61 protein-coding genes and 1 riboswitch (2 of these 62 cut by a window edge) are annotated in these 55106 nt (G+C 60.2%); of the genes, 34 read left to right on the top strand and 27 right to left on the bottom strand.

Annotated elements, in window-relative coordinates; genetic code table 11:
• On the top strand, positions 1 to 1241 hold the end of the coding sequence (locus tag ASE04_RS15000) for a beta strand repeat-containing protein (RefSeq protein WP_056818548.1). 3487 nt of this gene lie to the left of the window's left edge; the window shows 1241 of its 4728 coding nt (coding positions 3488-4728); the start codon falls outside the window, past its left edge; it ends in the stop codon at positions 1239 to 1241.
• 75 nt (positions 1242 to 1316) lie between these two features.
• Here the strand turns inward: ASE04_RS15000 and ASE04_RS14995 are convergent, their stop codons facing one another.
• Both ASE04_RS14995 and ASE04_RS14985 read right to left on the bottom strand, forming a co-directional pair.
• A complete protein-coding gene (locus ASE04_RS14995; protein WP_056818546.1) occupies positions 1317 to 1931 on the bottom strand; it encodes a hypothetical protein in 615 nt (204 codons plus the stop codon).
• 524 nt (positions 1932 to 2455) lie between these two features.
• Positions 2456 to 2716, bottom strand: a complete 261-nt coding sequence (locus ASE04_RS14985) for a hypothetical protein (protein ID WP_056818542.1) — start codon at positions 2714 to 2716, stop codon at positions 2456 to 2458.
• Positions 2717 to 2900: 184 nt separating this feature from the next.
• On the opposite strand from ASE04_RS14985, the gene ASE04_RS14980 reads away from it, so the two are divergent.
• Complete coding sequence (locus ASE04_RS14980) at positions 2901 to 3626, top strand: response regulator (protein WP_056819105.1); 726 nt, start codon at positions 2901 to 2903, stop codon at positions 3624 to 3626.
• A 24-nt stretch (positions 3627 to 3650) separates the two neighbouring features.
• On the opposite strand, the gene ASE04_RS30730 is transcribed toward ASE04_RS14980, so the two are convergent.
• Positions 3651 to 3791 (bottom strand): hypothetical protein, encoded by a 141-nt coding sequence (locus tag ASE04_RS30730; protein WP_156408801.1) that lies wholly within the window; start codon positions 3789 to 3791, stop codon positions 3651 to 3653.
• A gap of 310 nt (positions 3792 to 4101) precedes the next feature.
• Here ASE04_RS30730 and ASE04_RS31605 point away from each other — a divergent pair, with 310 nt between their 5' ends.
• Complete coding sequence (locus ASE04_RS31605; RefSeq protein WP_056818538.1) at positions 4102 to 4653, top strand: hypothetical protein; 552 nt, start codon at positions 4102 to 4104, stop codon at positions 4651 to 4653.
• Positions 4654 to 4720: 67 nt separating this feature from the next.
• On the top strand, positions 4721 to 5620 hold the full coding sequence (locus ASE04_RS31600; protein ID WP_056818536.1) for a sensor histidine kinase: 900 nt from the start codon (positions 4721 to 4723) through the stop codon (positions 5618 to 5620).
• A gap of 375 nt (positions 5621 to 5995) precedes the next feature.
• Here ASE04_RS31600 and ASE04_RS14960 read toward each other — a convergent pair whose 3' ends face one another.
• Positions 5996 to 6991, bottom strand: a complete 996-nt coding sequence (locus ASE04_RS14960; protein ID WP_056818534.1) for a GlxA family transcriptional regulator — start codon at positions 6989 to 6991, stop codon at positions 5996 to 5998.
• Positions 6992 to 7095: 104 nt separating this feature from the next.
• Between ASE04_RS14960 and ASE04_RS14955 the strand changes: the two genes are divergently transcribed.
• A complete protein-coding gene (locus ASE04_RS14955) occupies positions 7096 to 7638 on the top strand; it encodes a cysteine hydrolase family protein (RefSeq protein WP_056818532.1) in 543 nt (180 codons plus the stop codon).
• 67 nt (positions 7639 to 7705) lie between these two features.
• Here ASE04_RS14955 and ASE04_RS31595 read toward each other — a convergent pair whose 3' ends face one another.
• Entirely contained in the window at positions 7706 to 7894 is a 189-nt protein-coding gene (locus ASE04_RS31595) for a hypothetical protein (protein ID WP_056818530.1), read from the bottom strand.
• A gap of 204 nt (positions 7895 to 8098) precedes the next feature.
• Between ASE04_RS31595 and ASE04_RS14945 the strand changes: the two genes are divergently transcribed.
• Together ASE04_RS14945 and ASE04_RS14940 are read left to right on the top strand one after the other, a co-directional pair.
• Positions 8099 to 8995: a LysR family transcriptional regulator gene (locus ASE04_RS14945; protein WP_056818528.1), complete on the top strand. Its 897-nt coding sequence runs from the start codon at positions 8099 to 8101 to the stop codon at positions 8993 to 8995.
• A gap of 32 nt (positions 8996 to 9027) precedes the next feature.
• A complete protein-coding gene (locus tag ASE04_RS14940) occupies positions 9028 to 10152 on the top strand; it encodes an HPP family protein (RefSeq protein WP_056818526.1) in 1125 nt (374 codons plus the stop codon).
• Positions 10153 to 10158: 6 nt separating this feature from the next.
• Here ASE04_RS14940 and ASE04_RS14935 read toward each other — a convergent pair whose 3' ends face one another.
• Positions 10159 to 10449, bottom strand: coding sequence for a hypothetical protein (locus ASE04_RS14935; protein ID WP_443216873.1), 291 nt, complete (start codon positions 10447 to 10449; stop codon positions 10159 to 10161).
• A gap of 367 nt (positions 10450 to 10816) precedes the next feature.
• On the opposite strand from ASE04_RS14935, the gene ASE04_RS14930 reads away from it, so the two are divergent.
• Positions 10817 to 11305, top strand: coding sequence for a hypothetical protein (locus tag ASE04_RS14930; protein WP_056818523.1), 489 nt, complete (start codon positions 10817 to 10819; stop codon positions 11303 to 11305).
• Here ASE04_RS14930 and ASE04_RS14925 read toward each other — a convergent pair.
• From ASE04_RS14925 to ASE04_RS14875, 11 genes are all read right to left on the bottom strand, one after another.
• Complete coding sequence (locus tag ASE04_RS14925) at positions 11302 to 11925, bottom strand: response regulator (RefSeq protein WP_056818521.1); 624 nt, start codon at positions 11923 to 11925, stop codon at positions 11302 to 11304. The genes ASE04_RS14930 and ASE04_RS14925 overlap by 4 nt on opposite strands.
• On the bottom strand, positions 11922 to 13316 hold the full coding sequence (locus ASE04_RS14920; RefSeq protein ID WP_056819103.1) for a sensor histidine kinase: 1395 nt from the start codon (positions 13314 to 13316) through the stop codon (positions 11922 to 11924). The genes ASE04_RS14925 and ASE04_RS14920 overlap by 4 nt, the downstream gene beginning before the upstream one ends.
• Before the next feature lie 162 nt (positions 13317 to 13478).
• Positions 13479 to 14099, bottom strand: coding sequence for a hypothetical protein (locus ASE04_RS14915; protein WP_056818519.1), 621 nt, complete (start codon positions 14097 to 14099; stop codon positions 13479 to 13481).
• A gap of 244 nt (positions 14100 to 14343) precedes the next feature.
• Entirely contained in the window at positions 14344 to 16005 is a 1662-nt protein-coding gene (locus ASE04_RS14910; protein ID WP_056818517.1) for an arylsulfatase, read from the bottom strand.
• A gap of 134 nt (positions 16006 to 16139) precedes the next feature.
• On the bottom strand, positions 16140 to 17417 hold the full coding sequence (locus ASE04_RS14905; RefSeq protein ID WP_082597355.1) for a BatD family protein: 1278 nt from the start codon (positions 17415 to 17417) through the stop codon (positions 16140 to 16142).
• The gene (locus ASE04_RS14900; RefSeq protein WP_056818515.1) at positions 17414 to 18967 is read right to left on the bottom strand and encodes a VWA domain-containing protein; all 1554 of its coding nucleotides are present in this window, start codon (positions 18965 to 18967) and stop codon (positions 17414 to 17416) included. The genes ASE04_RS14905 and ASE04_RS14900 overlap by 4 nt, the downstream gene beginning before the upstream one ends.
• A complete protein-coding gene (locus ASE04_RS14895) occupies positions 18964 to 19953 on the bottom strand; it encodes a vWA domain-containing protein (protein WP_056818513.1) in 990 nt (329 codons plus the stop codon). Before ASE04_RS14895 ends, ASE04_RS14900 begins: the two co-directional genes overlap by 4 nt.
• Positions 19940 to 20449, bottom strand: a complete 510-nt coding sequence (locus tag ASE04_RS14890; protein WP_056818511.1) for a DUF4381 domain-containing protein — start codon at positions 20447 to 20449, stop codon at positions 19940 to 19942. The genes ASE04_RS14895 and ASE04_RS14890 overlap by 14 nt, the downstream gene beginning before the upstream one ends.
• Entirely contained in the window at positions 20449 to 21402 is a 954-nt protein-coding gene (locus tag ASE04_RS14885) for a DUF58 domain-containing protein (RefSeq protein WP_056818510.1), read from the bottom strand. The genes ASE04_RS14890 and ASE04_RS14885 overlap by 1 nt, the downstream gene beginning before the upstream one ends.
• Positions 21399 to 22376 (bottom strand): AAA family ATPase, encoded by a 978-nt coding sequence (locus ASE04_RS14880; protein WP_056818508.1) that lies wholly within the window; start codon positions 22374 to 22376, stop codon positions 21399 to 21401. Before ASE04_RS14880 ends, ASE04_RS14885 begins: the two co-directional genes overlap by 4 nt.
• 313 nt (positions 22377 to 22689) lie before the next feature.
• On the bottom strand, positions 22690 to 23391 hold the full coding sequence (locus tag ASE04_RS14875) for a GntR family transcriptional regulator (RefSeq protein ID WP_056818506.1): 702 nt from the start codon (positions 23389 to 23391) through the stop codon (positions 22690 to 22692).
• A gap of 120 nt (positions 23392 to 23511) precedes the next feature.
• Between ASE04_RS14875 and ASE04_RS14870 the strand changes: the two genes are divergently transcribed.
• The 7 genes from ASE04_RS14870 to ASE04_RS14840 all read left to right on the top strand — a co-directional run bounded on the left by ASE04_RS14870 (position 23512) and on the right by ASE04_RS14840 (position 29920).
• Entirely contained in the window at positions 23512 to 25026 is a 1515-nt protein-coding gene (locus ASE04_RS14870; protein WP_056819099.1) for an aldehyde dehydrogenase family protein, read from the top strand.
• A gap of 152 nt (positions 25027 to 25178) precedes the next feature.
• The gene (locus tag ASE04_RS14865) at positions 25179 to 26129 is read left to right on the top strand and encodes a sugar ABC transporter substrate-binding protein (RefSeq protein WP_056818504.1); all 951 of its coding nucleotides are present in this window, start codon (positions 25179 to 25181) and stop codon (positions 26127 to 26129) included.
• A gap of 69 nt (positions 26130 to 26198) precedes the next feature.
• Positions 26199 to 27218: an ABC transporter permease gene (locus ASE04_RS14860; RefSeq protein ID WP_200960729.1), complete on the top strand. Its 1020-nt coding sequence runs from the start codon at positions 26199 to 26201 to the stop codon at positions 27216 to 27218.
• On the top strand, positions 27218 to 27955 hold the full coding sequence (locus ASE04_RS14855; protein WP_056818499.1) for an ATP-binding cassette domain-containing protein: 738 nt from the start codon (positions 27218 to 27220) through the stop codon (positions 27953 to 27955). Before ASE04_RS14860 ends, ASE04_RS14855 begins: the two co-directional genes overlap by 1 nt.
• A 31-nt stretch (positions 27956 to 27986) precedes the next feature.
• Positions 27987 to 28829, top strand: a complete 843-nt coding sequence (gene kduI / locus ASE04_RS14850; RefSeq protein WP_056818496.1) for a 5-dehydro-4-deoxy-D-glucuronate isomerase — start codon at positions 27987 to 27989, stop codon at positions 28827 to 28829.
• Complete coding sequence (gene kduD, locus ASE04_RS14845) at positions 28826 to 29581, top strand: 2-dehydro-3-deoxy-D-gluconate 5-dehydrogenase KduD (RefSeq protein ID WP_056818495.1); 756 nt, start codon at positions 28826 to 28828, stop codon at positions 29579 to 29581. Before kduI ends, kduD begins: the two co-directional genes overlap by 4 nt.
• A gap of 6 nt (positions 29582 to 29587) precedes the next feature.
• The gene (locus ASE04_RS14840; RefSeq protein ID WP_056818493.1) at positions 29588 to 29920 is read left to right on the top strand and encodes a cupin domain-containing protein; all 333 of its coding nucleotides are present in this window, start codon (positions 29588 to 29590) and stop codon (positions 29918 to 29920) included.
• A 399-nt stretch (positions 29921 to 30319) separates the two neighbouring features.
• Here ASE04_RS14840 and ASE04_RS31215 read toward each other — a convergent pair whose 3' ends face one another.
• Complete coding sequence (locus ASE04_RS31215; protein WP_200960728.1) at positions 30320 to 30496, bottom strand: hypothetical protein; 177 nt, start codon at positions 30494 to 30496, stop codon at positions 30320 to 30322.
• 179 nt (positions 30497 to 30675) lie between these two features.
• On the opposite strand from ASE04_RS31215, the gene ASE04_RS14835 reads away from it, so the two are divergent.
• From ASE04_RS14835 to ASE04_RS32225, 4 genes are all read left to right on the top strand, one after another.
• Complete coding sequence (locus tag ASE04_RS14835) at positions 30676 to 31074, top strand: DUF1236 domain-containing protein (RefSeq protein ID WP_056818491.1); 399 nt, start codon at positions 30676 to 30678, stop codon at positions 31072 to 31074.
• 70 nt (positions 31075 to 31144) lie between these two features.
• Positions 31145 to 31309 (top strand): hypothetical protein, encoded by a 165-nt coding sequence (locus ASE04_RS30725; RefSeq protein WP_156408799.1) that lies wholly within the window; start codon positions 31145 to 31147, stop codon positions 31307 to 31309.
• Positions 31306 to 31647: a hypothetical protein gene (locus tag ASE04_RS32055; RefSeq protein ID WP_338012493.1), complete on the top strand. Its 342-nt coding sequence runs from the start codon at positions 31306 to 31308 to the stop codon at positions 31645 to 31647. The genes ASE04_RS30725 and ASE04_RS32055 overlap by 4 nt, the downstream gene beginning before the upstream one ends.
• Before the next feature lie 41 nt (positions 31648 to 31688).
• Positions 31689 to 31868: a BA14K family protein gene (locus tag ASE04_RS32225; RefSeq protein ID WP_443216869.1), complete on the top strand. Its 180-nt coding sequence runs from the start codon at positions 31689 to 31691 to the stop codon at positions 31866 to 31868.
• Between the two features lie 56 nt (positions 31869 to 31924).
• Here the strand turns inward: ASE04_RS32225 and ASE04_RS14825 are convergent, their stop codons facing one another.
• Positions 31925 to 32353, bottom strand: coding sequence for an HD domain-containing protein (locus ASE04_RS14825; RefSeq protein ID WP_056818489.1), 429 nt, complete (start codon positions 32351 to 32353; stop codon positions 31925 to 31927).
• Positions 32354 to 32730: 377 nt separating this feature from the next.
• Positions 32731 to 33456, bottom strand: a complete 726-nt coding sequence (locus ASE04_RS14820) for an MgtC/SapB family protein (protein ID WP_244490412.1) — start codon at positions 33454 to 33456, stop codon at positions 32731 to 32733.
• A gap of 143 nt (positions 33457 to 33599) precedes the next feature.
• On the opposite strand from ASE04_RS14820, the gene ASE04_RS30095 reads away from it, so the two are divergent.
• From ASE04_RS30095 to ASE04_RS14810, 3 genes are all read left to right on the top strand, one after another.
• On the top strand, positions 33600 to 33761 hold the full coding sequence (locus ASE04_RS30095; protein ID WP_082597354.1) for a DUF1328 domain-containing protein: 162 nt from the start codon (positions 33600 to 33602) through the stop codon (positions 33759 to 33761).
• A gap of 54 nt (positions 33762 to 33815) precedes the next feature.
• A complete protein-coding gene (locus ASE04_RS14815; RefSeq protein ID WP_056819095.1) occupies positions 33816 to 34232 on the top strand; it encodes a hypothetical protein in 417 nt (138 codons plus the stop codon).
• Positions 34233 to 34452: 220 nt separating this feature from the next.
• The gene (locus ASE04_RS14810; RefSeq protein ID WP_082597353.1) at positions 34453 to 35094 is read left to right on the top strand and encodes a serine O-acetyltransferase; all 642 of its coding nucleotides are present in this window, start codon (positions 34453 to 34455) and stop codon (positions 35092 to 35094) included.
• Between the two features lie 117 nt (positions 35095 to 35211).
• Here the strand turns inward: ASE04_RS14810 and ASE04_RS14805 are convergent, their stop codons facing one another.
• Entirely contained in the window at positions 35212 to 35979 is a 768-nt protein-coding gene (locus ASE04_RS14805; protein WP_056818487.1) for a FadR/GntR family transcriptional regulator, read from the bottom strand.
• A 272-nt stretch (positions 35980 to 36251) separates the two neighbouring features.
• Here ASE04_RS14805 and ASE04_RS14800 point away from each other — a divergent pair, with 272 nt between their 5' ends.
• The 7 genes from ASE04_RS14800 to ASE04_RS14770 all read left to right on the top strand — a co-directional run bounded on the left by ASE04_RS14800 (position 36252) and on the right by ASE04_RS14770 (position 44359).
• On the top strand, positions 36252 to 37232 hold the full coding sequence (locus tag ASE04_RS14800) for a substrate-binding domain-containing protein (protein WP_056818485.1): 981 nt from the start codon (positions 36252 to 36254) through the stop codon (positions 37230 to 37232).
• 73 nt (positions 37233 to 37305) lie between these two features.
• Positions 37306 to 38832 (top strand): sugar ABC transporter ATP-binding protein, encoded by a 1527-nt coding sequence (locus tag ASE04_RS14795; RefSeq protein WP_056819094.1) that lies wholly within the window; start codon positions 37306 to 37308, stop codon positions 38830 to 38832.
• A 12-nt stretch (positions 38833 to 38844) separates the two neighbouring features.
• Complete coding sequence (locus ASE04_RS14790; protein WP_056818483.1) at positions 38845 to 39855, top strand: ABC transporter permease; 1011 nt, start codon at positions 38845 to 38847, stop codon at positions 39853 to 39855.
• Between the two features lie 4 nt (positions 39856 to 39859).
• Entirely contained in the window at positions 39860 to 40774 is a 915-nt protein-coding gene (locus tag ASE04_RS14785) for an aldose 1-epimerase (RefSeq protein ID WP_056818482.1), read from the top strand.
• Entirely contained in the window at positions 40775 to 42403 is a 1629-nt protein-coding gene (locus ASE04_RS14780; protein ID WP_056818480.1) for a GMC family oxidoreductase, read from the top strand.
• Positions 42404 to 42416: 13 nt separating this feature from the next.
• Entirely contained in the window at positions 42417 to 43565 is a 1149-nt protein-coding gene (gene dgoD / locus ASE04_RS14775) for a galactonate dehydratase (RefSeq protein WP_056819092.1), read from the top strand.
• Between the two features lie 14 nt (positions 43566 to 43579).
• Positions 43580 to 44359: an SDR family oxidoreductase gene (locus ASE04_RS14770; protein ID WP_056819090.1), complete on the top strand. Its 780-nt coding sequence runs from the start codon at positions 43580 to 43582 to the stop codon at positions 44357 to 44359.
• Positions 44360 to 44971: 612 nt separating this feature from the next.
• Here the strand turns inward: ASE04_RS14770 and ASE04_RS14765 are convergent.
• The 4 genes from ASE04_RS14765 to ASE04_RS14750 all read right to left on the bottom strand — a co-directional run bounded on the left by ASE04_RS14765 (position 44972) and on the right by ASE04_RS14750 (position 49131).
• On the bottom strand, positions 44972 to 45736 hold the full coding sequence (locus tag ASE04_RS14765) for an ABC transporter ATP-binding protein (RefSeq protein WP_056818478.1): 765 nt from the start codon (positions 45734 to 45736) through the stop codon (positions 44972 to 44974).
• Complete coding sequence (locus tag ASE04_RS14760; protein ID WP_056818476.1) at positions 45733 to 46773, bottom strand: FecCD family ABC transporter permease; 1041 nt, start codon at positions 46771 to 46773, stop codon at positions 45733 to 45735. Before ASE04_RS14760 ends, ASE04_RS14765 begins: the two co-directional genes overlap by 4 nt.
• Positions 46770 to 47786, bottom strand: coding sequence for an ABC transporter substrate-binding protein (locus ASE04_RS14755; RefSeq protein WP_056818474.1), 1017 nt, complete (start codon positions 47784 to 47786; stop codon positions 46770 to 46772). Before ASE04_RS14755 ends, ASE04_RS14760 begins: the two co-directional genes overlap by 4 nt.
• A gap of 174 nt (positions 47787 to 47960) precedes the next feature.
• Positions 47961 to 48186, bottom strand: a riboswitch (cobalamin riboswitch).
• Positions 48187 to 48255: 69 nt separating this feature from the next.
• The gene (locus tag ASE04_RS14750) at positions 48256 to 49131 is read right to left on the bottom strand and encodes a LysR family transcriptional regulator (RefSeq protein ID WP_056818472.1); all 876 of its coding nucleotides are present in this window, start codon (positions 49129 to 49131) and stop codon (positions 48256 to 48258) included.
• 167 nt (positions 49132 to 49298) lie between these two features.
• Between ASE04_RS14750 and ASE04_RS14745 the strand changes: the two genes are divergently transcribed.
• The 3 genes from ASE04_RS14745 (at position 49299) to ASE04_RS30720 (ending at position 51524) form a co-directional block, all read left to right on the top strand.
• The gene (locus ASE04_RS14745) at positions 49299 to 50075 is read left to right on the top strand and encodes a class I SAM-dependent methyltransferase (RefSeq protein WP_056818471.1); all 777 of its coding nucleotides are present in this window, start codon (positions 49299 to 49301) and stop codon (positions 50073 to 50075) included.
• Between the two features lie 11 nt (positions 50076 to 50086).
• Positions 50087 to 50731: a pyridoxine/pyridoxamine 5'-phosphate oxidase gene (locus tag ASE04_RS30090; RefSeq protein WP_082597352.1), complete on the top strand. Its 645-nt coding sequence runs from the start codon at positions 50087 to 50089 to the stop codon at positions 50729 to 50731.
• A gap of 409 nt (positions 50732 to 51140) precedes the next feature.
• On the top strand, positions 51141 to 51524 hold the full coding sequence (locus ASE04_RS30720) for a hypothetical protein (RefSeq protein WP_156408798.1): 384 nt from the start codon (positions 51141 to 51143) through the stop codon (positions 51522 to 51524).
• Positions 51525 to 51771: 247 nt separating this feature from the next.
• On the opposite strand, the gene ASE04_RS14735 is transcribed toward ASE04_RS30720, so the two are convergent.
• The gene (locus ASE04_RS14735) at positions 51772 to 52902 is read right to left on the bottom strand and encodes an FAD-dependent oxidoreductase (protein WP_338012492.1); all 1131 of its coding nucleotides are present in this window, start codon (positions 52900 to 52902) and stop codon (positions 51772 to 51774) included.
• Between the two features lie 84 nt (positions 52903 to 52986).
• Here ASE04_RS14735 and ASE04_RS14730 point away from each other — a divergent pair, with 84 nt between their 5' ends.
• Together ASE04_RS14730 and ASE04_RS14725 are read left to right on the top strand one after the other, a co-directional pair.
• Positions 52987 to 53658: a TetR/AcrR family transcriptional regulator gene (locus ASE04_RS14730; protein WP_200960727.1), complete on the top strand. Its 672-nt coding sequence runs from the start codon at positions 52987 to 52989 to the stop codon at positions 53656 to 53658.
• A 291-nt stretch (positions 53659 to 53949) separates the two neighbouring features.
• Positions 53950 to 54546: a helix-turn-helix domain-containing protein gene (locus tag ASE04_RS14725; RefSeq protein ID WP_156408797.1), complete on the top strand. Its 597-nt coding sequence runs from the start codon at positions 53950 to 53952 to the stop codon at positions 54544 to 54546.
• A 44-nt stretch (positions 54547 to 54590) separates the two neighbouring features.
• Here the strand turns inward: ASE04_RS14725 and ASE04_RS14720 are convergent, their stop codons facing one another.
• Positions 54591 to 55106, bottom strand: partial view of a LysR family transcriptional regulator gene (locus tag ASE04_RS14720; RefSeq protein WP_056818463.1) — the 3' portion only. The gene runs 387 nt beyond the window's last position; only the last 516 of its 903 coding nucleotides appear in the window; its start codon lies off the right edge, out of view; it ends in the stop codon at positions 54591 to 54593.

Below are 55106 nucleotides of genomic sequence, written 5' to 3'. Positions count from 1 at the left end.
GCGATCTCGCGGTTTTGAGCGAGGCACAGGTCGCGGCGATGAACTCGAAGGCGATCGCGGCGCTCACGGCCAATCAGGTCTCTTCACTGTCGGTTTCGCAAGTCGACGCGCTTACCGCCGCGCAGATCGGTGCCTTGAGCGCTGCGCAAATTGCGGCCCTCTCTCCGGCAAGCATCGACAGCCTTCCTGTCGAAGAGATCAGCGCAATCAGCCCTTCGGCGATTGCCGGGATCAGTTCCAGCGCCTTGGCGGGGCTGACCGTTGAACGCCTGAATGCGCTGACCACCGCTCAGATCGCCGGCCTGACATCAAGCCAGGCAGCGGCGCTAACCAGCAGTCAGGTGGCAGCGTTGACCACGGCGCAGGTTGCAGCTCTGACGTCATCGACCGTCTCTGGTCTCTCTGCTGGAAGTATCGCGGCGCTAACCACGGATCAGGTTGCGTCGCTGAGCGCGAACGCCATCGCCGGTCTTACGACTTCGCAGCTTGCCGCGATGTCCACGTCACAGGTCGAGGCGCTCGGCAAGTCGCAGATCGCCAACCTCAGTTCGTCGCAGATTGGAGCGCTTAACGCCGCCGATCTCGCGACATTTACCACCGATGAGATTGCGGCAATCAGCACGGCAGGCATCGCCGGTCTTTCGACGGGCAATGTCGCTGGCTTGAGCACGAGCCAGATCGCGGCCCTTGGCGCGAGCCAGGTCGGGGCCTTGAGCTACCTGCAAGTTCGGGCGCTGACGAGCGATCAGCTTTCGGCAATGACGACGACGCAATTGAGCGTCCTGACCGCCCTGCAGATCGCGGCGCTCAGAACGAGCGACATTGCGAACCTGTCCACCAGCCAGATCGCGGCGTTGAAGAGCAAGGCGATCGAGGGGCTGTCGACCGCGCAGATCGGCGCGCTGCAGACCAGCCAGGTTGCCGCGTTGAGCACGTCTCAGGTGACCGCCTTGACGACGTCTCAATTGGCCTCGATGTCGGCCGCGCAGGTCGAAGCGCTGACCTCAGCCCAGATCGCCGCAATGAGTTCGGCTCAGATCGCGGCCCTGAGTGCTGAAGGTGTTGCCAAGTTCTCGCTTGAAGACATTGCGTCGATCAACACGTCCGCCATCACCGGCCTTTCGACAAAGGACATTTCGCTGCTGTCGACGGCGCAGCTCTCGGTCATCTCCGGGGCACAGGTCGATGCCATGCAGGCCGATCAAGTTGCGGCCATCGTGCACGCCTACCAGGCGTTCTGAATGGTTTGATCAACTCGAGAACGGGCGATCATCGTGGTCGCCCGTTTTGCTTTGGACTGCACTATAAGCGGCGGGTCAATTTTCGGGAGCCGGGCCGGTGACCGTTTCCAGGCTTTGAAGGCAATCGTCGTTGCCGGCAAAGCGCACCACCTCATATATGGCCAGCCCCAGTTCTTCGTCGCCCGAAATCACCAGGGTTGCGGACTGCATGTTTGCGAAGCGTGCCCCAAGGTCGTTCCACTGGGAGAAGACCTGGCGGTCCTGCGCGATTACGGACGAGCGAAAGTCTCCGTCCTTGGCCGCAGCAGGGGTGTGGGAATGATCGACTTCCTCATCCGGCGGCCCGAATTTCTCGGTCATCTCGGCCTTGGCGCGCGCAAACAGGCTCCTTGCGCTGCTGCCGCGGGCATCGTCCTTGCCGTACGGCGAGACCCCGACCACATTGCAGATGCCTGCTTGTTGCACATAGGCGACGATATACTCATCGAACAGGCTGCTACCGGATGGCAGGGATGTGCAGACATACTGTCCCGTCGTGTCCATCACGGATCCGCCTACCGCACGACAGCCGAGACTGGACGGGCGCTCCTGCTGCATCACCCCGAAAGGAAGATAATCAGGCAGGCTGCGAACAGCCGGGGTCGGCGAAAACGCTAGCGAAAGCGAAACGATTGCTTCCAGTGCTGGCATGTTGTCGTCCTATTTTCCTACAAGAGCGATTCCGGGCCGCGATGCAGCCCGGGTTCAGTAAGCGCGCCTTCGACTATCCTCAAGGGCGTCAGCGAGCCTGGGATGTGCATAACTACGCATTCTTCGAGAGGGCGCGTCCGTCGCGCAACAGAGCCCCATTCGGCCACAAGAATGGCCCGCCCCGTTGCCGCCGGCTGGGTCGGCGTAGCTTGTCGTTCCGCTCCGGTAATTAGCTAACTGCACGTCAGGTTTCCTCCTCGTTCGGCGGACTTGCGTCCGGCTTTACCGCGTCCGCTATCTCGAAAAACGCGCAGCCAAGCAGAAAGATCACGAGACACGGCATCCAATCGGTCGCACCCGTAAGAGCCAGAGCTGCCGTCATTGCTGCGGAAAGGCAGAAGAGGCAGACGGCGAGGAGTGCAAAGGCGGTCGAGGGTAGTCCCCGTCGGCGAACGTTGTGAACGAGGGGCCGGATTGCGCCGGGCCACCTGCTCCGACCTCCGCGTTTCGGCACGGGCCTCACGTTATTCTTCCAGAATTTCGACAGCGCTGGCGAAGGCCCTTATGCCCTGCGCCTGCTTGCCCTTCGAGCAAAGATCGATGCCCAGTAACCGCAGTTTCTCGATCTCCTGGCCGCCGCGTTCCGGGTTTTGGCGTTCGGCACGTTCAAACCGCAACCGCATGTCCAGGCAGCGCTTGTCGCGCGCCGACAGTTCCTCCTCGGCCCACGCCGCACTGGGCGCCAGCGCAAAGCTTAGAAAAAGAAGGGATGGCCTCAAGAACATTGCGTAACCCTGGTCCGGACAGACGTCCGCTACTCAGGTTGTTCTCTCACAATTCGCCGCCCGCCGCTTTTCAGGGACGTGATGAAAAGGTTTCCCTCGTGTAACATCGTCTTGTCGTGTGGGCTGCCAGGTGGCAAGGACAGGCCAACTCGCCTATTTTGCTGAGGCCGTTGGGAAGCTTATCTTGAACTCCACCTTGCACATCCTCATCGTCGATGACGACACACAGATCCGATCCCTGCTCAAGGATTTCTTTCAACGCCGCGGTTTCAGGGTGTCGCTTGCGAACGACGGGCAGGACATGGAGACGGTCCTATCAGAGGGAAAGACTGATCTCGTCGTTCTCGACATCATGCTGCCGGGCAAGAGCGGGCTCGAACTCTGCCAGGAGCTGAGGCAGCGGTCGAAGATTCCGATCATCATGCTGACCGCGGTCAGCGACACCGGCGATCGGATCGTCGGGCTCGAAATGGGCGCCGACGACTATGTGTCGAAACCGTTCGATCCGCGCGAACTGTTGGCTAGGGTGCGTGCCGTCCTACGCCGGCACAATGACCGGGATGCACCCGCTTCAAGCGAGACAATATCCGTCTACAGGTTTGGTGGCTGGACGCTTGACGTGGACAGGCGCAGGCTTCTCGACAGTGACGGTGTTCGCGTCGAACTGACGAGGTCGGAATTCAACCTGCTGGCTGCCTTGGTGGAGGCCTCGGGGCGTGTGCTCAGCCGCGAGCAGTTGATCGAGCGTTGCGGAGGCGACACCAGCCAGAGCTTCGACCGCAGCATCGATATTCTGATCAGCCGACTGAGACGCAAGCTGGACGATGACCCGAAGTCACCGTCGATGATCGAGACCGTGCGTGGCGGTGGCTACCAGTTCGTTGCCGAGACGATGCAAGGCGCCGGCTGACGGGGGGGTCCTAGCCGCAGATCACTAGATGTAAAGGAACGCGAGCCACGCCAGAGTGCCGGCCACCGCCAGGATCGCGACGCCAACGCGCCAGTCCACCAGGTCTTCGCGATATGCGTGCCGGTCTGCATCCGCACGATCGGAAAGCTCTGTGATCAATGCCATGACTTCTTCCTCGTCGTTTGGAGAGAGGATGAATTCTCGAACTCTTCCATCCGCATCGATCCGAAGTTGCTTCAAAGCATCGCCATCTGCCGGCAAATTGTCGTTCTCGCCGTGCCTGGACGCGGACGCATTTTCAGCGGGCTGCTTCCTGAGATTGTTGTCCACCACGGACCCTTTTCCTTGCTATGACGGTGTTTGGCGCCTTATTGCACGGCAGAAGGGGATTTGTTTGTCGGGCGGATGAAAATGATGTTTCTGGATTGTAAAGAATGTGAACTGGAGCGCCCGGGCCACGAGATCGGAGGCTCCCGTGGGTGAGCGAACCGCCGGGCGTGCGCGGTTCGACCCCTCGCGCTTTTACGGCGTATCTTGTCGCCGGCTGCTCCCACGCACCCTGCCGGGCTGGGTGCTGATCGTGCTTATCCTGGCGCTACTCGCCAGCCAGACCAGCCTCTTCCTGATCGTGTCGAAGGATCGATCGGCTTCGAACGAGATCGTCGATCTCTACAGACTCAACGAACGGGCCTTCTGGCTTGCCAAGCTTATGGCGCCGCTTTCGGCGCCTGAGCGGGCACGGATCGGCACGGAGCTCGCGGACTCGACGATCGTCGTCAATCTCTCGTCGCTTCCGGCCGTCGGTGCTCCCATCGCGTCGAACGACACCCTTGCCGAGCTGGAAGACATCATTTTCGCGCGACTATCGAAGCTGGGCGTTGAAGACGTCCGGGTCCGCCTGGAGGACCCCGGCAAGCAGGACGGACAAGGGCAGACGGCGGCCGAGCCGACGGCCGATAGCGGCGAAGTCGAGGAAGACCTCTCGGAAATCGCTAGCGATTTCCGAGAGGTCTTCGGAAATCGCTAGCGATTTTCTGAAGAGCCAGCGCTATACCGTTTCCCTGCAGCTCAAGGATGGCCAATGGCTGAACTTCGTGACACCGGTCACCCCGATCGCGCCGCTGCTGGCGCCCGACAGCCTGCCTAAATACCTGCTGGTCAGCGCACTTGTGCTGATGCTCGCCTTTTGGAGCGTTTCGAGGATTGCCGCGCCTTATCAGCTGTTGGAGGGCGCGCTTGGCCGTCTTGGAGAGGATATCAACAGCCCGCCGATTGCCGAGGCAGGCGGGCGGGATATCAGGCGCGCGGCGCAAACCGTGAACAGGGCTCAGGCAAGCCTTCAGGCGAGCTTCGAAGAGCGCGAGCTGCTGGCTGTCGCGCTGGCGCATGATCTGCGAACGCCGGTAACGCGGATGCGGCTGCGCCTCGCTCTTCTGAGGAATTCCAAGCTAAAATCTGCGTTGGAACAGGATATCGCGGACGTCGAGGAGACGGTGGAGTCGGTGGTCGATCTCGCCAAGCTCGGGACGACCGCGGAACCGGCCGAACTCATCGATCTCTGGAGCATGACAGACGCCATTGCCGATGAATACGAACAGGCCAGCTTGGATGGCCGACCGGCCAAAGGCACGAGGCTTGTGTGTTCGGCACCACCGGTGGTGCTGCGGCGGGCGGTGCGGAATCTGGTCGAGAACGCCATCAAATATGGGGCGGAGGCACGGATTTCCGTTTCCGCATCGGACGCATTCGTCTTCGTCAAGGTGCGCGACCGGGGGCCTGGCATTCCGGATCAGGAGCTGGAGCGCGTCTTCAGTCCCTTCGTGCGTCTCGAGCATTCCCGTAATCGCGACACCGGTGGATCGGGGCTTGGCCTGACGATCGCAAGAAACTTGGTCCGCAAGATCGGCGGCGACATCACACTCAAGAGTTTGGAAGGCGAGGGGCTCGAGGCGGTCCTATCGCTTCCGCGTCATTCGCTTTCGAAGCAAACCTAGAGACGGTGATCAGTCGGCCCGGGCGGTGAAATCTCGGCGCCAAAGTCGCAATCGATAGCGAAGCCAATCGATGGCCCGCCGTGAGTTTTTAGGTCACGGCGGACCAATGGAGAATCGGCATCACGGTTGTTGACGTCGCGAAGAACGCCGATCCAGCGCGTCCGAGACTAACGTTGCCATAACTCGTCGGTGCTACGTCTAAAGGACAGGATGCGTTTCTGTTCGTCTAATGTTCGTCACTTGTCCGCAACATCCCCAGAAAAGGGCAAGCTGCTGTGGATAAGGCGCGGTGGCTATTCCTCTGATCACAGCGCGCGTAGCAAGCGAACGCCTGTCGTCCAACGGTGAGCACCCTGAGATCTCCACGTCCGGCCGCTATCGGGTGGATATCACTGTGCCCCTTGAATTGAAGCGCTGCCGGTAATCGCTGGGCGTCAGGCCGACAATCCGAAGGAAAATCTTGCGGAAGGCGCCGGCGTCGCCGTAGCCGACATCCCAGGCGATCGTCTCGATCGGGGTGACGCTGGTCCGCAGCAGTTCGCAGGCTTTGCTGATCCGCATTCGCTGGCAATACTCGGTCGTCGTCATACCGGTGGCCCTTCGAAAGCGGCGCAACAAGGTTCGCTCTTCCAGGCCCGATTGTGCCACGAGGTTTGCCAGGCTCATATCCTTGGCTGCTGTCGCGTGGAGCCAGTGTTGAACCTTGAGAACGGCGAGATCTCCATGCGTGAGCCGCGGCGAAAAGCTGCTGTAAAATCGCTGCTCGCGTCCAGGCGGGTCGATGACGAGAAGCCGCGCGGTTTCAGCCATGATCGTTGGGCCAAGAAAACGCTCGACAAGCTTCAGGCCAAGATCCATCCAGGCCATGACGCCGCCGGCGGTGATGAGGTCGCCATCATCGATAACAAGCTTGTCGACGTCCAGGTGGGCTGCCGGGAAGCGGGCCGCGAACAGGTCCGCGTGCGCCCAGTGCGTCGTCGCGGGTCTTCCCGAGAGAAGTCCGGTTTCGCCGAGAAGAAATGCGCCGGCGCAGATTGAACAGAGAATCGTGCCCTGACGGTGCTGATCGATCAGCCACGGAGAATATGCGCTGGCTGTTTCAGTTGACGGCGCCTCGCCAAGGGCAGGGGGCAATATCAGGACGTCCGGTATCGCCCTCAACCGTTTTTCCGTTTCAAAGACCCTGACGGGCTCCGAGTCTGGCTCCTGTAACTTCCAGTGGCTGACCGTGATCGCAGGCTCCGTATTTTGTTCTGGGTTTCGCGACGCAAGGCGGGTGGCGACGCCGAAGAGGTCGGTCAATCCGTAGACACTGGCAAGTTGGGCGCCTGGATAGATAACAAGGGCGATCTCTATAGTGGGCGCAGTCATTTGTCGGTATCAGCCTTCATTCTGTCGATATCGCCAATTGTGAAAATGCGGACGCGGTGTGACCTTGTCCAGACAACGCCCCGTAAAAACTAAGGAAATCTTCCGTGACCAACCGTGCAATTCTCGTCATCGACCTTCAGAACGATTATTTTCCGGATGGCAAGCTACCGCTTGTCGGCATCGAGGATGCCGCCGCGAACGCGGCACGCGTCATTGCCGCTGCCCGTACCCGTGCAGACGCGGTTATCCATGTCAGACATGAGGCGATCCCTGCCGATGCGCCCTTCTTTGTCGCGGGATCCGAAGGCGCTGAAATTCATCGATCCGTCTTGCCGATCCGGGATGAGCCGGTCGTCGTGAAGAATTACCCCAACGCCTTTCGGGAGACGAATCTGCGCGAGTTGCTCAGCCAACAACGCACGAAGGAGCTCGTGATCGTCGGTGCCATGAGCCATATGTGTATCGACGCGGCAACGCGGGCAGCTGCGGATCTCGGTTTCAAGGTGACTGTCGTGCATGATGCATGCGCAACGCGTGATCTCGAATTCGCGGACCGGAAAGTATCGGCTGTCGATGTTCATGGCGCCTTTATGGCGGCTCTAGCTGCTTATGCATCGCTGACAACGACAGAAAATTGGCTAGGGTGAGCAGGAAAGAGGACACGGTCTGCTCGGGCCGTGTCCACTATGGCTGGAGGTTCGCATGCACCCCGAGCTAACGGAACCGAGGCTGCCGGGGCGCGCTGTTTGCCTGGATCTCATGCAGCGGTGCATCGTTGCCGAGCAATTTCCGTAGTTTTCGCTCTTCAGATGACGAAATGCCGAACTTTTTGCAGTGGTCCGTAATGTTGTGGTCCTTCGCACCAGGGATACGGACCTGTCTGTTGTCGCGTTGGTGAGTCATTTGTGTTTCTCCACGAATGTTAACCGCCATGGAAGAAAACGCCGCGCACTACACGATGTTTCAGAAATATCTAAAATAGAAGAGTGATGCGGCCGTATCACTCGGCGACCAGTCAAGAAATCTGGACGCCACGTTGTCGCACGGGATTGCAATCATTCTTCGATTCGGAATATTACGGCGCATCGTTCATGAAATGAGATCGACATGGATCTTTCTTCTCTGGAGATTTTCCTGGCAGTAGCCGAGGAGGGTAGTGTGACGCGCGCTGCGAAACGGCTTGCGCGCGCACCCTCGAACGTCACGACACGCGTCCAGCTATTGGAAGGGCAGCTGGAGGCACCACTGTTCAGCCGCGATGGCAAGAAGATGAGCCTGACCGCACAGGGGCAGTGCTTTATATCCTACGCGAAGAAGATCGCGGCACTTGCTGAAGAAGCCAAGTTGGCGCTGAAATCGGCCGAACCCCAGCAGGTCCTGCGGGTCGGCACCATGGAGAGCACAGCTGCCAGCCGGCTTCCTCCCGTCCTTGCTCAATTCAACGAGCAGAATCCGGAGGTCAGTCTACGGCTGACACTCGGCGCCACTCGCGAGCTCGCCAAGGCCGTTGTAGCCGGTGATCTCGACTGCGCCCTCGTCGCCACTCCACGCGGCGACGGCGATTGGCTGGCCTTGAACGGCACAAATATGGACGATCTCCACGCGGCGCCTGTCTATCACGAGGATTTGCTTCTCGTGCTTCCTGCAAACCATTCCCCGGTCGCCAAGCCCGAAGATATTCGCCTTCCTGCCCTGGCGGCGTTGGAGCCTGGCTGCACGTATCGCCAGGTGGCTGAGCGCTGGATCCGCAAAGGATCGAACCTGCCGACGGTGGAAATGTCCTCGTATCATGCGATCCTTGCGCATGTGGTGGCAGGGAATGCTGTTGGTGTCATGCCGCGCTCGGTGCTCGACATGCTGCCATGGAGCAAAGACAGCAATGTCCATCGGCTTGGTACCGTCGATACGCTGCTGATTTCTCGCAGGAACGAGCGCTCCGATCCGCTCCTGGCCTTCGAGCAAGTCATGTTGGCGTCGGTGGCCCCTGAGGCCTCCATCCAGTAAGAAGTTTTCCGTTCTATCCGAAGAGTGCATGCATGCGACCCACGAAACCCAATGACGCGCCCGGCAGGGGTCCCTTCTCCCGCTGGTTCCATCCTATTCTCGCAGGCGCGAGGCTGTCCGATCGACTTCTCGGCTGCGCCGGCGCGCTCGTGGCGATTGCTCTGACCGGCCTCCTCTGCGGGATGCTGTTTGGAGAAGGATCGCACCTGCCGCTGATCGTGGCGCCGATGGGCGCCTCGGCTGTGCTGCTGTTCGCGGTTCCGGCCAGCCCGCTCGCCCAGCCCTGGTCAATCATCGGCGGCAACACGATTTCAGCCCTCATGGGTGTCGTCGCGGCGAGTCTCATCCATGATCCGATCATCGCGACGGGTGTCGGGGTTTCGCTTGCGATCGCTGCGATGTCGTTCACCCGGTGCCTGCATCCGCCTGGAGGTGCCGCGGCGCTGACTGCGGTTCTTGGCGGTCCTGTCGTCGCAAGCTGGGGCATGCTTTTCCCGTTCGTGCCGGTGGCGCTCAATTCATGCCTTCTCGTGGCAATCGGCCTGCTTTTTCACAAGTTGTCGCGACACAATTATCCTCATGTGGTCGTGCCGCCTGCGAATACGCACCTGACGGCCGATCCGCCTTCCAACCAGCGCGCAGGCTTCGTCGATGAGGATATTGATGCAGCTCTCGCGGCATTCAACGAGACGTTCGATATCGATCGTGCCGACCTTGGACGCATCCTGCGCCAGATCGAGCTTGAGGCGATCGCGCGCTCCAATGCCGAGATCCGCTGCGCGGATATCATGTCGCGTGATGTCGTGACCGTGGATGTCGATGCGACGGTCGAACAGGCTCGCTGGCTGTTGCTGAACCATAATGTCAGAACCCTGCCAGTGCGGGATGAAAACAGGAAGCTGGTAGGAACCGTTGGCCTGCGGGAACTCGCCGTTGCCTCGGGCACGGTGGAACGGCTGGTTTCCGAAGCGACTACGGCACGGGCCGACGACATTGCACTGGGGTTGCTTTCGGTCCTGACCAACGGCCGCACTCATGCAGTCATCGTCGTTGACGATGCCCAACGGATTCTCGGGCTTATCTCGCAAACCGATTTGCTGAGTGCGGTGGCAAGATCGTTGCCGAAGGCCGGCGTGCGTCCGGGTGCGGCAGCCTGATCTTCGTCACCGCATGGCGAGATAGCTGAGCAGACAAGCGGCCGCGATTGCGACCACCAGCTTCGGCCTTCTGTCGTCAAAAACGAAAGCCAGTGTCACGCCGCCGATCAAAGTCGCGCTGGCATTCCAGAAGCCTTTGTCCGAACAGGTGAGCGCGAGCGCCGCAAGGAACACGGCGCTGGCGATCATGTTCACCGGCGCGGCGGCCTTGAGGACGTCTTGTTCCGCCATATAGGGCAGGATGAAGCGACGCAGGCTGAGGGCCAGCGCGGCTCCAAGCAGAAGGCTCGTCAACACAGGGTCCAACATAGCTCACCAATCGATCCGTGGTAATGCAACGACGCAAGCGCCGTGCCAGACCGGCACCGATCGGCGTGAAACTCCGAAAGCACGTAGGTCCTGCCCATATGACGACGGTTGCGGACTGAGGGAGGCTCCACCTACGCTCGATCAACCGCACGCCTGCACAATTAAATGCCGCTAGAGCGATCAAAAAAACGCCACCTGTATTGCTGTCCTACCGACCTCATCTGAGCAAGCCTAACCACGGACCATAGTCCCATGGCACCCCGTACTATGGTCTTACGGCCTTGATTTTTCAGCCGCATATAGCTTTCATACGGTCAGTTCTGCGTAGGAACTACGACGAACAGGGACTGAAGCCATGACATTCCCCAGGCGCACTTTTCTGAAGACCGTGGTGTGCGGCGCTGCCTTCGCGGCCATTCTTCCCGTTACGATGGACAATTGGGCCGTCCGACCCGTTTCACTCGACGCCTATGCCAAGGATGGAAACAACGGCAATGGTAAGGGAAATGGCAACGGAAATGGGAACGGCAACGGAAATGGAAATGGAAATGGAAATTTTGGGGGCGGTACTGGCAACGGTGACGGCAATAATGGCAACGGGAAGGGCAACGGAAACTCCGCCGGCGTAACGTCGGACACGACGACGAGCGGTGGAAACGCAACCAATACCGAAGCGGTCGCCAGCCAAGGCTCGGATGGCTCGATGAGAATACGGCACCGGAACGGCATAACGGAGTCGATCGTTGCCGGTCGCTACGTGATGAAGGATTCCAAGGGTAGGACTATCAGCAACCGGCAGGCGACACAGGCGGACCTCAGGCGCCTCAACCGATATTTTCGCTAGTATTTGTGCCGCCACTTCACGGCGGCTTCCGTGCGGTTGGAAACGCTGAGCTTCAGCAAAATCTGGGTCATGTGATGCTTGACGGTCTTCTCCTGGAGATGAAGGCGAATAGCGATATGCTTGTTGGAGAGCCCCTCGGCGACTAGCTCCATCACCTCCCGCTCGCGAGGCGTCAGCGAGTCAGGCATCGGATCTGGTGCGCGAAGCGAACTCTCCAGGATTTTGGCGTGCATGGCCGGCGACACCACGCGCGATCCCTGGTGAATGGTCCGGATAGCCTCGGCCAAGCCGCGTGATCCAATTCCCTTCAGGACGTATCCAGCAGCTCCTCGCTGCAGCGCAGATGACAACGTACCGATCTCTTCGGACGCCGTGAGCATCAGCACTTTCGTTCGGGGACTTTTCGACAGTATTTCTCCAATGGCGTCGATTCCACCGCCGGGCATCGAGACGTCGAGAAGCATCACATCGGGACGGTCGGACGCTGCCAACCTGGCGGCATCCTCGCTATTTTCACCCTCGCCAACGACGACGAAATCGTCGACTTCAGAGAGGCTGCGGCTGACGCCCTCGCGAAAAAGCGGATGGTCATCCACAATCCCGATGGTAATCGCCGTCATTCTACGTCCTCCATTTCCAGAGACTGCAAGGTCATTGTAACGGTTGTTCCGCCCGTTCCGGTATTAATTGCCAGTTCCCCGCCCAGGCTGTCTACGCGCTCCCGCAAGCCCGCCAATCCGAGGCCGGTTGGCCTGATGTCATTAGGGTCGAAGCCCACACCCTGATCGCTGACCTCGATGCGTACGACACCATTCTCGATCTCGGCTGTTACTGATTGCTTTATGCCCCCGCCATGGCGGTAGGCGTTGTTGAGCGCTTCTTGCACGAAACGATAGACGCAAATCTTGACCGCTGCGGACAGCATAGAACCATCGTCATGGATGCTTTGTTCCACCGAGGTTGCCGTTCTGCCTTCATGTGCCTGGATGACCCTTTTCAGGATTTCGTCGCAAGATGCATTTTCGATCTGCGGCAGGATCAAACCCCTGCAGATGGTCCGTATCTCGGCCATTGCTTCGGCAAGGCTGGAACGGATCCACGAAAGCTCCTTCTGCCGTGCTTCCGAACTTGTCTTGTCGTTGACGAGCATATCGCTGTCCAGACGCAGTGACGCATAGCCGATGTGCTGGGCCGGGCCATCGTGAAGGTCAGCGCCGACCTTCCGGAGGTAGCTTTCGTTCAATGCGGCTGCACGCTGCGACGATCGCCGCAATCGCAATTGCAGGGCCTGATTTTCGGCAAGCAGCGCGGTCAGTTCGCCGACCTTGTCCTTCAGATTCTGTCGTTGCCTGTCGATCAACTGGCTCCCGCGAAAGACGAGGGCCGACAAGGTCAGAAAGAATATCGCCGTAAGGGCGGCGACGGACACCCAGCTCTGCAAGCGTGCCCGGGAGAGACTGTCGGACAGGCCCTGTGCCGTTTCGTAGAATTCAAGCACCGCGACCGCTTGCCCCGACCACGGCTGGAGTACAGGATTATAAATCTCCATCAATGGCTTGCCGAGTTTTCTTTCCTCTTCGCTTTCTGGATCTGAAGCAATTTCGTAACGTGCTTCCAGCGATCCCGCGAATGCGCCGCGGAGTTTGTCGCTGACCGGGAAGGTGCGTCCTACCAGCTCCTTCTCGTTCGAGTATAGGATGGTGCCATCTCTCCTCCAGAGCTTGAAGGAAACCAGCCTTTGGCCAAGCGCCCCTTGCGATAGGGTTTCATCGAGCGCCTGCGCGCTGCCTTCGTCCAATACCGATTGGGTCTGCATATCAGGGAGCAGAGGCGCGACCACGCTGTCGACGTACAAGGCGGTCGCCGCACCCGAATTATGGATGACGGCGTCTTCGATCATCGTCGTTACGAGACTGCCGATGAGAAACATGGCGCCGATTGAGACAATGCCACCGGTCAGGAAAAACTGCGAGGCGAGGGATCGGGAATTCCAACGTTTGAGCCAATGCATCTGCGGCCTGTCGACTGAGCACTCGACAAACATGGCACCAGTTTAGAAAAGGTCCAGAGAAATCGCGCCGATGCAAACCTCAAGGCTGGCCTGTTGCGTGAGGCGATGCGGATACACGCTCGAGGAGCTCAATAGCTCGCATTAGTTGTTCTGCGGCGAAGGTCACATTGGAGGTGTTGCGCCGTCAAGCCCGACGGCTAGGCGGTCGGCCGCCAGCGTTTGATCGCCGCTGCTGACACCCTGCGCGGATACAGTGGCACCCGGCCTTAGGTCGTCCCGCGTGGCTGAGGTAAGCGCCACTATTTTCGTGCCATCAGGAATGCTGACTTTCCGTTCGCCGCCATTATAGGCAAGCGTTACCGTTTGACCGTTGACGTCCTTGACGGCATTGGCCACCGTCGCATTGGTCATCGAGCCGTTAGGCCTGACGTTCCAAGGCCGGTCGCCTTCGCCGGTGCCCTTCATGGAAGCTGGAAAGATCACGACCTGTACCGCGCCGTTGATGCCGCGGGCGGTGGGCTGCGAACCGATCCCAACGAAGTCGCCGGCCTTTATGTCGGCGGCGGATGCATTTTTGACACCGAGCACCTTCAGGCCGTCCGCGATTTTTACAGCAATGTCTCGGCCATCCGAACCCTTGATCTTCAAGGTGTCGCCATCAAGGTTTTCGACCGTGCCGTGGACGCGGATCCTGTCAGCCGCGCTGGCGTCATGCAGTCCGGTCATTCCGAATATTGCAGCTAAAGCGAGCGTGGGCAGGATCGTCTTGAGATAGATGCGCATCGTTACTCTCCTTGAAACCCTGCCACTTGGCAGCGATTGGCAACAGCAGAGTAGCTCGTTGCCATTGGAGGGCAACGTTATCGCCGGCGTGTAACCGCCGCCAATCAAAGAACGGTGAGGTATTTTGGCAGTCGCATACCGGCGACATCCCAAGCCAGAGCGCACCTCCGTCGCGTTGGGACGCTTGTGTCCAATCCGACGCACAAAGCAGAAGCGGGGAGCCGTTTAAGCTCCCCGCTTATAACTATTGGGGCGAAAGCCGTTCAAGCTCGTTCAGCCGTTTCAGAGCCGCCTGTTGGCGAAGCAGACCATAGTTTATGTTGCTGGCGTTCAATGTGCTGCCTTCCTGATAGGGGAACTGGTCGAAATCAGAGAAGAACTCCTTGATCTTTGCCTGCACCGGTACGAGGAGCCACATGTTGCGGGCCAGGAACTCCATGGCGCCTCCACCTTCCTTGAGACCTCGTTCGTAGGGGTCCATTCTCAGATTGAAGATGTTGGCCCAACTCGGCACCTCGCGTGTCGCCGTGGCGATGTTGCCTTCGCTGTTGACCGCGAAAGCAAGCTTCCAATCGTTCCAGCGAATTGCATTGAGATTGCCGCCCTGGTCGAAATAATAAACCGCATCGCGCGGGCCGGTTTGCACCTCACTCTTCAAGAGGGGCGTCAAGTCGTAGCCATCCAGATGGACCTTGAACTCCTTGGCGCCGGATTTGAAGCCAGTCTTCATCTGTCCCTTGACATCGGATATGCCGGCGGCGGTCGCGAATGTCGGCATCCAGTCCATGAGTGTCACGATGTCGTTGACTTCCGTTCCTGGTTTAACGACACCCGGCCAGCGGACCATCATGGGAATGCGGAAGCCACCTTCCCATGTCGTGCCCTTTTCGCCATGGAACATTGTCTGCGCGCCATCAGGCCACAGGGCGAGTTCGGCACCATTGTCGGTTGTGTAGAGGACGATGGTGTTGTCGGCTATTCCCAGCTGGTCCAACTGATCCAGCAACTGACCGACGTGACCATCATGTTCCACCATGCCGTCGGCATGGATGCCCTTGCCGGTCTTGCCGAGCGCGTCAGGCTTCAGATGCGTGAATACGTGCATGCGCGTCGAGTTGAACCAGCAGAAGAAAGGCTTTTCCGCCTTCGCCTGGCGATCGATGAAATTCTTGGCGGCGGCCAGGAATTCCTCGTCGATCGTTTCCATGCGCTTGGTATTCAGCGCGCCCGTGTCTTCGATCTTTCCGTCGGCGCTTGACTTGATCACGCCGCGAGGGCCGAACTGCCTGCGGAAGGCCGGATCTTTCGGATAGAAATACCCCTCCGGCTCTTCCTCGGCATTGAGGTGGTAGAGGTTGCCGAAGAACTCGTCGAAGCCATGCTTGGTTGGCAAGTGCTGGTCCTGATCGCCGAGATGGTTTTTGCCGAACTGGCCCGTCGCATAGCCCTGGGCCTTCACCACGTCGGCAATCGTTGGCATCCAATCCTGAATCCCGTGCGGATCGCCAGGCATGCCGATCGTCAGGAGACCGGTGCGGAATGGCTCCTGACCCAGAATGAAGGATGCCCGACCCGCGGTGCAGCTATTTTGACCGTAGGAGTCGGTGAAGATGGCGCCTTCCTTGGCGATGCGATCGATATTCGGCGTGCGGTAGCCCATCAGGCCCATGGTGTATGCGCTGATCTGAGGAATGCCGATGTCATCGCCAAAGATGACGAGAATGTTGGGCTTCTTGCCCGATGAAGCCGAGGTCTGCGTTTGGGCGGCCTGTTGCGCACTCGCGCTGCTTCCTGCGGAGGCAGCCGCTATAGCCGTGAGAGCAAGGGAACTTCCGCCGAGTAGAAGGTTGCGACGGCTGACCGCCGTCAACTCGGTGTCCGGTCTACCATTCTGTGTGCTGTCCATCTGGTAGGCTCCTCAATTGAAACGATGCCCGGACAGAAGGCGCGCTTCACGGTGTTTGCGGAAGTACGTTACGGTAAACATCAGGGTAAATTTGCGCTAACGAGACAATTCTAGGCTGCATGGACGGTGAACGATCATGGGTTCAAGGGCGGAAGTACGCTTTCGATGAGGACCGTGTCGGCCTTTGTGAAATCGACGGCGGTTGCCAATTTCGTTCGATCGATCGTTTCGTCGGCGGATTTGAAAAGCCTGGCGGAGAGCATGTCGATCTGGGATCTCAGCTCATCAGGCGCGTCGCGCAGCCAATCCCCGAGCGATCGATAGCCAAGACTTCGGCTCCATTGGGCAAGGTGCGCGTAAATCTCCATTTCGCTGCCGGTCGCGATCGTCCGTCGCAGGAGCTTTAGGCGATAGCCGTGAGAGGAATGGTATCTATCCTTGGCCAAACTCAGGCGGCCTCCAAGCACAGGAAGCATTTTGCGGGCAATCCATGCGAACGCTGCAAGTGCGAGAAGCGACAGGATAATGATCGCGATCCGCTGCCGGTTCACATGCGGCAGTGGGCGCGGCGCCTCCTCGAGCACAGGTTTGATCGCGGCAGAGGCGGTGCCTGCGGCAGTTACGTTGACCGTCATCGCCGGCAAAGACGCGGATTTGCTCTCATGGCTCGATACGTCAAACCAGGTGTACGAAGCGGCGGGTATTACGAACGATCCCTCCTTGTCGGCGGTGTAAACGTAGGTCTCGGTCCGGCGACTGGCGGTGTCGCGCCCGACGTCGATGCCATCCTGGATCACGGGCGCATTCTCGTACCGATGGAGACCAGGCACGGTTCCGGGATCCAGCGGCGGGATCATCATCGCCTGGGTGTTCTGGGCGGTAATCGTTATGGTTCTGGTGAGCGCATCTCCGACCTTCATGGATCGGGCGTCATGATCGAACGCTTGCTCGACCGTAAGATCGGTCGCCGCGAAGGTGACTTCCTGTTGCTTTGCAGTCGATCCTCCGACGGTGAAGGACACCGAGGGTATATTTACTGTTGCCTTCGTCTCCTTGCCTTCCGAGGAATGACCGAACTCGACCCCGAATTGAGGCAATGTGAAGGTGCCGGAGGCCTGCGGGACGACCGCGTATGTCTTGCGGATGCCGGTGTACTGAACGCCATCGACGGTCTGCGTCAGGTTCTCAGAGCGCTCCGCAGGCAGCGTCACCAGCGCGTTGGGAAGATCGAAAAGGGGGAACTGCGGAGGCGATGTGAAGAAGTCCGGAACATAAACATCGATATCGACACGAACTTGCTGGCCCGGAACAATCCCGTTGCTTGCCTCAACCGTCGCACGCGCGAACGGTTCGGCGCTAAACGCCAACGCGGGGGCAGAAAACAAGAAGACAGCAGGCAAGAGTTTCATCATGGCTTCGAGCCTCCCGCCTCGATCGAGAATTTTCTGGCCATGAGGTCGGCAGGACTGACCTGGATGTTCTTCATCCACATTTCGGACGTCTGCTCGGCGACGGCGGTCTCGCCCGCCTTGCCCTTTTTTCCCTTGTCGTCGAACTGGACGCTGTCGGGCTTCTGGTTCGGGTCCTGTTCTTGTTCCTGCTCCGCGTCCTTTTCCTGCTTCAGGAGTTGTTGAGCGATAGCGAGGTTCGCCACGGCGTCGGGCCAGTCCTTCCGCGTCTCCAGCGCCTTGCCATAGGCGGCAACCGCCTCCTCGAACTTGCTCAGATGCAGGAGCGCGTTTCCCTGATTGTACCAGCTTTCCGGTGTGTCGACCGCCGCGAAGGCGTCGATTGCGTCCTGATAACGAGCGGCGCGATAGAGTGCTGTGCCTTTCCACATGGAATCTTGAAAGCGATCAGCAGCAGCAGGGTAGTCGCCTTGCTGGTAGGCTTGGCGACCTTGCTGATCCGGTGTGAGCCACATATCCGCGAAATCTAGGGCAGATGCCGATGTTGGCGACAGAACATGAATGGCAAGGAAGCCGGCAGAAAGCCTGACAAGCCAACCGCGTCTGAACGACAGGGCGGACAACAAGGCCACAGGCGCAATGAGCCACCATCCGAGATCATGCCAGCGGTCGCCCTCGGTCGCCGTTTGCTGGGCGAAATTCGTGCGGACGCGTTGCGCCAGCCATCGGACGTCGGTGTCATCAGGGGTGATGGTCGCGACATCGGCGCCGGTATCGCTGCCGAATTTCTTGAGAGCATCGACGTCGAGCTTGGCGGTGAGGCGCGCACCGCCGGCACCGCCCAGAAAACTGCCGTCGCGCTGCTTTACGACGCCGCCTTGCGAGGTGCCGATGCCGAGTACGACGATGGCGCCGCCAATCCCCTTGGCGCCCGCTGACGCAGCCGGTTCGACCCCATCGGTAAGCAGAGCGATGGTGCCTGACGTTCCATCGCGTTTCAGGAGGTCGTCCGCCAGCTTTAGGGCGGCTACAGTGTCTTTGCCCGGTTTCGGCATGATGCCGGTCGCCAATGCGTCGGTATAGGTCTGGATTAATTCGATGTCGTCTGTGAGCGGGACTACCAGGTGGGCTGTTCCCGAATACGCGACGACGGCCGTGCGTGCGCCGTTCCGGGCCGCGAGCAGATCATGGATTTTCAGTTTGACCCGCTCGATCCGGCTTGGCGAAATATCGATCGCATCCATCGTCGGTGAAAGATCGACCGCGATAACGAGGGATGCGGTGTCCGCAACGAATGGCGGAGCCTCGCGTTTCCAGGTCGGTCCGGCGGCGCCGAGTATAGCGAGCGTCAGCAGGGCGGCCAGAACCCAAGCGGGCGCGTAGCGATGCCGGCGGTCGGGCTGGACGATCAGGCTGTCGAGTAAATGCGGGGCGATCAATTGTTTCCAGCGACTGCGAAAATCCCCCGCGCGCGATGCCATCCATATGATGAAGGGAGGGATGAGCAGGGCGATAAGCCAGAATGGCCGAAGAAAATGAAAATCCGAGATCATGCCGCAACCCTCCTGCGGAGCAGACCCAAGATCGCGGTAAGCCCATACCATGCTGCCATAACGAGGACTGCTGCGCCGAGCGGCCAATGGAAGAGTTCTATGCGAGGACGCCAGGAAAGCTCTTTCTGATCCTGGGGCGTGATGCGGTCGAGTTCGTTGTAGATATCCTGCAGCTGCTTCTGATCGCCGCCGAAGAAGTAACGCCCGCCGGTACTCTCCGCGATCTTCTGGAGAGAGGCGGTGTCGAGTTTGTCTTCGCCTGTGGCGGCTGGGTCGCCGATGCCGACTGCGTGGATGACGATGCCCTTGGTCTTGGCGACATCAGCGGCCTTGAGAGGCGGCATCTTGCTTGCGGTGTCGTTGCCATCCGTCAGCAGAATCATCACCTTTTCCGGAATCGTGGTCTTTTCGAACATTCGGATGCCAAGACCCAGGGAGTCGCCGAGCGCGGTTCGAGGCCCCGCGATGCCGGGAAGGAGGCCCTCCACCAACGTCTGAACGAGTCCATGATCCATCGTGAACGGCGCAAGCGGATAGGGCGCGTCGCCGAATGCGATCAGCCCGATACGATCGCCCGGCCGTTTCGTGACGAAGTCCGCGACAACAGTCCGGACAGCATCAACGCGTGGCTTGGATGTTCCGTCAGGTGCCGCGAAGTCGCGTGTATCCATCGACTGCGACAGATCGAGAGCCAGAAGAATATCGCGTTGCGGCTCTGTCTTCTCCAATGGCGGTTCGACATATTGCGGACGCGCCAATGCGATGACGATGAGGCACCATGCCAAAACATCGACGAATGTCTGCGGCCAAGACCGCTTCGGCACAACCGAACCCTCCGTCGGCTCGACGCCGGCCGCGCTGGCGACCTGGTTGAAGAACGGAAGCCGGATGGAAGCCGAGGTTTCACGATGCGGAGGGACGAGCCACCAGATTAGCAGGGGAAGAGGAAGCAGCAGCAACGCCCACGGCAGATCAAGCTGATACATGATGCCTCTCGATCCAGCGCCGCGCATCACGCAAGAGATCCGTCGCGTCGGCACTTGGCGTCGCGTCGCCTCGATATTCCAGATCGTCGAGATAGCCTTTCAGAGAGCTGCCGATCTCGCTGCCCTGGTTGGCGCTCAGAAAACCGATCCAATCGTCTCCCGACAGCGCCGCAATCGTGTTGCGTGGCCAGGCTGCGAGAGCTGTTCGTTTGAGCAACTCTCCAAGACGTGCGCTTGCATCGTCGCAGGTTTGCTGGTTTCGGAAATCACCTGCAATCTCGTCGAGAAGTCGCAGCGCCTCGCGACGATAGGCGTTACGACGCCAACGCCTGTAAAGCACAAGAGCCCACAGCAGGATTGCTGCGAGCAGGATCAGTGCCAGGGCCAACCATCCCCAGGTCTGCGGCATCCAGGAGACGGGTGGCGGAACCGCGATGTCCTTGAGAGAGCGAAGAGCGGCCTCGGTGATCGGGTCCGGTCGGGCTTCCTGCTCCATCACCGCCTCCGTTGCCGCCAGGCGGATTGCTCCAGCAGGCTTCGCAATTGAGGAGCGACTTCCTCGGCCGCCGAAATCGGAAGCATTGGCAATCCGAGTTGGCGTTGCCAGGCTCTGAGTTCGTCGCCCCGGTCCTTGGCGAACTTATCAATCGATCGGCGCACGGCCGGCTGGCCTAGCGGCAGTTCGGCTTGCAGTGCTCCGCCACTGACGACGATCTCACCGGAAGACGGCAACTCGAGCAGGAAGGGATCGTAGATGAGGAGACATACGACGTCGTTTCGGGACGAGAGGTGAAGCAGCTGCTGCCGCGTCGTTTCGCTGTGACCATCGAAGTCGCTGACGACGACCACGAGGAAGTCATGATGGGCGACTTCCTCCACCCGACGGAGAACGTCGTCAAGGGCGACAGGCGACTGGGGAGCCGCGTAACTCGCATCCAATCCCCCATTCATGGTCGCGATCCGGTCGGCGAAGGCGATTACGGCGTTTCGACTACGATGCGGCTTCACCTCGCTTACGTTCTGATCGTTGAAGACAAAGCCGCCGACGCGATCGCCGGAACCCAGAATTCGCCAGGCGGTCAGCATCGCAGCTTCAGCCGCCGCGACCGATTTCATGGCGAGACGGCTTCCGAAGAACATGTTGATGCGTTGATCGACGACGACAATGGCGGGGCGTTCCTTCTCTTCGCCGTAGACCCTGACGACTGGTTTGCTCGTGCGAGCCGTGACGCGCCAGTCGATCGACCGGACATCGTCTCCGGGAAGGTATTCGCGCAGTTCCTCGAAAACGAGACCGCGGCCTCGCATCGCCGATTGCATCCGCCCCGCAAGCTGCTGATGGCTGCGGGCTTTCTGGACGAATGTCAGGTCTCGCGCACGGCTCTCGAGCGCGACGAGTTGCTGCGTCGTTACGTGGACACCGGTTGAGCGATCGCCTTCGCCGCTCATGAGACGGCCACCAGTTCGGTAATACGATCGACGACATGATCGGCCGTCGTGTTCGAGGCATGAGCTTCATAAGACAAGACGAGCCGGTGCCGGAAAACGTCGTTCACGATCGCCTTGACGTCGTCTGGCGTCACGTAGTCACGCCCATGTAGCCATGCGTAGGCGCGAGACACCTTGTCCAGGCCAATAGTTCCGCGTGGGCTGACGCCGACCTGCAATTGCTTGGCAAGCTCCTTGTCGTAGCGGTCCGGGTAGCGTGTGGCGATCACCAGGGAAACGATATATTTTTCGACGGGCTCGGAGACGGTCACGGCACCGATCTCGTTGCGTGCATCGAAAATCGACTGAGGGTCGAGCCGCTTGATGTCAGTGTGCTTGCTCTTGTCGTGAGCTGCGTTTTCCTCGCCCCTGTTGAGGCGCATGATCGACGCCTCAGATTTCTCATCGGGATAGCCGACTTCGACATGCATTAGAAACCGATCGAGCTGTGCCTCCGGCAAGGGATAGGTGCCCTCCTGTTCAATCGGATTTTGCGTCGCCATCACCATGAAGAGGTCGGGAAGCGGATAGCTTTGCCCGCCGACGGTCACCTGGCGTTCCTCCATGGCCTCAAGAAGCGCAGATTGCACCTTGGCCGGCGCGCGGTTGATTTCGTCGGCCAGGATCAGGTTGGCGAAGATCGGACCCTGCTGGAATTTGAACTCGCCCTTGCCGCCTTCCGAAAAATAGACCTCGGAGCCGGTAATGTCGGCAGGTAGAAGATCTGGTGTGAACTGGACGCGCGACAGCTCGGAATCGAGGTTCTTCGCCAGGCTCTTGATTGCCCGCGTCTTTGCAAGGCCGGGCAATCCCTCGACGAGCAAATGGCCGTTGGCCAAGAGGCCGAGCAACAGCCGCTGAACCATGGCCTCCTGGCCGATGATCGACTGTCCGATACGCTTGCCTAGATCGAGAATATCGTCACGTGCCGTCACAATCGCTTCCTCCCCCGCGAGCGGTTCGCTCGGACAAGTAAATCGGATTGGCGGGCAGTCTGCCGGATGAGAAAAAATACGTGAAGTTACGTTACGGTAAATTTCAGCGTTTCTGTGCCCATTCAGTCGGATCGGGATGATGTCAAACGCGCTCGGAGCGGCCCTTGCCGATTGTCTCTCGGCAATTGCGTCGTCGGCGCGCTTGTCACTTGGGTGACGACCGGGAGATACCGATTGGCTTTCCCTTGAGTGGCCGAAAAATCTACACTCCGACCACTATGCAGCAGGATCGTGAAGAACGATTACTTCAGCTTCACTCGAACAGATCGGGATTATCCGCCTCGATCTGCGGCAGGTCGGAGAGGATGCCGTTGAGATGTGCGCGCATGGCGGACGCCGCGGCATCCGCGTCGCGTCCGTCGATGGCGGTGATGATCGCCTCATGCTCGGCGATCAGCCGCATCATGGAATCGGGGTGGCGAAGCTGCAGATTGCAGACGCGGTCCATATGAGACTTGATGTCGGCTATTGCATTCCAGGCGAGGCTGCAGCCGGCGCCTTCGGCGATCGCGATATGAAACTGTTCGTCCTCGCGCCGGAATGCATTGTGGTCGTGTGCCTCCATGGCAGCGGTCTGCCGGGCAAGATTGGTGTCGATCCGCCGCCGCGTCCAAGTGTCGAAGCTATCGCTTGCGCGGCGGGCAACCGCGGTCTCCAGCGCCTCGCGCACGAAGCGCGCCTCCATCATCTGCCGCGCCGAAATCCGGACGACCACGGTGCCTCGATTGGGGCGCACATCGACCAGTCGTGATTTTCCGAGTGCGATCAGGGCCTCGCGCACCGGTTGGCGGGATACACCCATGCGGGTCGCGATCTCCTGCTCGGAAAGCCGCGTGCCGGGCGCCAGTTCCAGCCTGATGATCTGCTCGCGCAGGTCGCGTTCCACCTGTGCCGCAGCGGTTTCACCAGTCTCAATCTTCAAGGATTCGAGGTTCATGTCTTTAGTCGCCGTCATGCGTTGACATCCAATTTAAACCACCATACAGTACCATACAATTCAAACGCAACATAAATCCGGTGGTCCGAAACCGGGTAAAAAGGGAGGGCCGGCACGATGTGTCGGCTTGAAGGAAGCGTGCTGTCCAATTTCATTGCGCCTGATTCCAGTGATCCGCGGCTGAACATTAAATCCCGCTACCAGATGCTTGTCGATGGCAAGTCGGTGGATGCCGCTTCCGGTCGCACGATTGATCGCGTCAGCCCCGGTCACGCAGGCGTCGTGGTCGGTACCTGGCCGGAAGCCTCGGTCGACGATGTGCGGCTGGCGGTTGCCGCCGCCCGCCGTGCCTTCGACACAGGCCCGTGGCCGCGCATGTCGGGTGCTGAGCGTTCGCGCTTGATGTTCAAGGTGGCCGATCTGATCCTCAAGCATCAGGAAGAACTGGCGCTGGCCGAAAGCCTCGAAGTTGGCAAGCCGATCGCCCAGGCGCGTGGCGAGATCGGCTTCTGCGCCGACCTCTGGTCCTATGCCGCCGGTCAGGCGCGGGCGCTGGAAGGCCAGGCGCACAACAATATCGGCGACGATCGCCTCGGTCTGGTGCTGCGCGAAGCTGTCGGCGTCGTCGGCATCATCACGCCCTGGAATTTCCCCTTCATCATCGCCTCCGAGCGTGTGCCGTGGGCGATCGGGGCTGGCTGCACCGTTGTCCTCAAGCCATCCGAATTCACCTCGGGTACGTCGGTACGAATGGCGGAACTGGCGCGTGAGGCCGGCATTCCCAATGGCGTGTTCAACGTCGTCACCGGCTATGGCGATCCGGCCGGGCAGGTGCTCGCCGAGGACCCCGGCGTCGATATGGTTGCCTTTACCGGTTCGGTGCGTGTCGGCACCAAGCTTGGCGAGATCGCGGCGCGCAGCGTCAAGCGCGTTGGGCTGGAGCTCGGCGGCAAGGGCCCGCAGATCGTCTTTGCCGATGCAGACCTCGAGGCTGCAGCCGATGGTATCGCTTACGGCGTCTATCACAATGCCGGGCAGTGCTGCATTTCCGGCAGCCGGCTGCTGGTGCAAGAAGGTGTCCGCGACGCATTGATGGAGCGCGTGCTCGATATCTCGCGCAAGGTGACGTTCGGCGATCCGCTGAACGAGCGCACGAAAATCGGTGCGATGATTTCCGAGGCACATGCCACGAAGGTGCACTCATACGTCGAGGCGGGTCTCGCATCCGGCGCCAAGCTGCTCCTGGGTGGCGAAAGGGTTGGAAAGGACGCGGGCCTCTACTACGCCCCGACCGTATTCGCCGGCGTGACACCTGACATGTCGATCGCGAAGGAAGAGATTTTCGGGCCGGTTCTGTCGAGCTTGACCTTCAAGACCGCAGACGAGGCCGTCGCGCTCGCCAATGCCAGCGAGTTCGGCCTTTCCGCTTCGGTCTGGTCCACCAATCTCGAAAACGCCATGCAGAGCATCCGCCGCATTCGCGCCGGCCGCTGCTGGATCAACAGCGTCATCGACGGCACGCCGGAACTGCCGATCGGCGGTTACAAGAAAAGCGGCCTCGGCCGTGAACTCGGCCGCTATGGCTTCGATGAGTATTCCCAGTTCAAGGGCGTGCACGTGACGTTCGGGCGACCGGCGCCGTGGTTCGGCTAACAGGGAATTAGAAGGATAGGGCGTTTCCGTTTTTGGGAGAAGGCGGAACGTCTCAGAGGAAAATCTCGGCCGGCGTGATCTTTGGTCGGAGCCCGCCAGCCGAGACTTGGGTCTTTCGACCCGTATTGCACATCCAAAGGGAGGATACGCAAATGAAATTGACCAGGTTGAAAACCGCAGCACTTGCCGCGGGTATTGCCACGATGATGACATCTACGGCATTGGCCGCCGACGTCAAGGCAACGATGATCATCTATCTCGATCCGAGTGTCCAGTTCTTCAACCCCGTGGTGAAGGGCGCGAAAGACGCGGCGGCACAGTTCGGCGTCGATCTCGACGTGCAATATGCCAACAACGATCCGGTTCGCCAGAACGACCTGATCGAAAGCGCCACAGCAGCCGGCGTCGATGGCATTGCCGTCGCCATCTCGTCGTCGGATGCATTCGACGAAAGCATATGCGCGGCCGTGAAATCAGGCATCGTCGTCATCGGCTTCAACAATGACGACCTGGAAGGCGCCAAGGGCAATTGCCGTCAGGCCTATGTCGGTATGAACGAATTCTCCTCCGGCTACGAACTCGGCAACCGGATGATCAAGGAATTCGGCCTGAAGTCCGGCGACGTTGTCTTCAACCCGCGCGAAATCCCCGAGGCGAGCTTCGCGGTCGCGCGCGGCGGCGGCATCGAAAAGGCGATGAAGGAAAACGGCATCAAGGTCGAGACGGTTCGCGCCGGGCTTGATCCGGCCGAAGCGCAGAACATCATGGCGCAGTTCCTGATCGCCAACCCCAACGTCAAAGCCGTGTTCGGCACTGGCTCGGTCACTTCGACCGTCGGCGCGGGCGCCATCAAGGACGCAGGCGTGAAGGTCCCGTTCGGCGGCTTCGACCTCGCGGTCGAGATCGTCAACGCGGTCGAGTCAGGCGCGATGTTCGCGACCATGGACCAGCAGCCCTACCTGCAGGGTTATTACCCGATCGCCCAGATTGCGCTCTCCAAGAAGTACGGGCTGACCCCGACGGACGTCGACACCGGCCAGGGCGCCTTCCTCGACAAGTCGCGCATAAGCTCGGTCAAGCCGCTGATCGGCAGCTTCCGCTAACCGCGTTTCGTGGGAGCCTGCCGGCGATGCCGGCAGGTTCTCCGTCTCCAATCGATCGAGTACCAGACCATGACACCAATTCTCGAGACAAGTGCCGCGCCCCGGTCGCGGACACAGAAGCAACCGATTATCCGGCAGATCATGGCGATGCCGGCAGGCGCGATCTTCCTCGTCTTCATGACGCTGCAGATCGTCTGCATTGCAGGCGCCTTGCTCTATCCCGATCAGTTCCGCTACCTCTCGCCGCAAAACCTGACGATTCTGATGAAGGCCGTCCCGGTGCTCGGCTGCCTGGCGCTCGGCGCCGGCGTGCTGATGATCGCCGGCGAATACGACCTCTCTATCGGCTCCGTCTACACCTTCACCGCCATCCTGATGGCAAGCCTCGTCGGCGCCGGAATGAGCGCCTTCGTCGCCGCACCGCTCGGCATTCTCGCCGGCATCATGATCGGCTTGCTCAACGGCCACATCACGCTGCGCTTCGGGCTGCCGTCCTTCATCGTGACACTGGGTGGCCTGCTGTTCTGGCGCGGCGCGGTGCTGCTCTATAACGGCGCGGTCCAGGTCCGCTTCGATCCGGAACCGATCTTCACCAGCCTGTTCTCAGGCACGCTGCTCGGCATCAACGCCGCCTTCATCTGGATCGTCCTCTTCGTCGTCGGTTTCCACTACCTCGTCCACCGTCATCGCTTCGGCAACCATGTGTTCGCCACCGGCGGCAATCGGGGTGCTGCGGAAGCGATCGGCATCAACACCAACCGCGTCAAGCTGGTGGCCTTCGCGATCGCCGGCGGCATGGCGGCTGTGGCCGGCATCATTGCAACCGCGCGCGTCGGCAGCGTGCAGCCGGGGCAGGGGGCAGGACTGGAGCTCCAGGCGATCGCCGCCTGCGTCATCGGCGGACTGTCGCTTCGCGGCGGCCGAGGCTCGATCATCGGCATCTTCCTCGGCGTGCTGCTCATCCACACGATCACCGACGTGCTTCTGCTATTGCGCGCACCCGGCTTCTATCTCGACATGTTCATCGCGACGCTGATCGTGCTGGCCGCCATCTTCAACCATCTTATCGAGCGGCGAGGTCTTGCGTGATGACGGCCCCCAATCTTCTTGAACTGCACAACATCTCGAAAAGCTTCGGCGCGCTGACCGCGCTGCGCAATCTGAGCTTCCATATCGGCGAAGGCGAAGTGGTGGGACTGCTCGGCGACAACGGCGCCGGCAAGTCCACGACAGTCAACCTGATCTCCGGCATCCACAAGCCGACGGACGGCTATCTCAGCGTCGACGGCAAGAAAACGGCCTTCACCTGCCGGTCGGATTCCGCCGAGGCGGGTATCGAAACCATCTACCAGCATACGGCGCTGGTGGATTCGCTCTCGATCACCCGCAACATCTTCATGGGCCGCGAACTCACCGATCGCTTCGGCTTCCTTAGGCAGCGCGAAATGCGCGATATCGCGATGGATGTGCTGCAGAACGCCGTCCACATCTCTGGCATCGATAGCCCCGATACGCTGGTTGGCAATCTCTCCGGCGGCCAGAAACAGGCCGTCGCGATCGCCCGCGCGGTCTATTTCAAGAAGCGCGTGCTGCTTCTCGACGAGCCGACGTCGGCGCTGTCAGTGCGCGAGACCGAAGCACTGTTGAACCAGGTGCTGAAGCTCAAGGCGGAAAACGTCTCGAGCGTGCTGGTGACCCACAACATCTACCACGCCTATCAGGTCTGCGATCGCTTCGTGATCATGAGCCACGGCACCAAGGTGTTCGATGTCGACAAGGCGGACACGACGATCAACCAGCTGACCGAATATGTCGTGCTCACCTGATCCCACCCAACAGACAGAAGGGGCATAGCCCGTGACCATTTCAGTATCAGTACGCCAGGTCGTTGGACCGCAGGATGCCGCAAGGCGCGACACGCAGGGCCTGCGCGACGGCTTCGTGATCGAGGACCTGTTTCGCCCAGGCGAGGCCAATCTCACCTACAGCCATCTCGATCGCATGATCGTCGGCGGCATCATGCCGACTGCGAAGCCTCTTGAGATCGCAGCGATCGCCGAGACCGGCACGGAGCGCTTTCTCGACCGGCGCGAGGCCGCCGTTGTCAATATCGGCGCCGCAGGCACCATCAGCGTCGCGGGAAAGTCCTACGAACTCGGCTTCCAGGAGGCGCTTTATGTCGGGATGGGCGAGGGGGCTTTGAGCTTTGCTAGCCGCGACCAAGGCGAGCCGGCGCTCTTCTACTTCTTGAGCGCACCGGCGCATCGGACCTGCCCGACGGTGCATATCACCCGTGAAATGGCGAGGAAAGTGGTCGTGGGCTCGGCGGAGGAATCCAACGCCCGCACCATCAATCAATATGTGCATCCCGATGTCTGCGACAGCTGCCAATTGCTGGTGGGGCTGACGATGTTCGAACCGGGCTCGGTCTGGAACACCATGCCGGCGCATGTTCACGATCGCCGTATGGAGGTCTATCTCTACTTCGGCATGCAGGAAACGACGCGTATTTTCCATTTCATGGGAGAGCCCAGCGAAACGCGGCATGTCGTGCTGAAAAACCACGATGCGGTGCTGTCGCCCGGCTGGTCGATCCATTCCGGCGCCGGAACCGGTCGTTACGCCTTCATATGGGCGATGGCTGGCGATAACATGAGCTTCACCGACATGGACAAGGTGCCGATGGAAGACCTGCGATGAGCCTGTTCGATCTCACCGGCCGCTGTGCCATCGTCACCGGCGCCAATACCGGCATCGGCCAGGCTATCGCGGCTGGTCTTGCGCAAGCAGGCGCCGACATCGTCGGCGTCGGGCGCTCGGCGATGGACGAGACGGCGGATGCAGTCACATCGACGGGGCGCCGGTTCGTATCGCTCAAGGCGGACCTGTCCGATACCGGGGAGGCAAAGGCCGTTGTCGAACGCGCCCTTGCCGCCGGCGCCTCGCCCGATATCCTCGTCAACAATGCCGGCATCATCCGCCGCGCCGATGCACTGGAGTTCACGGAGGAGGATTGGGACGCGGTGCTCGACACCAACCTGAAATCCGTCTTCTTCCTTTGCCAGGCCTTCGCGAAGGCCGCAATCGCGCGGCCGGCGCCGGCGAAGATCATCAACATCGCCTCGCTGCTCTCCTTTCAGGGCGGCATCCGCATTCCGTCCTATACGGCTGCGAAGAGCGGGCTCGCCGGTATCACCAGGTTGATGGCGAACGAGTGGGCGTCGAAGGGCATCAATGTGAATGCCATCGCCCCCGGCTATGTCGAAACCAACAACACCGAGGCGCTTCGCGCCGATGCGGAGCGCAGCGCCGATATCCTGAAGCGCATCCCGGCCGCTCGCTGGGCCAAGGCCGAGGATATGGTGGGCACGGCGGTCTATCTGGCGTCGCGCGCTTCCGATTATGTTCATGGTACGGTGCTGCCGGTCGATGGCGGCTGGCTTGCCCGATAGGAGATTATGATGGCCGATCACTACACGCTTCCCGACGACATCACCTGGACGGAAGTCGCGCCCGGCAACAGGCGCGCCGTTCTCTCGCACCGCCCGGAAATGATGCTCGTCGCCTTCAGCTTCGATCCTGGCGCGATCGGCGCGCTGCATTCGCATCCGCATACGCAGGTGAGCTATGTCGCCGAGGGCGCCTTCGACGTGACAGTCGATGGCGTCACCACAAGACTCGATGCCGGCTCCAGCTTCATCGTTGCTCCAAACCTGGTGCACGGGGTCGTCGCGGTTGAGAAAGGACTGCTGATCGACACCTTCACACCGCGTCGGGATGATTTCCTGTAGGGAAAGAATTCCGGTCGGGTCTTAACCTGCAACCGGTTTTGGTAGGCGCAGTAATTTTGGTAGGCGCAGTAATTCTCCTCATCAGGGTGAGCGGCGAGTTGCATGGAAGGCCGCAAGGCTTGGCGCACCGAAACTTTGAAGCCGTTCTCTTCCTGGATGGTGATTGCAAATCAGCGGTCCGGGTATAGGCGTTGATCGCGCCAGCCATCTCCTTCGGCAACCCGTCAGCGAACAACATCTGCCCGATCACCGGTGCGTTGTGCTTGCTTGCAAGCGCGCCCTTATCGCGACCGCCACCCCTGGCCTCGATTGCGCAACGGTCTGCTTTCGGATGTAGTGCTGATGTCCTTCAAGCCGGGATAAGAAGAGCTCTGAAGCCTTCTTATCCCTTCGCGCGTTTCACAGATCGCGCGTATCAATGACAATGGCTCCGCGGACGCTTTCGCTCAATTGCTTTGTATCGCCCGACATGGCGACGCCAAGGAGATAAAGCATTCCTGCAAGGAGAATAACGAGAGCGAGAACGGAAGCATTCACCGCGAATGGGATAGTATCGGCTGCTTTCTTGCTGCTCATGATCTAAAGCTCCATCAGAATTTCCTCAACAAAACGAATGTGGTGGCCGCGACGTTCCTTGCCTCGGACTTTGGTCCGGGGCACCCCGGACTGAGGTCCGATTGCCGGAACGGGCAAGATTTCCGGCCGTTGTTTTGGCAGCGGTCAGGAAGGCCGTGAGGAAACGAAGGAGGAAAAAGATGCGCTACATGCTTATCGTAGGCGCGACCACTGCCGCGACCCTTATCTCGGGCGCGGCATTCGCCCAGTCGTCGACAGTGAACGGTGCTGCCGGTGGCGCCGTGACCGGAGCGATCGTCGGAGGCCCGGTGGGCGCCGCAGTGGGTGGCGTTACGGGTGCGATCGTCGGTACCGTCATTGATCCGCCGCCGCAGAAGGTTATCACCTACGTCCGTGAGGCTCCGGCTCCGCAGGCGCGTGTCGTGGTGAAAGAAAAGGTCGTTATCGGCCAGCCGCTACCGCAGACCGTCATTGTGACCCCGGTTCCGGAAAATCCAAAATACGCCTATGCGATCGTGAACGACGAACGCGTCATCGTCGAACCTTCGTCTCGCAAGGTCATCCAGATCATCAACTGATCCGGCGCGGGCGCGGCATATGTCGTGTCTGCTTTCCCACCCCAGCATTCATATCCCTTTGGAGAGCGCAATGCTTTACCAGGAGCAGAAACGCCGACGTTCGGCCGTGCCCTTCGTCACGATCACTTTTGCGATGGCTGCGATCGTCGTCGCTTTATTGGCACATCCAGACCCGCTGCGGCCCGAACACGGTAGAGTGTTCGTGCAGGTCGAGCATCAGGATGCACGGCCATGAAAGCGGTCGTTTCAATGGCGTTCGGCATTGCGAGCTCCGTCGGCGTCTGTACGGCTGCTGCCTCGATTGCTTCGGCAGTCATAAACTCTCAGCCGCACAACTTCGGAAGCCTTTCGGCCTCCGATCTCTGGACGACTGAGCCCGTCAGGATTGATCGAGGCAAACAGGATTACGAGCGCCTGCCGCCGGCTCTGTCCAGCTACGTCACCGACCCGCCAAAAGCAGCCAAAACGGCCGTGGTCGCTCGCCATATAACGCCGGCTGTGATCCGGCCGACTGCGGGGCTTTCGACCGACCATGTGGACTGGTGCTCACGTACCGCTCCTACGATCCCGTAACCAACCAATATCGGAGTTTCAGCGGCGTCGCCCGGTCATGTATGTCGCCCTATCAGCAACCGGAAATCTCTAACCCGACAACGGTTCGCGATAATGCTTCGATGGCAACCGGCGTCGACGCGGCCGCATGGTGCGCGGATCGCTATCAATCCTATCGGCCTGAAGACAATACGTATCAGCCCTTCGATGGTCCGCGCCGCTCTTGCACACGGCCGATCTGAATGTGACATGATCCTGTCGGATCAATGTCTGCCGCTGCGGACCTTTGCCATGATCCTCAGGCCTCCTGAAATTTGGACGGATCGTCGACGGCTCTTTCCGCCTGCTCGAGATTGTCCTCGAGGTCCGCCACCTTGACGGGGCGGGCCAGGCCGTTGGTCGCGGCACGGACAACGAAATCATCGTCATCTTCCCCTGGGCGCTTGGTGAGCGCATCGACGGCTGCGACCACGGCAGGGCTGAAGCCCTCGTGCTCAAGCCGATCCAAGCTCCAGCCGGAACCCTTTTCCACGACATCATGAAGAAACGCGACGATGCGTTGATCGTTCTCGGTGAGAGCGTCCGCCACGCGTTTGCAGTGTGCGAAATAAGGCTCGCCCGCCTTGTCTGTTTGTCCGGCATGCGCGGTGAAGGCGATTTTTGCAGCACGAAAGAGACCAGCGGAGGATCGATGGTCGTGTTCGTTGATGAATTCGCGTTGTGTCATCGTTCTTGTCCGCGCGGGGCCTCAGGCCGTTCCATTAAAGATGGATCAGAAGAGGGGCTCAGCAGCACTACCCGACAAAAGCTATAGCCCCTCTTCTTGTCCTCTGCTTCGAGGACAGTGTTTGTAATTAGGACCGCAGCCTCATCAAGGAAGTCGGACCATGGTCCGATGTAAGGCGATATCTCGCGCCGGTGCTCACTTCGGATCGCGGTCGAAGTCTTGGGAGAACGCCTCTGTGGCGGCTAGCAATGCAACGATCAGCAAGCAGCCAAAAGTTATGGCGCGCTGCCTCGGCATGATTTTTCCTTTGCAGCTTGGTGTTTGCAGTCAACATTGCCCAGCGCTCAAAGTTCCATGGTTTCTGCCTCTCGGGAGGCTCAAGTTCCGTGCTCGTACATGCTGAAGCGGACGACGTCGAAGTCCTCACGCATACGCCGATAAATCTTCTCTGTCGTCGTCACGGATCGGCTGCGCCAACGAAGGTCAAAGGCGAGTATCCTTCGGCCGTTGTCTGCAAGCCTGCTTGATGCAAACTGAACGTCGCAGCGATATTCGCCAAGCGGCCGATTGAGCTCTTCGGCCGAGAGGTCGCCATCAACAAGCAACTCGACCTTCGCCCGATGCCTCCGGGGCAGCCAGTCATCGAATGCCTTCATCGGAGACAAGAAGAAGAATGCGACGACAGTGCCGACGATGCCGATGCCGAGTTGCCCCCCGCCGAAGCAGAGGCCGATCGTTGTCATCGCCCATATTGTTGCGGCGGTCGTCACGCCCGTTACGAGATTGCCCCTGTGAAGAACCGTGCCGCCGCCGATAAAGCCGACGCCGGTCAGGACGCCAAGCGCGAAACGGAGGATGTCCATCCGGGCAAAGCCCGATTGGTCGTTACCGTCGACAATCAACAGCGCGTTTGCCTGAAGCATGGCCACGCACGCCGCCAGCCCCACCAGAACGGTCGTTCGGAAGCCTGCCGCGTGCCCGCCGCGCTCACGGTCGATGCCGATCAGCGATGCCGCTATCACCGTGAGAAATATGCGGATCAAGATATCGGTCCATGTGAGGTGTTCCGACATTCGGTTCAGCAGCACTTCCGAGACCCACATATCGACGTCCTTTCCACAGACCGAGGCGTGAACTGAGGATCTAGTGCGGTGGAAAGCCGACGCCGAGTACCAGCTCGGATTTCATGAGCGGAACCATTCACCTTCATTTCCGTTGTGGTCTTGTTAAAATTCGGAGACACGAAATGCTGTACTATGCTCTTGTTTTCCTGGTGGTCGCGCTGATCGCTGGCGTCCTTGGTTTCGGCGGTATCGCAGGTGCTTCGGCATCAATTGCCCAGGTCCTGTTCTTTGTCTTTCTGGTTCTTCTCGTCGTGTCGTTGGTCATGCGTGTCGCAAGGCGCTGAAATGCCCGGCATTCCACGTAACCTTTAAACGGGATGATAGATGGGTGGATCGACATGGTGACTGAGACCTCATCGGCCGGACGTGGATTCGATACCGAAGAAGAGCTGCAGGCTCATCTCGGTATCCTGGAAGCGGAAGCACCGTCGGAGTCCGCCGATACGGATGTAAGACCGCGTACGGTCCGAGATGTTCAGGAGGACATTGCGGTCGTTCGGGAAGAACTGGAGCATCTGCGAGCGCGGCTTTCAATCGTTGCGCAACAGGCGGAAACCGCGGTTAAGTCACGCGCTGAATGGGCAAATGCCAGTGCTCATGTCCAGTTGGGAGATTATCCATGGCTGAAGCTCGCCGGTGCCATGGCATCCGCATTCGTGGCGACACAGGTCGTCAAGAAGCTACCGCTCGGCTCGTTGGTGGCAGCCGCTCTCCCACTTGTTGCGACGTCGGTTCGACGGCGAATTGATAACTGAACCGAGTGGTGACGTGCGCAGATTAATTTCGATGACATTCTGGACGAAACGGGTCGGTCTGCCATCTTTAGGAGCATCATGCTCATCGAGCGGGAATTGAAGCCTCCGCTCGACATATTGACGCCGTGACGAACACTGACTTCATCGGCAGGTATCGCCCGCGAAAACGTTCAAGATCATCCGGATCCGTTCGCCAGCCATAGACGCGCTAGGAATTGGTATGTTCGAGAACGTACGGGCCGATCTGCGGGCCTACGAGGGCCAGTGGTGGTGCCAGGGATTCTGGGTGATGTTGGTCTATCGCTTCGGACGTTGGCGCTACGGCGTGCGCCCAGTGCTGCTGCGAAAGGCTTTCTCGCTCGTCTACAAGGTGCTTTTCAAACTGATCCAGATTCTCACCGGCATAGAGCTGCCCTGTGAGGCTACGGTCGGCCGCAATTTCATTATCGACCACTTCGGAGGCATCGTCATCAGCGGCTACGCGCGCTTCGGCGATAACTGCCGAATTCGAAACGGTGTCGTCGTCGGCCTGAAAAGCGTCGGCGAGCCGGGCGTTCCTGTTCTAGGCGACAATGTCGATATCGGCGCTGGCGCCAAGGTCCTTGGAGATATCCGTATCGGCAACAACGTGGTGATCGGCGCCAATGCCGTCGTCCTGACGGATGTGCCGGACGATTGCGTGGCTGTCGGCGTGCCGGCGACGATCAAGCAAAGGTATCCCGAGCCGCTGAACATAACAGCGCGTATTGCCGGCGGAGCCACTCCGCAGTTTGGCAACGGAGACCCTTCGGTGCCAGGCGGGAATCCCGATCAGGACGGCGGGATTATTTCCGGCCCAAACCGCCCTAGTGACCGGCAGTGACGCTTATTTCAGGGAAGTGAGAGTTGGTGAAAATCCCGGAAACCTAGAGCGATATGTACAAATGCTGGTGTAACAGCTTGATGTTATTTCAAATTATTCGAGGCTTTCGGCGCAGCCTCAGCTGGTGCGCGCCTTACGAAGTGCATCGGTGATTTCGCTGCGAGCTACGCCGATCAGTTGTTCCATGGCGTGACGGGCAGCATCGGGGCGGCGCATGCGAATGGCTTCCAGCACATCCTGATGCTTGAGGATTGCCTGCTCATGGGACTGGCTGGCGCGGTTCGTCAGCCGGAAGCTCGCCAGCAGCGCTGCGCGGATGGCGCTGGCGAACTGGCGATACACCCAGTTGCCGCTCGCATCGATGATCGCTGTGTGAAACTCGAGGTCGGCGCGGCTCCAGGCCTCGTTGTCGCGCGAGTTCGCTTCGACCATATCCTCGAAGGCCTTGGAAATTTGATAGAGCTGGCGCGCAGTGGCGTTTGCCGCGGCGTGGGCAGCGGCCGCCGGTTCCAGCAATTGGCGGGCGTCGATCAAAGAAGTGTAGAAGTTCTCATCGGCACCGTTCGACAAGAGGGCGTCGAGGACGAGCGGATCCAGATAGTTCCAGTTCTCGCGGGGAAGGACGGTTGTTCCCGCCCGCGTCCGCGAGCGCACCAAGCCAAGAGCGGACAGGTATTGCATTGCTTCGCGCAGGCTCGTGCGGCTAACGCCGAAACGTTCGGTAAGCTCGGCCTCGTTCGGCAAGGTCGAACCTTCGGCCATCTCGCCCGATACGATCTTGTCGACGAGATGATGCAAAAGCCCTTCACGCACGCTGCGTTTTCCGCGCGCAGCGATGGGGTCGCCATCTTCCGTCAACGTGCGTCCCGTCTTCACGACCGTCACCGTGTCCTCCCGATTCTATTGCAACCAAAATTCCCTGCTACGCATGTCTAGTCAACAGCGTAGCCGTGGTCAAATAAATACGATTTATTATTGTCTCGCCATCTGTAGGTATGCGCTTTTCAGCGCATGAAAGCTCCCACCGGACCGTATCCGCAAAATAAATCGTATTTATATTGACATTTGTATGATGCAGAATATGGTGTTGCCGTCGTGGAGAGGACGGCGGGTGAGCCTCGGTCTTCGTCGACGGTCAAGTTCTTTGGGAGGAAAAGGTGAACCTCATCAGACATGCCGCTTTTGCGGCGCTTACGGCTCTTGCTGCATCGGCCGCTGTTCCGGCTTTCGCGCAGGACAAGGACCTCAAGGTCGGCGCGATCTACATGGATGCGCAAGGCTTCTACGCCGGCGTCCGCAAGGGCATCCAGACCGGCGCGAACGACGCGGGCCGCAAGCTCGATGTCGTCGAGACGAACGCCCAGGGTGACGTCAGCAAGGAATCGTCCTTTATCGACTCGCTGATCTCGGCAGGGGTTCAGGCCATCATCGTGTCGCCGGTTTCGGCCGACGGTTCCTACCGTGCTATCCGCCGCGCACATGACGCCGGCATCCCGGTCGTGTGCTACAACACCTGCCTCAACGATGCCGACATGAAGGAATACATTTCCGCCTATGCCGTCGGAGACCCCTATGACTTCGGTCATAAGCTCGGCGACGCCGCAGCGGAATATTTCATTGCCGAGAAGAAGGATGCGCCGAAGATTGCAGTTCTCAACTGCGAATTCGTCGAGGTCTGCGTCACGCGCCGCAAGGGCTTCGAAGAAGCGCTGAAAGCAAAGGTTCCCGGCGCCCAGATCGTCGCCAACCAGGAAGGCGCCATCCTCGACAAGGCCATCTCCGTGGCAAGCACGATGCTTTCCTCCAACCCTGATATCGATGCCTTCTTCGGTGAGGCCGGTGGTGCAACACTCGGCGCAGCCCGCGCGGTGAAGAGCCAGGGCAAGGCCGGCAAGGTCGTCGTCTTCGGCGGTGACATGACGACCGAGATCGCTCAGGAACTGGCCGACTTCAGCGTTATCAAGGCGGTTGTCGACATTTCCGGCCAGGGGCTCGGCAAGCTTGCACTCGCTCAGGCGATCAAGTCGATCGACGGAAAGCCGCCTGAAGGCATCAAGGTTGCTTACGACATCGATCTCTACAAGTCGTCTGAAGACGGCAAGGCCTGGCTCAAGGCTCATGCCGACGGTATTCCGTGAGACCCCGACCATAAATGCTTGAACGGAGAGGTCGCCGGAACCCCGGCGACATCTTCCATTCGAGAGGATGATGATGACCCAAGTTTCCATGGCCAATCCTGCTCCTTCACGCGTCGTGGCGTCGCTCAGAGGATGCACGCGCAGATATCCGGGTGTGCTTGCACTCGATAACGCGACCTTCGAAGTCTCCGCCGGTGAGGTGAGGGCGCTCCTCGGCAAGAACGGTGCGGGCAAGTCGACCCTCATCCGAATGCTGACAGGCGCGGAGATTCCGGACAGCGGAACCGTCGAAATCGACGGTCAACCACTGACCCATTCCGCCTCCGGTCGCGCGCAGGAGTCCTTCGATAAGGGCGTCCGCGTCGTCTATCAGGAACTTAGCCTCGTTCCTGGCATGACGCTGGCCGAAAACCTATTCCTCGGGCGGTGGCCGCGCAAGGGCGGGGTCATCCAGTACGATAAAATGGAAGAAGAGGCTGCGGAGGCCATGGGGCGCCTCGGTCTCAACCTGCCGCCGAACCGTCTGGTGGCGGGTCTCAGCCCGGCCGAACGGCAGCTTCTCGAGATCGCCCGCGTTCTCGTCGGCAAGCCGAAGATGGTCATTCTCGACGAGCCAACGAGTTCGCTTGCCGCCGCGGAAGCGGAGAAGGTGATGGCCGCCGTGACGCGCATCGCGTCTGAGGGCATCGCGGTCATCTACGTCAGCCACAGGATGAACGAGATCCGCCAGATCGCGCATTCGGCCACCGTCATGCGCGACGGACGCATCATCGATACGGTCGACGTCAAGGGTGCGGATACCCGTGAAATCGTCCGACTGATGCTTGGATCGGAAGCGGCGCAGAACGCCGTTCTTGAAGACAAGAGCCGTTCGAAAGTGGTGCTGGAGGTCAACAGCCTGGCGCTCGCCCCGAAGCTCTCCTCCATCTCCTTTTCTCTTCGTGAAGGGGAAGTGCTCGGCATAGCCGGCCTGCTCGGCTCGGGCCGGACGGAACTGTTGCAGGCCATCATGGGAGTGCGCTCATTCGACGGCGGCGATGTTCTTGTCGATGGCCGGTCGGTTCGCACCGCGGGCTACAAGCAGATGGTTCGCAAGGGTTTCGGATATACGCCTGAGAGCCGCAAGGAAGAGGGTATCGTGCCCCTTCTCGGTGTCGACGAGAACACGCTTGCGACCAATTTCTCCGGCGTTACCAAGGGTGGCATCCTGTCGTCCAGTCTGATGGCGGAGGCGACGCGCAAGATAATCGACCGGCTTCACATCAAGACCGCCTGCACCGATACGCCGATCGGCACTCTTTCGGGCGGCAATCAGCAGAAAGTCGTCATCGGCCGCTGGGTTTACGCCAATAGCCGCGTGCTTCTCCTGGATGAGCCAACCCGCGGTGTCGACGTCGAGGCGAAGGCGCAGATATACGCGATCATTCGCCAGCTTGCCGCCGAAGGCCGCAGCGTCATCTTCGTTTCCAGCGAAATCGAGGAACTTCCTCTCGTCTGCGATCGCGTTCTCGTCCTGCGGGACGGATCGCTTCAGGAGGAGTTCAAATCACCTAACATAGATCAGGATTCCGTCATGGCAGCCTGCATTACCGGACATTGAGGGAGGCATCAGATGTCACTCAATCAGGCGGTCAAGCCGTCCTCTTCCAACAATAGCAACAAGTCGACCTTCAACCTGTCGCAGCATATGAACGAGCTCAGCCTGTTCGTTGCGATCGTTGTTCTCTACGTCGTCTTCACGTCGACCGCGAACGGCTTCCTGTCGTTCAACAACCAGATCAACATCCTGCGCGACGCTGCCACGATCGGGATCGCCGCTTGGGCTGCGACCCTGATCATCATCTCCGGCGAGATCGATGTGAGCGTTGGGCCGATGGTCGCCTTCATCTCGGTCGTACTGTCCTTCTTCCTGCAATGGGGCGTGCCGACGCCGCTTGCCTTTGCCCTTGCGATCGTCGTCGGTGCGCTGCTTGGCACGATCCCCGGCATCCTGCGGGCCTACTTCGATGTTCCGTCCTTCGTCGGAACGCTCGGCCTATGGAGCGCGCTCCGCGGTACTGCACTTTTCGTGACCGACGCCCTGCCGGTTTCGATCGGACGTAACGACATGCTGGACGCGCTCGATCGCTCGGTCCTCGGCGTGCCGCCGGCAGCAATCATCATGCTCGTTCTCTTTGCCGTGTTCGCCTTCGTCAGCCGCAAGACCGCTTTCGGCCGCTCGGTCTTTGCGGTTGGAGGCAATGCTCATGCAGCGTTCCTGAGCGGCATCCCCGTGGCGAAGATCCGCGTCGGCCTCTTCGCGATCGCCGGTGCAATGGCCGCGATCTCGGGCATCCTGCTGGTCTCGCGTCTCGGCTCGGGGAATGCGACGGCTGCAACCGGTCTCGAATTCGATGTCATCGCGGCAGTCGTGGTCGGTGGAACCTCGCTCTCCGGCGGTCGGGGATCGATGCTCGGGACGCTGCTTGGCGTGCTCGTCATCACGCTGATCGGTAACGGGCTGGTGTTGCTCGGCATCAATCCGTTCTTCCAGCAGGTCGTGCGCGGTCTCATCATCGTCATTGCGGTGCTCGCCAACATCCAGGCGATCAAGCGCAGCATGTCTCGCAACAAGGATCGATAGGTCGATGACGGTGATCGATCTCACTGCCGGGCCGCTTAGCGCTCGTGTTTCGACGAAAGGCGGCCTCGTCCTCGGTTTCTGGCGGGAGGCTGATGGTGAGCGGATACCGCTGCTGCGCCCAGCACCGTCAGATGATGTGGATGCCTTGTCCTCTTCCTGCTACCCGCTGGTGCCCTTCGGTAACCGGGTCAAGGATAATCACTTCCTCTTCGAGGGCGTGGACTATCGCCTGTCACCGAACACCGAATGGGATCGCCACTATCTTCACGGTGAGGGGTGGCACTCGGAATGGGACGTGGTGAAGCAAACCGACAGCTCGGTGGAACTGAGCTTCAGCCATGAGGGTGGTCCTACTCCCTATCGTTACAGTACGATCCAGCGCTTCACACTTACCGACGATCACCTCGAGCTTTCGCTTACCGTTGAGAATCGCGGGGGGAAGGCGCTGCCATTCGGCCTCGGCTGGCATCCCTACTTCCCGATGACGCCCGAGACGACACTATTCGCTCCGGCGCGGAAATTCTGGACGGAAGTCGAGGGCTGGTTGCCGGGGGAGAGAACCGATATTCCCGCCGATCTTGACTTCGGTTCGCCAAGCCCGCTTCCTCATCGCTGGGTCAACAACGGCTTCGAGGACTGGTCCGGCGAGGCGATTATCACCTGGCCGGAACGGGATACGGAAGTTCATCTGGTGGCTGACGCGCTTTTCAAGCACGCCTTCGTGTTCGTTTCGGATACCGTCTTCGATCCCTCGTTCAAGCGGGATTATTTCTGCTTCGAGCCGATGTCGCATCTGGCCAACGGGCACAATATGCCGGATCTCGGTGACCTCAGGGTTCTTCGACCGGGCGAAGACCTATCGGGTCGCATATGCCTACGCCCGCGGAGCATTTCCAATCAGGTCAGCGGAGACCAGTGAATGTCTGCAACAAGCGGATTTGATTACATTATTGTTGGCGGCGGCAGCTCGGCCTGCGTCGTGGCTGCCGAGCTTGTGACGCGTGGAAAAGCCCGCGTGCTGTTGCTCGAGCGCGGGCCCGCCAAGGCGAACCCCATCATGCATTACCCCGCGGGCTACATGAAGTTCCTGGCCAAGGACACGTATCTCACGATGCATCAGACCGCGCCGCAGCCGCAACTGAACGGCCGTGGGCCGATCGTGCCGCAGGGCAAGGTGCTCGGCGGCGGCAGCACGGTCAATGCCATGGTGTATATGCGCGGCCAGGCGGCCGATTTCGATCGCTGGAACAAGGCGATCACCGGGCCCGGTTCAAACAATGATGGCGCCTGGTCCTACCGGGATATGCTTCCCCACTTCAAGGAGCAGGAAGACAACGATCACCTCGGCGGCGAATATCACGGGGTCGGCGGGCCGCTGAAAATCTCCCACCTCGGGCATACCAGCCCGATGACCCGCACCTATGTGAAGACGCTGCAGGGCATGGGCATCCCCTATAACCCCGATTTCAACGGCGCCAGCCAGTTTGGTGTCGGCTTCATGCAACATACCATCGACTGGAAGACCAACCGCCGCTGCAGCGCGGTGGACGCTTTCCTCTCTCCCGTGATGGACAATCCGCTGCTAACGATCGAAACCGGCGCAACGGTCACCGCGCTTCGGATGGAAGGCGATCGGGCGGTTGGCGTCGACTACGTCGTCAATGGCAGCCGGAAATCAGCAACGGCCGGTGCGGAAGTCATCATCGCCGCCGGTGCCTATCAGACACCGAAGCTGTTGATGCTGTCTGGAATTGGCCCCGAAGACGAGCTTTCCAGACATGGCATTGGTGTGAAGGTCGTACTTCCAGGCGTCGGTCGGAACCTGCAGGATCACTACGAGTGCCCGGTCGTTGCGACGACCAAGGGGTCGTTTGGCTATTATGGACAGGACCGCGGTTGGCCGATGCTGAAAGCCGGGCTGCAATATCTTCTGTTCAAGACCGGACCCGTATCGACGACAGGCGTCGAGACCTGTGCCTTCTTCGATCCGGAGGGCAACAACGACGAACCGACGATCCAGATGTTCTGCGTGCCGACGGTCTATCTCGACCGCGACGTCATGGGTACGGACCCTGGCGATGGCGTCACCATAAACTCGCTGTTGCTGCGGCCGAAGGCGCGCGGATCCGTGACCCTGGCGTCAAAGGATCCTTTTGAAAACCCGATCGTCGATACGCAGATTTTCGCTCATCCCGGTGATCTGAAGACGACCATGGCCGGTTTCCGCTTCGCCCGGACGGTGCTGGCGGCGGCGCCAATGCGGAATTTGATCGAAAAGGAAATCTTCCCTGGTGCCGATGTCACCAGCGACGAGGCGATCGCCGATCACTGCCGGCGCACCGTCAAGACCGGCTACCACCCTGTCGGCACCTGCAAGATGGGTCATGACGGTGACCCGGAAGCTGTTCTCGACAGCCACCTCAAGGTACGCGGCACGCGTGGCCTCAGAGTGGTTGACGCCTCCCTTATGCCGACCATTGTCAGCGGCAACACCAATGCCGCCGTTCTCGCCGCTGCCGCCAAGGCGGCCGACCTCATTCTCGCATGATCGGACCATCCACATGAAGATCACCAAGCTGACCACCTATATCGTCCCGCCGCGCTGGCTGTTCCTCAAGATAGAAACCGACGAGGGTATCGTCGGTTGGGGTGAGCCGGTCGTCGAAGGTCGGGCGCTCACCGTCCAGGCCGCCGTGCACGAGCTTGAAGACTACCTGATCGGCAAGGATCCGTTCCTGATCGAGGATCATTGGAACGTCATGTACCGCGGCGGTTTCTATCGCGGCGGCGCGATCCACATGAGCGCGATATCAGGCATCGACCAGGCTTTGTGGGACATCAAGGGCAAGGCGCTCGGTCAACCGATCCACTCGCTGCTCGGTGGCCAAGTGCGCGACAAGATCAAGGTCTACTCCTGGATCGGCGGCGATCGTCCCTCCGATGTCGCCAACAATGCGAAGGAAGTCGTCGCTCGCGGCTTCAAGGCAATAAAGCTCAACGGCTGCGAGGAGATGCAGATCGTCGACACCTACGACAAGGTCGAGAAGGCTGTCGCGACGATTGCTACCATCCGCGACGCGATCGGTCCCTACATCGGTATCGGTGTCGATTTCCACGGCCGCGTTCACAAGCCGATGGCGAAGGTCCTCGCGAAGGAACTGGAGCCGTACAAGCTGCTGTTCATCGAAGAACCGGTGCTGTCGGAAAACTACGAGGCGCTGAAGGAGATTGCCAACCACTCTTCGACGCCCATCGCACTTGGGGAACGGCTTTACTCGCGCTGGGACTTCAAGCGCATCCTCTCCGAAGGCTATGTCGACATCCTGCAGCCCGATCTCTCGCATGCCGGCGGCATCACGGAATGCCGGAAGATCGCCACCATGGCGGAGGCCTATGATGTGGCATTGGCGCCGCACTGCCCGCTTGGACCGATAGCGCTTGCCGCTTGCCTACAGGTGGACGCCGTCAGCTATAACGCCTTCATCCAGGAGCAGAGCCTCGGTATTCATTACAACAAGGGTAACGACATTCTCGATTACATCTCCAATAAGGAGGTGTTCCACTATGCCGATGGTTTTGTCAGTATTCCGCAGGGACCGGGATTGGGTGTCGAGGTGAATGAAGAATACGTGATCGAGCGTGCCAAGGAAGGGCATCGTTGGCGCAATCCGATCTGGCGCCACAGCGACGGAAGTTTCGCGGAGTGGTGAGCGAGGGCACGAATATGTCCGGACGACTGGGCGGCAAGCGAATATTCGTGACGGGGGCCGCGCAAGGCATCGGCCTTGCCATCGCCAGGGAGTTCCTGCGCCAGGGCGCGGCACTGTTCCTCGTCGATCGCGATGCGGCTCTGCTTGCCGGAGAGGCAGAGGCCCTCAGGCAGGCGGGTGGCAATGTCGGCTATCGCGCCGTCGATATTGCCGATGCAGCCGCAGTCACCGCTGCGGTCGCCCAGGCGGCCGATGAGATCGGCGCGATCAATGCGCTCGTCAATAATGCCGGCGCGAACGTGTTTTCGGAACCGCTCGAGACCAGCGATGAGGATTGGGATCGTTGCTTCGATATCAATCTCAAGGGCGCCTGGAACTGCTGCAAGGCGGTGCTTCCAGGCATGCTTGCAAGCGACGGCGGTGTCATCCTCAACATCGCCTCGACGCACGCCTTCACCATCATTCCGCACACCTTTCCCTATCCGCTCGCAAAGCACGCTTTGCTCGGCATGACGAAATCGCTTGGCCTGGAATATGCGGCGAGGAACGTCAGGGTAAACGCCCTGGCTCCCGGCTACGTCGCCACCCAGAAGGTCATCGATTACTGGAACAGCTTTCCGGATCCGGCGGCCGCCAAGGCGGAGACGATGAAGCTTCATCCCGGCGGACGGATCGCTTCCCCCGAGGAGATCGCAATGGCGGCCGTGTTCATGATTTCGGACGAATGCCCGTTCATGAACGCCACTTGCCTCACGGTCGATGGAGGCGTCAGCGTGCAACAGCACCCCGCTTGAGTGCGTGGTGGTCCGGCTCACTCACGCGCTAGGGCGCCGTTGCGAGCAAGCTCCTTGCCATCCGGTCAGCGGTTTACAATCGCTGTCCTTGATTGCGGCTGCGGCTCTGGACTAGTCTCGTTGCCGAGGCCGTTTGCGATCAGCCCGTTTTGAGATCGGCCGGTTCAAAGAGACCGTCCAGCTCTCAGGTTCCCGGTCAGATATAAGGAGCTTAGTGTTGTCGGCGCAGCCGCGGTTGCTGACCGCCCTCACGTCAGGAGCCCGTTTCGCTACAATGGTCTCCGTCGATGCGGACGTGACCTACAGTACCGCTTTGATCTCGAGGATGCGCCGGCAAAGATTCGCGCCGTGCAAGATCACTGCCAGGCGCCCCGTTGATCCGGAAAGCCGCCCGTCGGCGCGGCGCGGGCAATTCCTGGAAATCGCTTGCCTGTTTCTGGCATGGTCACCGTCAAACGCTGCCGCATTCCCTTAGATTTGGGGGATTGTGGGATTGTCGTCGGGTTCTACTTCAACACCCGCTGAAACAAGAATCTCTCAGCAGACCACGGTGCGGCGCACCCCAAACTACGACGTGCCGTGGTCACCTATCGGTCCGCATAATGTGGTTCGTCAGCCGATGAGATATTGAATGTGTAGACGACCATGAACGGCCGATCTCTCGACATGGGCACGGACACCGAAGACGTTGACGATAAGTTCTTCCGTCAGAACCTCCTCCGGCGGACCCGATGCCACGACCGTGCCATGCTGCAGCACCGCGAGTTCATCGCAGAACATCGCCGCGAGATTGAGATCGTGCAGGGCAACGATCGACGTCAGTCCGAGCCTAGAGACGAGGGCCAGGATATCGAGCTGGTGCTGGATATCGAGATGATTGGTCGGCTCGTCCAGAAGCAGTTCGCTCGGCGTCTGCGCCAAGGCGCGGGCGATGTGCACGCGTTGCCGTTCGCCGCCTGACAGCGTTTGCCAAAGCTGGCCGGCACGCTCGGCCATATCGACGCGGCTGAGGGCCGTCGCGACCGCAACGTCATCATCGGATGTCCAGGCTGGCAGTGGACCGCGATGTGGAGTCCGCCCAAGGCGCACGACATCCCGCACGGCGATCTGGATATCGGTCGCCGATTGCTGTTCGACGAAGGCAATCCTCCGCGCAAGGATTGCACGGGAAAGCTCGGAGACATCGTCGTCGCCGAGCCTGATGACGCCGCTCCTGACTTGCCGTAGGCGACAGATCAGGCGAAGCAGGCTCGATTTGCCTGAGCCGTTCGGCCCAAGCAGGCCAAGCACCTTTCCCTTCTCGATTGCAAGGCTGACGCCGTTGACGATGAGCGTATTGCCGGCGGCATAGGTGACCTTGTCGACCGCGATACTCATGCGCTTCTCCGTACGCGGTAGAGAATGACGGCGAAGGCCGGCGCGCCGAACAGCGCGGTGACAACGCCAATGGGCAGCACTTGCTGTGGAATGATGATGCGCGAGACAATGTCGGCGCCGACCATGAAGATCGCCCCGCCAAACGCGGTTGCCGGCAGCAGTCGCCCATGTGAGGGGCCGACGAGGAAGCGGGCTGCATGGGGAATGACGAGACCGACGAAGCCGATCGAGCCGACCATGCTGACGACGCCCGCGGTCATCGCTGCCGTGACGCCGAGAAGGGTGAACTGTACCCTGCGCACGGCAACTCCGAGTGCCGCCGCCGCGTCGCTGCCGAAAGCGAAGGCATCGAGCGCGCGAACATGGGCGAGGCAGAGGACGAAGCCGATGATGGTGATTGGCACGGAAAGATAGACATCCGGCCAACGCACGCCACTCAGCGATCCCAGCAGCCAGAATAGCACGCCGCGCGCCTGCTCGGCATTGGCCGAGGTGGTGACGATGTAGGAGGTGAGGGCATTGAAAAGCTGCGAGCCCGCGACACCACAAAGGATGATGCGCTCACTGGTGCCGCCCGCACCGGTCGCCAGCATACCAACCAGCAAGAAGGCGATGACGGCGCCGACGAAGGCTCCGCCGGACAGGCCGAGCACACCATAGCCCAGGCCAAGGATCATGACCGAAACCGCGCCGGTGGACGCCCCGGCAGAGATACCGAGGACGTAGGGTTCGGCAAGTGGATTGCGCAAGAGCGCCTGCAGGATCGCGCCGCTGAGAGCCAGTGAGGCACCGGTGCTTGCCGCCACCAGCGCGCGGCTGAGCCTGTAGTCCCACACGATGCCCTGATGGATGCGGCTCAGTTCGAAGGTCGTCCCAAACAGCCGGTTCGACACGACCTTTGCCGTCGTGTCGACCGGTATCGCGATCTCGCCGATCGACACGGCAAAGCTGACCACAAAGCCGAGGGCCAGGATTGCTGCGACGGTGAGCGCGCCAAACGCCCACCATCTCCTCTGCGCAGAACCGATATCGCTCACTGCGACAGACCGAAGGATTTGATGCCGTTCGCCAGGATCTCGATGCCGTCGATGGTCCGGATCGTCGGGTTCATCGATTGCGCGTCCATCATGACGAAGCGCTTGTTCTTGACCGCGTCAAGCTCCTTCGTCACAGGATCGGTTTCGAGGAACTCGATCTTCACCGCGGGGTCATCGGCGGCATAGCGCCGGCGGTCCATCGTGGCTATGACGATGACCGCGGGATTGGCCTCAGAGATCGTCTCCCACCCGACCAGCGGCCATTCTTCCTCGGTCGCAACGACGTTACGGGCGCCGAGCGTCTTCAGGATGTAGGCAGGCGCGCTGTTCTTACCGGCGATGAAGGCGTCGCCCCTGACCTCCTTGCTGGAGAACCAGAAGAGGACAGGCAGGTTCTTGCCCGGCGCCAGACCCAAGGAAGCAACCGCATCGGCCTCGCGCTTTTTTAGTTCTGCGATCAGTGCGTCGCCACGGTCCCCGATATCAAAAATCTCGGAAAGCTCGGCGATCTCCCGGTAGATCAGGTCCATCGTGAACAATTCCTTGCGCACGCCGTCGCCACCTTCCGCGTTGATCTTCGCCACGCAATCGGCCGGTGCGATGTAGGTGCTGATGCCCAGATCGCTGAACTGTTCGCGCTTGCCGACTGATCCTTGAGGCCCGACGTGCCATTCAAACTCGGCGGTGACCAGATTCGGCTCAGCGGCAACCACGGATTCGAAGCTCGGATCGTTGTCGGCCAAGCGTCTTATCTTGCTGTTGGCATCGGCGTATTGCGGCAGAACCGGGCCGACCCAGACGGCGGTGCCTGAAATCTTGTCGGCAAGCCCGAGCGAGAACAGCACCTCGGTCATGCCCTGACCGATCGATACGATCTTTGTCGGCGGCTTCTCGAAGGTCAGGGTCTGACCGCAATTTGTGACTGTCAGGGGATATTGGGTGGCGGCGAACGCCGGCGCTGAAATGCCGGCAAGCGCGAGCGCAAGGGAAAGGCTCTGCAGAAGATATCGCATAGGAAACTCTCTGATTGGAAAGAAGGCAGCTAGCGGTCTCGCCGTGCATGCGTCGGCAACGACGGAAAGCAATGCTAGCGGTGGATCGTCCAATCGAGACGGATGGCGTGTCGCAGATGGTCGGAAAACTGGTCAATCATGTCTGCTCCTTGTCGGGCATCCCCGCCCGGCTGATTGGAATCGTGATCGACGGCAGGTCTCCTGGCTCACGGATACGTGTCGGTCATCTGCCTTCCCGCGATAGTCGCAGTGGCATGGCCTTCCGGCCCAAGGATGATCGGCAATCCGCTTACAGTTGCGGGGGCAGCCACGGTCTTGGTCCCTTTGGGGTCTTCCGCACCGTGTTCCCTATTAATCCCGTTGAAGTCATTCTCGGGGAACCGTCACGCCCACTTATGACGCGTCGCCTGCGACCGTCAAGACTTACTCTTGCCATTTCCGGTGGGGACGAGTGGTTGCCTTGCTTGCCTCAACCCGAGGGAGCCGGTTCTGAATCGGAGAACTGCGAGGCCTCATTTGCCAGCCAGTCGCAGAACAGACTGGCCTTCCGGTTACGTCGAGCACGCCGCAAGGCAACGTATTGGTGGCCGCTATCGATAAAGCCGTGCGGTGCTTTCAGCCGACCCGCCTTGATGTCGTCCACCACGTAGGGCCATGGCGCCACGCAGACACCCAACCCCGCCCTCGCAGCTTCGAGCATGAAGTAGAAATGCTCGTAGTCGACTTTTGGCCCGATCCACGGTGCCTCACGCGACCGCGTCAGCCAATTTTCCCATGCGCGTGGGCGCGTTCGGGTATGAAGGAGCGCTGTTCCCTCGACCGCAACAATGGTCGGCGCCATCACCGGGCCCGTCTGCTCGGGAAATAGCGGTATGACCTCGGCGCCGGCCGGCCACGGCGGGTCGCGAACCCGGATCGCGACGTCGAAGCCATCCCGACCGAAATCCACCGGGCGGGACGATGCCGTCAGGCGCACGTCGATCTGGGGATATTCGGCCTGAAAGCGATAGAGCCGAGGAATCAGCCAACGCATCGTGAAGGTTCCCGGACACGATACGTCGATCGACCCAGCCTCCGTATCGGCGACGGCACGGACGGACGCATCCATCTGGTCGAATGCGCCAACGAGGCCGGCGAGAAGCACTGTCCCTGCTTCCGTCAAGCGGAGCCTGTTCTTTGGTCCCTCGAACAGGGGAACACCCAGCACCTCCTCAAGATGCTGAACCTGGCGGCTCACCGCACTATGGGTGACGTTCAATTCGTCTGCGGCAAGGGTCATTCGGCCGTGACGACCTGCCGCTTCGAAAGCGCGGAGCGCATTAAGAGAAGGTATGTTTCTCGCCATGTGACTTTTTAGAACATTGGATGTTCGATCATATCGGTTTTCATCACTGCGATTCCAGTGGTTTTTGCACTCGTCGAGAACAACAGTTTCGGTTTTGGAACATTTGGCCGGGGAGAGCGCATTTCCCGCGGCAGCATGAACGCGTCCTAAAGCAAGGAAGAAAAACGATGAGCAACAGACACAATGACGGCAGCGCGGGTGATGCCAACTACGGCGTGATCGGGCAAGGTTACGTCTCCTACCGCCAACCCGACCCGCATATCGCGAGCTTCATCTTGAGCGCACTCGGCGATGCCGGAACAGTCCTGAACGTCGGGGCAGGGGCAGGGTCCTACGAGCCGGTCGACCGCGAGGTAACGCCCGTCGAACCTTCGGCCTCGATGCGCGCGCAAAGGCCCGCGCACCTGCCCTCGGCGATCGATGCCGTCGCCGAGCGTCTTCCTTTCGCTGACCAGAGTTTCGACGCCAGCATGGCGACCTTTACGATCCATCAGTGGTCCGACCTGAAGGCCGGTCTTCGGGAGATGCGGCGTGTCACGCGAGGCCCGGTCGTCGTTCTTTCCTGTGATCCGAAGGAACTGCATCGCTGCTGGCTGAACGACTATGCGCCAGAGATGATCGCCGTGGAGGCCCGGCGTTATCCGGAGCCCGATGCCATCGCCGAGGCGTTCGATGCGCCGGTGGAAATTCTCCCGGTGCCGATCCCTCTCAATTGCGTCGACGGGTTTGGCGAAGCATATTACGGCCGGCCCGAACGATTGCTTGAGCCGGGGGCGCGGCTTGCCAATTCCGCCTGGAGCTTCGTGGATGCGAGTGTCGGCGATCGCTTCGTGGCCGAGCTTGGCAGCGATCTTGCGAATGGAACATGGGATGCGCGATACGGCACACTACGCACGCAACCCTTTTTCGAGGGGTCGCTGAGGCTTTTTGTGGCGAGGCCGTGAGAGACGTGAGCATGAAGGATCAAATTCAATCTCTTGCGTCACTTTCAGGCCCATTCCCGCCGTTCGATCTAGATGCCGCGTGCGACGGCCCGTGCGATCTCTTCTCGGTCTGGCTGCGGGAGGCGATCGAGGCTGGCGTCAAGGAGCCGCATGCGATGGTCTTGTCCACGGTCGATGACAGTGGGGCGCCAGACGCCCGCGTTCTGATCCTGAAGAATCTCGACCATCGCGGCTGGCACTTCGCGACGACCGACGCTGGGCCGAAGGGCCAACAGATCGCCGCAAATCCCTACGTTGCCTTGACGTTCTACTGGCAACCGCTTGGACGCCAAGTCAGGATCCGTGGCATCGCACTACGTGCGCCGGAGGCTGAGCGGGGCCGTGACTTCCGGCGGCGATCCGCAGCCGCGCGAGCTGTCGCCTTGGTCGGTCGTCAAAGCGAAATCTTGGCGTCTCGTCGCGAACTCGATCTTGCCGTTGAAACGCAGGCTCGGCGGATCGTTGAGACGCCCGATATCGCCGCGCCCAACTGGTCGCTTTTTATGGTCATGCCGCATCAAGTTGAATTCTGGCAGGGCAATCCAGATCGGCTTCACCAGCGGCTTCGATATCGCAAGGCGAAGAGCGGTTGGCTCAGGGAGCCACTTTGGCCATAGTCGGGCTCTGTGCGACTTTGGGGTGGTAGGAGGCATCGCAATCACCTGACGCTTCGGCCCTCCGAGCACGAATCCGGCAATGTAACCGAGGGCCGTTGCCATGGAGAGAACGGCGATCAGCGCGAATACGTTCGTCCATTGAGAAAGGAACAAGATAATAAGCCAAAACACGATCGCAAATGGCACTGTGAAACTTGTGAACAAGGCGAACAGGACCAGGACCGCGATAAACATCACGCCGATGTCCTTGAAGCACTCGATTTGGGTAATCGTCAGGGCGACAAGGCTCAGTACCGCCCAGAAGATCGGTGACACCAGCCTGGATTGAAATGCGCGAGGTCCCATGCCACCGCGCTTGCGCCGGCACCCGGTCGATGTCGCTTTCAGGGCAAAGACGAGTAGGCCCATCGTGCAGACGATGAACGTCGGAAATGTAAACATCGTCGTGGCCTTCGGTGCTCGCCCTATCAGCGGAATGTCGGGATTGTCTCAATGGTGGTGTCGCAACGCATTATCACCTTATGCGAGCATTGGCAGCCTTCTCCTGGCTTATGGTAAACGGCGACGACATTTCGGGAGTTTCACAAGCGCAGCCGAGACTGTGCCGAGCGAACCGGTGCATCGGTTGCTGCCGGTAATCCGCGCCTTGCTTGATGCCGTCAGCGGCACCTTAACCGGTGGGAAAGTTCTCACTCATCCATTGTCGACCGAGAACAAGATCGAGCTCATCGGGCGCCCATTAGTGACCGGCATCCAAATCATGATGAGTGACCCTTGCATTCGCTACCGATAGTTGCCCCGCGACTTGAAATGCGTGCTGCGGCTCCCGCCGCTGATCGTGCATCCCTGAAATTATGAGCACGGACTTTCCAGATAAATCTGGAAAGGAAAAATCGTCGGAGATCGGTTGCGGCCGCAGCAAGATGGCACCGACGAATGGCTCGGGTGCGATCGAGAGCAGAGCTGTGCCAAAGATCGCGCCTTAGATGGCTCTGCGTGGTTTGTCCTATCACCATAGTCAGTGAGATGACGTGTGCCCTTCACGACATGCCGTGAGGGCGCTGGAAGAATTCGACAAGACCGTGAGGTGCCCTGTCGCCGAGGCATAGATCAACGACCTCCCGCGCATCGGCCGCAGCGGCATGACTGCGGCGAAACATTGCCTCTTCGTAAATGGCGAGTGCTAGTTCGGGGTTATCGGGGTGCGCCAGGATTGCTTTCGCCAATTCGGCTCCATCGAACATGGCAAGGTTTGCTCCGTCGCCCGATGGCGGCATCAGGTGAGCCGCGTCGCCAAGCAGCGTCACGCCGGGGGTGCGGTCCCACCGATGCTCGCCAGGCAGGCTGTGGATCATACGGGCGACCGGAAGCGTGTCCGACTCTCGGACGAGAGCCGTCAGTTCCGGCGCCCAGCCATCGAACTCGGCGGCCACCTTGGCGATAACAGCAGCCTTGTCGTTGAAGTCGATAGCGCCAACCCAATCTACGGGAACGTTCAGTTGTGCGTAGGCATGAAGGATACCGTCAGCCTCGCGGTGCGCGGCGATCGCCCTGCCGGGGGAGAGGGCATACATCGCGCCGGTGCCCACGGTCCGGGCGGCGGCCGGATGCATGGTGTCGACATCAGACAGGTAGGTCTCGATGAAGGTAATACCTGTATATTCAGGTGCCGCGTTCGACAGAAGCGGGCGCACCTTGGACCATGCGCCGTCAGCCCCGACAAGCATCGCGGTCATGACCTTCGACCCATCGGCGAACGTCAGTTCGTGGCGCCCATTCCCGGCAGATACGATGCGAACGAGCTTCTTGCCCCACCGTACGGTGGCCGGCGGAAGCGATTCCAGAAGCATGCGCCTCAGGTCGCCGCGGAGCACTTCCGGGCGCGTATTCGTATTGTCGTCCGGTTCCTCAAATAGCACCGCACCATCGCTATCAAGCACCCGCGTGGCGGCGCCGCCCTGATGAATGATCGAACGAAACTGATCCGTGAGTTGGGCGGATGCAATCGCGGCTTGCCCGTCACTCACATGGATGTCGAGCTGGCCGCCCTGCGTGCGGGCCAGCGCAGAGGCATCAGCTTCGTAGATCGTCGAGCTGATGCCATGGACGTGAAGGACGCGGGCGAGCATCAGGCCACCAAGTCCCGCTCCAACAATCGCAACTGATGTCATCAAAAATCCTTTCAACGAGTTGACTGGAACAGCGTTCCATTTCAATCTAAATGGAACGGAATTCCATTGAGGTCAAGGCTGACAGTGAAAAATCGCTCTCCAGGATCGACAAGACGGGCGGAGGCTCTCTCCAAGGACAGAATTGTCGAAACCGCGATCGGGATACTCGATGCCGATGGTGACAATGGTCTGACTTTTCGCGCTCTGAGCGCCAGGCTGGAAACAGGCAGCGGCGCGATTTACTGGCATGTCGCCGACAAACAGGCGTTGCTCGATGCGGCGACGGATCACGTTATGGCAAGGGTCATGGAGAAGGGGTTCAAGGGCGCTCCCCGTGAGGCGATAAAGGCGATCGCGCTCGGGATTTTCGATGCCATCGAAGCCCATCCGTGGATCGGTGCGCATCTCACGCGTGCGCCATGGCAGATCGCGATGATCCGTATCGTTGAGGGCCTTGGTGTTCAGGTCCAGCAACTCGGCGTTCCGGCGGCGGCACAGTTCGACGCATGGTCGACGCTCATCAATTACATTCTTGGCGTCGCAGGGCAGAATGCGGCGAATGACCGTGTTTTGCCGCCCGGTACCGATCGTTCGGAATCCCTCTCCACGGTGATCCATCGCTGGGCGAACAATAGTTCAAAGCCGCTTCCGTTCCTGGAAAGCATCGCGAAGCAACTGGTGGAGCACGATGACCGGGCGCAATTTCTTGCCGGCGTCGATCTGATCTTGCGTGGCATCGACGGGAACCAGCTGTAAGCGAGGGCACGCTGAACATGGAATGGAGCGACGTTCGCATCTTTCTCGCGGTGGCACGCGCCGGCACCTCGGAGGTCCGGCGAAATCCTCGGATTGAGCCACCCGATCGGAAGTGGAATGGGCTTCCGGAGGGGCGGACGCAGGCCTCCTTCCAGCCGGCACGGCCTATACCTAGGTATGTCCCATGCACGCCGGAGGTTGGTAAGAACTAGATTTCAGTAGGATTCCGCGCAGGTGGGCCGTCGGCCATGATCACTGCATCGAAAAGCGATGTTGCGCAGGAGATCCGTTATGCAATCCAATAGTGTCGCCCTTGGAGCTCCCATCTCCGGTTTCGGAATCGCTGCCGAAACGTCGACGGAAATCTCGCGTTTGCTGCTCGACGCTCTCGGATGCATCGACGATGACGAGAGTTCAGCAATCGATCTCGTCAAAAGGGCGTCTACGCTGCTCCAGCCGGCAGGTGAGCGGGCAGGGACCTTGAGGGCGCCATCCAGTGGCGGCCTTGCGGCGTGGCAGATCGCGAAACTCCGCGCATTCATCGAGAGCCGGATAGACGGCGGGATCTCGCTGGGCGAGCTTGCCGCGGTCGCGCGGCTCAGCGCGAGTTACTTTTCAGTGGCGTTCAAAGCGAGCTTCGGGCTCCCGCCGCATGCCTATGTCATGGAACGCCGGATCGAGCGCTCCAAAGAGCAGATGCTGAACACCGACCTTCCGCTTTGCGAGATCGCGCTGAATTGCGGCCTCGCGGATCAGGCCCACCTTTCCCGAATTTTCAAGCGCATGACCGGAAGCACGCCGAGCGCGTGGCGCCGCATCAAAACTGCTTCACGAGCAGTGCATCGCCGGCCTGCATTGCGGGACCAGCTCTCGGCGGTCGCTATCTGACGGGGCGCCATCACCGATCCGTTGGCTGGCACGACCGCGCAAACTCACTCCACCTCCGGCAAGAGATCCGTCACATTCTCCAACCGTAATCTCAGAGCAGAGATAAAGGTGCGGACCTTGGGAAGGACAAGCCTCGTCGTCGGATAGACCGCCCAGATGCCGATCGCTTCGGGCTCCGCACCTTGCAAGCGCAGTGGAACAAGGCGACCTTCGCGGATGTCGTCAGACACATTCCACAACGACAGCAGTGCGATACCGCCGCCCGCGATACTTGCAGCGTGGCATCCTTCGATGCTGCTGCTGGTGAAACGGAAGTTCAGACGTATGTGTCTCTCGGCTTCACCCTCCCGGAACGTCCAATGCGTGGCACCGCGGAGTGGAAGGCAGTCGTGGGCTGTCAGGTCGTCGATCGAAGTCGGCGTTCCTCGCTGTGCGAGGTAATCCGGGCTGGCGACGAGCACGCGCGGATTGTCCGCGATCTTCCGCGCGATCAGGCTGCTGTCGCGAAGCCGCGCAATCCGGATCGCAAGGTCTGTCCCGGTCGCGATCAGGTCAGGAAG

The sequence above is a fragment of the Rhizobium sp. Root708 genome (genome assembly GCF_001429725.1).
Lineage (GTDB): Bacteria > Pseudomonadota > Alphaproteobacteria > Rhizobiales > Rhizobiaceae > Rhizobium.
This window is presented reverse-complemented; position numbering and strand designations above follow the sequence as displayed.

What these genes read in the sequence shown, in the direction of transcription:
- ASE04_RS14825 (WP_056818489.1), bottom strand. Translation starts at nt 32,353, where the DNA reads ATGACACAACGCGAATTCATCAACGAACACGACCATCGATCCTCCGCT.
- dgoD (WP_056819092.1), top strand. Translation starts at nt 42,417, where the DNA reads ATGAAGATCACCAAGCTGACCACCTATATCGTCCCGCCGCGCTGGCTG.
- ASE04_RS32055 (WP_338012493.1), top strand. Translation starts at nt 31,306, where the DNA reads ATGAAAGCGGTCGTTTCAATGGCGTTCGGCATTGCGAGCTCCGTCGGC.
- ASE04_RS14735 (WP_338012492.1), bottom strand. Translation starts at nt 52,902, where the DNA reads ATGACATCAGTTGCGATTGTTGGAGCGGGACTTGGTGGCCTGATGCTC.
- ASE04_RS14865 (WP_056818504.1), top strand. Translation starts at nt 25,179, where the DNA reads ATGAAATTGACCAGGTTGAAAACCGCAGCACTTGCCGCGGGTATTGCC.
- ASE04_RS14810 (WP_082597353.1), top strand. Translation starts at nt 34,453, where the DNA reads ATGTTCGAGAACGTACGGGCCGATCTGCGGGCCTACGAGGGCCAGTGG.
- ASE04_RS14945 (WP_056818528.1), top strand. Translation starts at nt 8,099, where the DNA reads ATGGATCTTTCTTCTCTGGAGATTTTCCTGGCAGTAGCCGAGGAGGGT.
- ASE04_RS14785 (WP_056818482.1), top strand. Translation starts at nt 39,860, where the DNA reads ATGACGGTGATCGATCTCACTGCCGGGCCGCTTAGCGCTCGTGTTTCG.
- ASE04_RS14860 (WP_200960729.1), top strand. Translation starts at nt 26,199, where the DNA reads ATGACACCAATTCTCGAGACAAGTGCCGCGCCCCGGTCGCGGACACAG.
- ASE04_RS30095 (WP_082597354.1), top strand. Translation starts at nt 33,600, where the DNA reads ATGCTGTACTATGCTCTTGTTTTCCTGGTGGTCGCGCTGATCGCTGGC.
- ASE04_RS14780 (WP_056818480.1), top strand. Translation starts at nt 40,775, where the DNA reads ATGTCTGCAACAAGCGGATTTGATTACATTATTGTTGGCGGCGGCAGC.
- ASE04_RS14815 (WP_056819095.1), top strand. Translation starts at nt 33,816, where the DNA reads ATGGTGACTGAGACCTCATCGGCCGGACGTGGATTCGATACCGAAGAA.
- ASE04_RS14755 (WP_056818474.1), bottom strand. Translation starts at nt 47,786, where the DNA reads ATGCGATATCTTCTGCAGAGCCTTTCCCTTGCGCTCGCGCTTGCCGGC.
- ASE04_RS14765 (WP_056818478.1), bottom strand. Translation starts at nt 45,736, where the DNA reads ATGAGTATCGCGGTCGACAAGGTCACCTATGCCGCCGGCAATACGCTC.
- ASE04_RS30725 (WP_156408799.1), top strand. Translation starts at nt 31,145, where the DNA reads ATGCTTTACCAGGAGCAGAAACGCCGACGTTCGGCCGTGCCCTTCGTC.
- ASE04_RS14855 (WP_056818499.1), top strand. Translation starts at nt 27,218, where the DNA reads ATGACGGCCCCCAATCTTCTTGAACTGCACAACATCTCGAAAAGCTTC.
- ASE04_RS14985 (WP_056818542.1), bottom strand. Translation starts at nt 2,716, where the DNA reads ATGTTCTTGAGGCCATCCCTTCTTTTTCTAAGCTTTGCGCTGGCGCCC.
- kduD (WP_056818495.1), top strand. Translation starts at nt 28,826, where the DNA reads ATGAGCCTGTTCGATCTCACCGGCCGCTGTGCCATCGTCACCGGCGCC.
- ASE04_RS14795 (WP_056819094.1), top strand. Translation starts at nt 37,306, where the DNA reads ATGACCCAAGTTTCCATGGCCAATCCTGCTCCTTCACGCGTCGTGGCG.
- ASE04_RS14770 (WP_056819090.1), top strand. Translation starts at nt 43,580, where the DNA reads ATGTCCGGACGACTGGGCGGCAAGCGAATATTCGTGACGGGGGCCGCG.
- ASE04_RS14745 (WP_056818471.1), top strand. Translation starts at nt 49,299, where the DNA reads ATGAGCAACAGACACAATGACGGCAGCGCGGGTGATGCCAACTACGGC.
- ASE04_RS14930 (WP_056818523.1), top strand. Translation starts at nt 10,817, where the DNA reads ATGACATTCCCCAGGCGCACTTTTCTGAAGACCGTGGTGTGCGGCGCT.
- ASE04_RS14750 (WP_056818472.1), bottom strand. Translation starts at nt 49,131, where the DNA reads ATGGCGAGAAACATACCTTCTCTTAATGCGCTCCGCGCTTTCGAAGCG.
- ASE04_RS14940 (WP_056818526.1), top strand. Translation starts at nt 9,028, where the DNA reads ATGCGACCCACGAAACCCAATGACGCGCCCGGCAGGGGTCCCTTCTCC.
- ASE04_RS14925 (WP_056818521.1), bottom strand. Translation starts at nt 11,925, where the DNA reads ATGACGGCGATTACCATCGGGATTGTGGATGACCATCCGCTTTTTCGC.
- ASE04_RS14910 (WP_056818517.1), bottom strand. Translation starts at nt 16,005, where the DNA reads ATGGACAGCACACAGAATGGTAGACCGGACACCGAGTTGACGGCGGTC.
- ASE04_RS14900 (WP_056818515.1), bottom strand. Translation starts at nt 18,967, where the DNA reads ATGATCTCGGATTTTCATTTTCTTCGGCCATTCTGGCTTATCGCCCTG.
- ASE04_RS14995 (WP_056818546.1), bottom strand. Translation starts at nt 1,931, where the DNA reads ATGCCAGCACTGGAAGCAATCGTTTCGCTTTCGCTAGCGTTTTCGCCG.
- ASE04_RS30730 (WP_156408801.1), bottom strand. Translation starts at nt 3,791, where the DNA reads ATGGCATTGATCACAGAGCTTTCCGATCGTGCGGATGCAGACCGGCAC.
- ASE04_RS14960 (WP_056818534.1), bottom strand. Translation starts at nt 6,991, where the DNA reads ATGACTGCGCCCACTATAGAGATCGCCCTTGTTATCTATCCAGGCGCC.
- ASE04_RS30090 (WP_082597352.1), top strand. Translation starts at nt 50,087, where the DNA reads ATGAAGGATCAAATTCAATCTCTTGCGTCACTTTCAGGCCCATTCCCG.
- ASE04_RS14840 (WP_056818493.1), top strand. Translation starts at nt 29,588, where the DNA reads ATGATGGCCGATCACTACACGCTTCCCGACGACATCACCTGGACGGAA.
- ASE04_RS14915 (WP_056818519.1), bottom strand. Translation starts at nt 14,099, where the DNA reads ATGCGCATCTATCTCAAGACGATCCTGCCCACGCTCGCTTTAGCTGCA.
- ASE04_RS14790 (WP_056818483.1), top strand. Translation starts at nt 38,845, where the DNA reads ATGTCACTCAATCAGGCGGTCAAGCCGTCCTCTTCCAACAATAGCAAC.
- ASE04_RS14885 (WP_056818510.1), bottom strand. Translation starts at nt 21,402, where the DNA reads ATGAGCGGCGAAGGCGATCGCTCAACCGGTGTCCACGTAACGACGCAG.
- ASE04_RS14820 (WP_244490412.1), bottom strand. Translation starts at nt 33,456, where the DNA reads ATGTGGGTCTCGGAAGTGCTGCTGAACCGAATGTCGGAACACCTCACA.
- ASE04_RS31595 (WP_056818530.1), bottom strand. Translation starts at nt 7,894, where the DNA reads ATGACTCACCAACGCGACAACAGACAGGTCCGTATCCCTGGTGCGAAG.
- ASE04_RS14875 (WP_056818506.1), bottom strand. Translation starts at nt 23,391, where the DNA reads ATGACGGCGACTAAAGACATGAACCTCGAATCCTTGAAGATTGAGACT.
- ASE04_RS14920 (WP_056819103.1), bottom strand. Translation starts at nt 13,316, where the DNA reads ATGCATTGGCTCAAACGTTGGAATTCCCGATCCCTCGCCTCGCAGTTT.
- ASE04_RS14835 (WP_056818491.1), top strand. Translation starts at nt 30,676, where the DNA reads ATGCGCTACATGCTTATCGTAGGCGCGACCACTGCCGCGACCCTTATC.
- ASE04_RS31215 (WP_200960728.1), bottom strand. Translation starts at nt 30,496, where the DNA reads ATGAGCAGCAAGAAAGCAGCCGATACTATCCCATTCGCGGTGAATGCT.
- ASE04_RS14905 (WP_082597355.1), bottom strand. Translation starts at nt 17,417, where the DNA reads ATGATGAAACTCTTGCCTGCTGTCTTCTTGTTTTCTGCCCCCGCGTTG.
- ASE04_RS14895 (WP_056818513.1), bottom strand. Translation starts at nt 19,953, where the DNA reads ATGTATCAGCTTGATCTGCCGTGGGCGTTGCTGCTGCTTCCTCTTCCC.
- ASE04_RS14890 (WP_056818511.1), bottom strand. Translation starts at nt 20,449, where the DNA reads ATGGAGCAGGAAGCCCGACCGGACCCGATCACCGAGGCCGCTCTTCGC.
- ASE04_RS32225 (WP_443216869.1), top strand. Translation starts at nt 31,689, where the DNA reads ATGTCGCCCTATCAGCAACCGGAAATCTCTAACCCGACAACGGTTCGC.
- ASE04_RS14725 (WP_156408797.1), top strand. Translation starts at nt 53,950, where the DNA reads ATGCAATCCAATAGTGTCGCCCTTGGAGCTCCCATCTCCGGTTTCGGA.